This window comes from Coleofasciculus sp. E2-BRE-01 (genome assembly GCF_040221695.1).
Classification (GTDB): domain Bacteria; phylum Cyanobacteriota; class Cyanobacteriia; order Cyanobacteriales; family Coleofasciculaceae; genus Coleofasciculus.
The window spans coordinates 1-57,671 of record NZ_JAVKEA010000223.1; the positions used below are offsets into that span (position 1 = coordinate 1).

Annotated in this window: 43 protein-coding genes and 1 pseudogene (1 of these 44 running past the window's edge); 22 read left to right on the top strand and 22 right to left on the bottom strand. The window is 47.0% G+C overall.

Annotation, left to right across the window (positions count from 1 at the left end; genetic code table 11):
- Positions 1–165 precede the first annotated feature (165 nt).
- Positions 166–2,190 (bottom strand): magnesium chelatase ATPase subunit D, encoded by a 2,025-nt coding sequence (bchD, locus tag RIG66_RS30865; RefSeq protein WP_446383498.1) that lies wholly within the window; start codon positions 2,188–2,190, stop codon positions 166–168.
- A gap of 348 nt (positions 2,191–2,538) precedes the next feature.
- On the opposite strand from bchD, the gene RIG66_RS30870 reads away from it, so the two are divergent.
- Positions 2,539–3,897, top strand: coding sequence for an aromatic ring-hydroxylating dioxygenase subunit alpha (locus RIG66_RS30870; protein WP_446383500.1), 1,359 nt, complete (start codon positions 2,539–2,541; stop codon positions 3,895–3,897).
- Between the two features lie 74 nt (positions 3,898–3,971).
- Here the strand turns inward: RIG66_RS30870 and RIG66_RS30875 are convergent, their stop codons facing one another.
- Positions 3,972–5,234 (bottom strand): sensor histidine kinase, encoded by a 1,263-nt coding sequence (locus RIG66_RS30875; protein WP_446383502.1) that lies wholly within the window; start codon positions 5,232–5,234, stop codon positions 3,972–3,974.
- Between the two features lie 166 nt (positions 5,235–5,400).
- Between RIG66_RS30875 and RIG66_RS30880 the strand changes: the two genes are divergently transcribed.
- From RIG66_RS30880 to RIG66_RS30905, 6 genes are all read left to right on the top strand, one after another.
- Positions 5,401–6,453 carry a YihY/virulence factor BrkB family protein gene (locus tag RIG66_RS30880; protein ID WP_446383504.1) on the top strand — a complete coding sequence of 351 codons (1,053 nt, stop codon included), beginning with the start codon at positions 5,401–5,403 and terminating at the stop codon, positions 6,451–6,453.
- Between the two features lie 84 nt (positions 6,454–6,537).
- Positions 6,538–11,544 carry a PAS domain S-box protein gene (locus RIG66_RS30885; protein WP_446383506.1) on the top strand — a complete coding sequence of 1,669 codons (5,007 nt, stop codon included), beginning with the start codon at positions 6,538–6,540 and terminating at the stop codon, positions 11,542–11,544.
- 281 nt (positions 11,545–11,825) lie between these two features.
- On the top strand, positions 11,826–13,331 hold the full coding sequence (locus RIG66_RS30890) for a CBS domain-containing protein (RefSeq protein ID WP_446383508.1): 1,506 nt from the start codon (positions 11,826–11,828) through the stop codon (positions 13,329–13,331).
- Positions 13,273–15,876, top strand: a complete 2,604-nt coding sequence (locus RIG66_RS30895) for a PAS domain S-box protein (protein ID WP_446383510.1) — start codon at positions 13,273–13,275, stop codon at positions 15,874–15,876. Before RIG66_RS30890 ends, RIG66_RS30895 begins: the two co-directional genes overlap by 59 nt.
- Positions 15,877–16,026: 150 nt before the next feature.
- Positions 16,027–16,683: a phosphoribosyltransferase gene (locus RIG66_RS30900; protein WP_446383512.1), complete on the top strand. Its 657-nt coding sequence runs from the start codon at positions 16,027–16,029 to the stop codon at positions 16,681–16,683.
- A gap of 284 nt (positions 16,684–16,967) precedes the next feature.
- Positions 16,968–18,308: an erythromycin esterase family protein gene (locus tag RIG66_RS30905; protein WP_446383514.1), complete on the top strand. Its 1,341-nt coding sequence runs from the start codon at positions 16,968–16,970 to the stop codon at positions 18,306–18,308.
- Positions 18,309–18,736: 428 nt separating this feature from the next.
- Here the strand turns inward: RIG66_RS30905 and RIG66_RS30910 are convergent, their stop codons facing one another.
- Positions 18,737–19,651, bottom strand: a complete 915-nt coding sequence (locus tag RIG66_RS30910) for a cation diffusion facilitator family transporter (RefSeq protein ID WP_446383516.1) — start codon at positions 19,649–19,651, stop codon at positions 18,737–18,739.
- Positions 19,652–19,825: 174 nt separating this feature from the next.
- On the opposite strand from RIG66_RS30910, the gene RIG66_RS30915 reads away from it, so the two are divergent.
- Positions 19,826–21,511 carry an NAD(P)H-quinone oxidoreductase subunit 4 gene (locus RIG66_RS30915; RefSeq protein WP_446383518.1) on the top strand — a complete coding sequence of 562 codons (1,686 nt, stop codon included), beginning with the start codon at positions 19,826–19,828 and terminating at the stop codon, positions 21,509–21,511.
- A 126-nt stretch (positions 21,512–21,637) separates the two neighbouring features.
- Here the strand turns inward: RIG66_RS30915 and RIG66_RS30920 are convergent, their stop codons facing one another.
- Both RIG66_RS30920 and opcA read right to left on the bottom strand, forming a co-directional pair.
- A complete protein-coding gene (locus RIG66_RS30920) occupies positions 21,638–23,005 on the bottom strand; it encodes a cobyrinate a,c-diamide synthase (protein ID WP_446383520.1) in 1,368 nt (455 codons plus the stop codon).
- Between the two features lie 240 nt (positions 23,006–23,245).
- Positions 23,246–24,613: a glucose-6-phosphate dehydrogenase assembly protein OpcA gene (gene opcA / locus RIG66_RS30925; protein ID WP_446383522.1), complete on the bottom strand. Its 1,368-nt coding sequence runs from the start codon at positions 24,611–24,613 to the stop codon at positions 23,246–23,248.
- Here opcA and RIG66_RS30930 point away from each other — a divergent pair.
- Positions 24,605–24,751 (top strand): hypothetical protein, encoded by a 147-nt coding sequence (locus RIG66_RS30930; RefSeq protein WP_446383524.1) that lies wholly within the window; start codon positions 24,605–24,607, stop codon positions 24,749–24,751. The two genes, opcA and RIG66_RS30930, sit on opposite strands and share 9 nt — an antisense overlap.
- A 33-nt stretch (positions 24,752–24,784) precedes the next feature.
- On the opposite strand, the gene RIG66_RS30935 is transcribed toward RIG66_RS30930, so the two are convergent.
- The 7 genes and pseudogenes from RIG66_RS30935 to RIG66_RS30965 all read right to left on the bottom strand — a co-directional run bounded on the left by RIG66_RS30935 (position 24,785) and on the right by RIG66_RS30965 (position 34,115).
- Positions 24,785–24,961, bottom strand: coding sequence for a hypothetical protein (locus tag RIG66_RS30935; protein ID WP_446383526.1), 177 nt, complete (start codon positions 24,959–24,961; stop codon positions 24,785–24,787).
- On the bottom strand, positions 24,936–26,465 hold the full coding sequence (zwf, locus tag RIG66_RS30940; RefSeq protein ID WP_446383527.1) for a glucose-6-phosphate dehydrogenase: 1,530 nt from the start codon (positions 26,463–26,465) through the stop codon (positions 24,936–24,938). The genes RIG66_RS30935 and zwf overlap by 26 nt, the downstream gene beginning before the upstream one ends.
- 249 nt (positions 26,466–26,714) lie before the next feature.
- Entirely contained in the window at positions 26,715–27,872 is a 1,158-nt protein-coding gene (gene tal / locus RIG66_RS30945; protein ID WP_446383529.1) for a transaldolase, read from the bottom strand.
- A 102-nt stretch (positions 27,873–27,974) separates the two neighbouring features.
- Positions 27,975–29,039, bottom strand: a complete 1,065-nt coding sequence (fbp, locus tag RIG66_RS30950; protein WP_446383531.1) for a class 1 fructose-bisphosphatase — start codon at positions 29,037–29,039, stop codon at positions 27,975–27,977.
- 100 nt (positions 29,040–29,139) lie between these two features.
- Positions 29,140–29,349: a hypothetical protein gene (locus tag RIG66_RS30955; protein ID WP_446383533.1), complete on the bottom strand. Its 210-nt coding sequence runs from the start codon at positions 29,347–29,349 to the stop codon at positions 29,140–29,142.
- A gap of 232 nt (positions 29,350–29,581) precedes the next feature.
- Positions 29,582–32,674, bottom strand: a pseudogene (locus tag RIG66_RS30960) (CHAT domain-containing tetratricopeptide repeat protein).
- A gap of 334 nt (positions 32,675–33,008) precedes the next feature.
- The gene (locus RIG66_RS30965; RefSeq protein ID WP_446383535.1) at positions 33,009–34,115 is read right to left on the bottom strand and encodes a hypothetical protein; all 1,107 of its coding nucleotides are present in this window, start codon (positions 34,113–34,115) and stop codon (positions 33,009–33,011) included.
- Between the two features lie 421 nt (positions 34,116–34,536).
- On the opposite strand from RIG66_RS30965, the gene RIG66_RS30970 reads away from it, so the two are divergent.
- The 3 genes from RIG66_RS30970 (at position 34,537) to RIG66_RS30980 (ending at position 35,637) form a co-directional block, all read left to right on the top strand.
- Positions 34,537–34,815, top strand: a complete 279-nt coding sequence (locus RIG66_RS30970; protein WP_446383537.1) for a 2TM domain-containing protein — start codon at positions 34,537–34,539, stop codon at positions 34,813–34,815.
- A gap of 35 nt (positions 34,816–34,850) precedes the next feature.
- Positions 34,851–35,159, top strand: a complete 309-nt coding sequence (locus tag RIG66_RS30975) for a DUF3181 family protein (RefSeq protein ID WP_446376492.1) — start codon at positions 34,851–34,853, stop codon at positions 35,157–35,159.
- A gap of 220 nt (positions 35,160–35,379) precedes the next feature.
- Positions 35,380–35,637, top strand: coding sequence for a hypothetical protein (locus tag RIG66_RS30980; RefSeq protein ID WP_446383539.1), 258 nt, complete (start codon positions 35,380–35,382; stop codon positions 35,635–35,637).
- 87 nt (positions 35,638–35,724) lie between these two features.
- Here the strand turns inward: RIG66_RS30980 and RIG66_RS30985 are convergent, their stop codons facing one another.
- Complete coding sequence (locus RIG66_RS30985) at positions 35,725–36,168, bottom strand: hypothetical protein (protein ID WP_446383541.1); 444 nt, start codon at positions 36,166–36,168, stop codon at positions 35,725–35,727.
- Between the two features lie 464 nt (positions 36,169–36,632).
- On the opposite strand from RIG66_RS30985, the gene acs reads away from it, so the two are divergent.
- Positions 36,633–38,603, top strand: a complete 1,971-nt coding sequence (gene acs / locus RIG66_RS30990) for an acetate--CoA ligase (RefSeq protein WP_446383607.1) — start codon at positions 36,633–36,635, stop codon at positions 38,601–38,603.
- 266 nt (positions 38,604–38,869) lie between these two features.
- Here acs and RIG66_RS30995 read toward each other — a convergent pair whose 3' ends face one another.
- Positions 38,870–40,723, bottom strand: coding sequence for a protein kinase domain-containing protein (locus RIG66_RS30995; protein ID WP_446383543.1), 1,854 nt, complete (start codon positions 40,721–40,723; stop codon positions 38,870–38,872).
- Between the two features lie 306 nt (positions 40,724–41,029).
- Here RIG66_RS30995 and RIG66_RS31000 point away from each other — a divergent pair, with 306 nt between their 5' ends.
- Complete coding sequence (locus RIG66_RS31000; protein WP_446383545.1) at positions 41,030–41,518, top strand: DNA-binding protein; 489 nt, start codon at positions 41,030–41,032, stop codon at positions 41,516–41,518.
- Between the two features lie 192 nt (positions 41,519–41,710).
- Positions 41,711–42,697 (top strand): GTP 3',8-cyclase MoaA, encoded by a 987-nt coding sequence (moaA, locus tag RIG66_RS31005; protein WP_446383547.1) that lies wholly within the window; start codon positions 41,711–41,713, stop codon positions 42,695–42,697.
- A 111-nt stretch (positions 42,698–42,808) separates the two neighbouring features.
- Here the strand turns inward: moaA and rpsD are convergent, their stop codons facing one another.
- Positions 42,809–43,417 (bottom strand): 30S ribosomal protein S4, encoded by a 609-nt coding sequence (rpsD, locus tag RIG66_RS31010; RefSeq protein ID WP_446383549.1) that lies wholly within the window; start codon positions 43,415–43,417, stop codon positions 42,809–42,811.
- A 151-nt stretch (positions 43,418–43,568) separates the two neighbouring features.
- Here rpsD and RIG66_RS31015 point away from each other — a divergent pair, with 151 nt between their 5' ends.
- From RIG66_RS31015 to RIG66_RS31025, 3 genes are all read left to right on the top strand, one after another.
- Complete coding sequence (locus RIG66_RS31015; protein ID WP_446383551.1) at positions 43,569–45,050, top strand: aminotransferase class I/II-fold pyridoxal phosphate-dependent enzyme; 1,482 nt, start codon at positions 43,569–43,571, stop codon at positions 45,048–45,050.
- An 18-nt stretch (positions 45,051–45,068) separates the two neighbouring features.
- On the top strand, positions 45,069–45,674 hold the full coding sequence (gene cbiT / locus RIG66_RS31020) for a precorrin-6Y C5,15-methyltransferase subunit CbiT (RefSeq protein WP_446383553.1): 606 nt from the start codon (positions 45,069–45,071) through the stop codon (positions 45,672–45,674).
- A 177-nt stretch (positions 45,675–45,851) separates the two neighbouring features.
- Complete coding sequence (locus tag RIG66_RS31025; protein ID WP_446383555.1) at positions 45,852–46,757, top strand: phosphatidate cytidylyltransferase; 906 nt, start codon at positions 45,852–45,854, stop codon at positions 46,755–46,757.
- A 291-nt stretch (positions 46,758–47,048) separates the two neighbouring features.
- On the opposite strand, the gene RIG66_RS31030 is transcribed toward RIG66_RS31025, so the two are convergent.
- The 4 genes from RIG66_RS31030 to RIG66_RS31045 all read right to left on the bottom strand — a co-directional run bounded on the left by RIG66_RS31030 (position 47,049) and on the right by RIG66_RS31045 (position 52,488).
- On the bottom strand, positions 47,049–47,657 hold the full coding sequence (locus tag RIG66_RS31030; RefSeq protein ID WP_446383557.1) for a hypothetical protein: 609 nt from the start codon (positions 47,655–47,657) through the stop codon (positions 47,049–47,051).
- Positions 47,658–47,852: 195 nt separating this feature from the next.
- The gene (locus tag RIG66_RS31035) at positions 47,853–49,484 is read right to left on the bottom strand and encodes a CHAT domain-containing protein (RefSeq protein ID WP_446383559.1); all 1,632 of its coding nucleotides are present in this window, start codon (positions 49,482–49,484) and stop codon (positions 47,853–47,855) included.
- Between the two features lie 194 nt (positions 49,485–49,678).
- Positions 49,679–52,063 carry a protein phosphatase 2C domain-containing protein gene (locus RIG66_RS31040; protein WP_446383561.1) on the bottom strand — a complete coding sequence of 795 codons (2,385 nt, stop codon included), beginning with the start codon at positions 52,061–52,063 and terminating at the stop codon, positions 49,679–49,681.
- A gap of 146 nt (positions 52,064–52,209) precedes the next feature.
- On the bottom strand, positions 52,210–52,488 hold the full coding sequence (locus RIG66_RS31045) for a DUF6737 family protein (protein ID WP_446383563.1): 279 nt from the start codon (positions 52,486–52,488) through the stop codon (positions 52,210–52,212).
- 117 nt (positions 52,489–52,605) lie between these two features.
- Here RIG66_RS31045 and RIG66_RS31050 point away from each other — a divergent pair, with 117 nt between their 5' ends.
- Both RIG66_RS31050 and RIG66_RS31055 read left to right on the top strand, forming a co-directional pair.
- The gene (locus tag RIG66_RS31050; protein WP_044210515.1) at positions 52,606–52,866 is read left to right on the top strand and encodes a hypothetical protein; all 261 of its coding nucleotides are present in this window, start codon (positions 52,606–52,608) and stop codon (positions 52,864–52,866) included.
- Positions 52,867–52,923: 57 nt separating this feature from the next.
- Positions 52,924–53,196, top strand: a complete 273-nt coding sequence (locus RIG66_RS31055; RefSeq protein WP_446383565.1) for a hypothetical protein — start codon at positions 52,924–52,926, stop codon at positions 53,194–53,196.
- Between the two features lie 8 nt (positions 53,197–53,204).
- Here RIG66_RS31055 and ndhM read toward each other — a convergent pair whose 3' ends face one another.
- A complete protein-coding gene (gene ndhM, locus RIG66_RS31060; RefSeq protein ID WP_446383567.1) occupies positions 53,205–53,546 on the bottom strand; it encodes an NAD(P)H-quinone oxidoreductase subunit M in 342 nt (113 codons plus the stop codon).
- Between the two features lie 141 nt (positions 53,547–53,687).
- Entirely contained in the window at positions 53,688–53,822 is a 135-nt protein-coding gene (locus tag RIG66_RS31065; RefSeq protein ID WP_446383569.1) for a hypothetical protein, read from the bottom strand.
- 13 nt (positions 53,823–53,835) lie between these two features.
- On the opposite strand from RIG66_RS31065, the gene RIG66_RS31070 reads away from it, so the two are divergent.
- Together RIG66_RS31070 and RIG66_RS31075 are read left to right on the top strand one after the other, a co-directional pair.
- Positions 53,836–54,705, top strand: a complete 870-nt coding sequence (locus tag RIG66_RS31070; protein WP_446383571.1) for a hypothetical protein — start codon at positions 53,836–53,838, stop codon at positions 54,703–54,705.
- 352 nt (positions 54,706–55,057) lie between these two features.
- The gene (locus RIG66_RS31075; protein ID WP_446383573.1) at positions 55,058–57,103 is read left to right on the top strand and encodes a sensor histidine kinase; all 2,046 of its coding nucleotides are present in this window, start codon (positions 55,058–55,060) and stop codon (positions 57,101–57,103) included.
- Between the two features lie 319 nt (positions 57,104–57,422).
- Here the strand turns inward: RIG66_RS31075 and RIG66_RS31080 are convergent, their stop codons facing one another.
- A protein-coding gene (locus tag RIG66_RS31080; protein ID WP_446383575.1) for a sensor histidine kinase crosses the window boundary here: on the bottom strand, positions 57,423–57,671 show its final stretch. Its footprint extends 303 nt past the window's final position; the window shows 249 of its 552 coding nt (coding positions 304–552); its start codon lies off the right edge, out of view; the stop codon is at positions 57,423–57,425.

Genomic DNA, 57,671 nt, shown 5'->3' on the forward strand with positions numbered 1-57,671 from the left:
TCAAACAGGTTCCGTTTAATACATAGCTCCCCAAAATTGCTCGCTTTCCCCCACACCCCACACCCCATACCCCACACCCAGTATCCTATCGTGGGTAATGTGGCTTAAGTTGACACCCATGGGCAATGCCGTGCCCCTACATGATGATGCTCCCCGATCGCACAATCACCCGGATTTCATATCCGCGATCGCATTCTTTGTCATTGAGGCAATGGCTTTATCTGTGGCTTTGGGTAAATGGTAGTATTTCCCTCCGGCTTGCTTAGCTAACTCCTTGGCAAACCCTGTCGAGACAAACTTGTTTTCGGTATCAATCACCAATAACTGAATCCCCATTGCCCGAATTCTTGCGGCTATCTCCAATAATTCCCCTTTAATATCTGGCTTTTCGCCTTCGGGTATGGGTTCACCCAGAGAACGGGCTAAGGGAATATTCCCGCGTCCATCGGTAATCGCCACAATCACGATTTGACCGATATCTCCCGACATTTTGGCATTCGTACCCACGCGCACCGCCTGGGTTAATCCATGTGCCAGGGGGGAACCGCCACCACAGGGTAGCCGATCTAATCTCCCCCGCGCTAAGGCGATGGAACGGGTAGGCGGTAATAATACCTCAGCCTGTTCGCCGCGAAAGGGAATTAGGGATACTTGGTCACGATTTTGATAGGCTTCCGTTAACAGTTGCATCACTGCACCCTTCGCCGATTGCATTCGGTTGAGTGCCATGGAACCCGACGCATCCACCAAAAATACCACCAACGCCCCAGCTTTGCGGGCGAGGCGTTTGGAACGCATATCTCCCGATTCGACGATCACCTTGCGATTGGGCTGGCGTTCCCGGCGGGCTTTTTGATAGGGTGCAGCCGCCCGTAATGTGGCATCAACGGCGATGCGTTTGACTGCACCTTTGGGTAACATCGGTTTGACATAGCGCCCGCGATCCTCGGAAAAGATAATACTGCGCGTTCCCGATTTTCCTTGTCGCTGCGCCATTTGAGCGAAGTAGAGGACAGTGGGGTCGAGAACTACGCCCTCGGTATCGAAGACGAATTCTTCAGGGATGCTGGGGGGTTCTTGTTCTTGTTCTGGTTCTTGTTCCTCGTCTTCCTCCTCCTGATCTTCGGGTTCATCTTGATCTTGAGACGACTCATCTTGGGGCGGTGGGGGTGGAGGTGGCGGTGGCGGTTCCTCTGGTGGGGTCTGGACGATGGTAGAACGGGGGACAATCACCAATTCCACGGCGCGTTTCAAATCGTCGGCACTGACCGTCTGACGCCCATCTAGGGCGGCTGAGGCTTTGGCGACGCGCACGGCAAAGAGTTCCGCCCGATGCCCTTGAACGCCACCGCGCAGGGCTTCTTCCACGAGATAGGCGATTTGAGCGGATGTAATTTGCACGTCTTTGAGCCATTCCCGTGCCAGGATAATATCAGTTTTCAGGTTATCGATGTCTTCGTTATATTGGCTGAGAAAGGCTTGGGGTGAACTCGTGTACGCGATCGCACCTTCGACGGCTTGCACTCGCTGATCCAATGACAATACCCCATCAGCAGAGAGGGTTATGGCAATTCTATCCAGTAAATGCTCCCGCAGGGGTCCTTCGTCGGGGTTATAGGTGGCGATTAATAAAGGTTTGCAGGGATGCTGAAAACTCATCCCCTCTCGTTCAACTTGGTTGCGCCCATCGGTGAGAACACTTAACAGTTGGTTGGCGATTTGGTCATCCAGGAGGTTGATTTCATCAATATATAACACCCCTCGATGTGCCTGTGCCAAGAGTCCGGGTTGAAACACAGGTTCCCCTTGTTGTACCGATTTCTCCACATCCACGGAACCCAAGAGGCGATCTTCGGTTGTTCCCAGGGGGATTTGTACAAAGGGCGCGGGGATAATTTCCGTCTCCACGGTTTCTGGTTCAACGCCTTGGGCTAAAAGCTGATCATCCCATTCTTGAGGATAACGGGGATGACAATTAGAAATGGAACCCTTGACTACTTCAATGGGGGGGAGTAGGGCGTGAAGGGCGCGTGCCATCACGGATTTAGCCGTTCCCCGTCGTCCCGCGATCGCGACTCCTCCTAATCCCGGATCAACCGCCGCCAACAGCAGCGCTAATTTAATCGCTTCTTGCCCAACAACAGCCGTTAGGGGAAAATTGGTTGCTGGGGCAGAGTTCAGCACAGGCATAAGGCAAGCATGACACTATCAGTCTTTCAGCATACCTTGTCCTGGAGTGGTTTGGACGGTTAGCGGAAAAACCTCGTGCTTGAGGGAGATGGGGAAGATGGGGGAGATGGAGGAGATGGGGGAGATTATGTAGGGGCGGGTTTCACTACTATCGTTTGAAATGGTGCGTTACGCTACGCTAACGCACCCTACACCCGCCCCGACCTAACCGTTCAATTATCACAAATGACGTAGCTTGCTGTTCAATGGCAGCGAGTTCTTCACCGTTCACGTTAGTTTAATTGTTGTGTAATATTCTTGTATAATATTCATCCACACGCCAAGTAACAATTCGTTTTAGTCTTAACTATGACAGTTGCTCCTCATAAACCTGAATCAGCCCAATCAACGAATCCCCTATCTGAACCAGAACTTGAATCGGAATTTAACTGGCGAAATTGTTGGTATCCTATCTGTTTCCGTCAAGATTTTCCCAAAGATCGCCCCTATAGTTTTTCGTTGTATGATGAACCGTTCGTTATATTCCAACACCAAGAGGAATTAATTTGTTTAACCGATCGCTGTCCTCATCGTGCGGCTAAATTATCCGATGGGCAGATCATCGACGGTAAACTTGAATGCTTGTACCACGGATGGCAATTTGGTCATGAGGGTGAATGTTTACATATTCCCCAGTTATCGGCTGATGGGACAATACCTGTGAATGCTAACGTGCGATCGCATAAAGTTGTCGAACGCCAAGGAATGATTTGGATTTGGCCCGGTGCGGCTGAATTGGCGGATGAACAAACTATTCCCACTATTCCTAAACTGAACAAGCCCGGATTTGTCCATTACGACAAACTCACGGAACTGCCTTGTGATATCAGCTATGTGATCGAACACATGTTAGATCCAGCTCATATTCATATTACCCATCATGGGAATCAGGGCGATCGCGCCAAAGCTCAACCCTTGGAAATGGAAATTATCGAGAGTTCGGTTCAAGGGTTTCGCGGCAGGTTTCGCGAGACAACGCAACCGAATCCAACTTGGAGGAATTTAGATTTTTTGGCTCCTAGTTTAGCCCATCTACATTTTCCTATTCCTGAGAAAGGTTGGTTTTTTGGGCAGGCGTTTTATTTTTTCCCTTTAGGGAAAGGAAGATGCCGTATTCTTACTCGCAGTTATCGTAATTTTGCCACTCAACCAGTCAAGCTGATGCCGAGATGGTGGATTCATTTAAGACAGAATAAAATTATCGCAGAGGATTTAGCGCAGCTTGTCGCACAACAAAATGAAGTTGAACGGTTAGGACAACCTGTGAAACAGGTTTATTCCCCTATTCCCACCTGTGACACGTTTGCTATGGAATATCGCAAATGGCTGGATCGGGTTGGGACTTCTTTGCCCTATTATCGCGGGTATTTGACCTCGAAAGGCATGGACAATAAACCTGAAGGTCAGTTGAATACAATGTCAGTGAAGCCGTTATTTTGGCACACAGAACTTTGTGGGTCTTGTAACCGAGCCTATCAGGTAACTCAGCGGGTGGAAAAATGGGGTGTAGGCGTCGCCATTGTTTTAGCAGCGTTGGCAATTTTGAGCGATGATTCTGGGATGGAAATGGGGGCAGTTTTATTGGCAATTGCAGCGGTAATTGTCGCCGTTTCTGCCAATAAACTCAAGCATCGTTTTGAAGCGTATTCAGTAGGTTGGCGGCAATAATTTAACTATATTAGGTTCTGTAAACAGCCCTCAAACCCTTGCAAGTGATCAATGATAAATGATGCTCCCCGCCGTTAACGTTTATTGTTTCTGTGAACGGGAGTTACACCCACTGATTTTACCTCAGGAGTTTGAACGGTTAACGGTAAAGTCACCTTAAACGTTGAGCCAACGTTAACCTGAGAGTCGAGCTGAATTTCCCCTTGCAAAAGTTGCACCAACCGCCCAACAATTGCCAGCCCCAATCCGGTACTATCCGGTAAACGCTTAGCACGGGAACCACCGCGAAAATAAGGGTCAAAAATTTTAGCTTGGTCTTCTGGATCAATACCAATCCCGGTATCGGTAATCGCGATCACAAAATGATCAAAATGCTCAGTTTTATCATTTTGATTAGGTTGATTACTACACTCAACCTGGCAGGTGATGGTAATGCTTCCGGTTTCCGTGTAACGAATGGCATTACTGACCAAATTGGTGATAATCTGTTCGAGTCGCAAGGGATCAGTCGTGACTTGCTTCGGCGCTAGTTCGTAATCTACCGTTATTGTCAGGTCTTTTTCACTAGCTGAGGGCGTTAATGTATCGACAACGTTGTCGATCAACACGCAAACATCAATTACCTCTGGCTGCAATGTTACCTGTCCCGCCTCATGACGAGAGACTTCTAAAGCATCGTTGATGAGGTGTAAAAGTTTTCGCCCATTTCTGAGTACCCGATCAATGTGATCTAGACTGACAACGGTGTCTTGGGTGTTGTGTTGATGTAGAAATAAATCGGACGATATTAGAATTGACTGTAGCGGATTTTTTAAATCATGGGCTAAATGGGCTAAATTATCTCGATGGGTGTCTACTAAGCGGGTCAGTTCGTGATTGGTGAGATTCACTTGACTTTGCAGTTTTTCTAACTCCTGCAATCGTTCTTCAGTATAACTGTTGAAACAACGACCAATCACGTCATCCAGTGCCATATCAATGATCCGGGTGGCTTGCAAAACCTGAGCGCTTGAGCCTTGCAATAGATCCGATTCTAAATGAGCAAAGATAATCTGGCGCAGAATTCGATATTCTCGTGCGACTTCGGTGGGATCGTAGCCTTGTTTAGCTCGGATTACACCATGCTCTAGACTTTTCTCGACAATTGTTTGATGTGCGCCGTCTTCACAGTCAGAAAGGATTTGGGCGATGGCTCGCAGCACCGAGGGTAAACCATCTAGCACCGCCTTATAGGTGAGTTCACGGGTACTCTCCAGTTCCCCATCTTGGCGAACCGCTTCCACCCAGTTGTTGACGATTGAGTCCAGTTTATTGAGTAATTCTTGACTAAAATCCATGGTTGAGCCGGATCATTGGAGATTGCCAAAGGTAAGCAGAATGCAATCTAGTATAGGTCTAAATTTCTAACTTTGGGGGGTTGCGCTTATATCCTTAAGATTTTATAAAGATTAATAATTGATGGTTGAAATGTGATAATAGAAATCCCTCGCGGAGTTATTGGTGATGAAATTTAAGGTTATTGGAGAACTGTTCAAGGAAACGATTCAAGAATGGCAAGAGGATAAAGCGTCACGGTTAGCCGCCGCCTTAGCCTATTACACGGTGTTCTCCCTGGCACCGTTGTTGATTATCGCGATCGCGATCGCGGGTTCCATTTTTGGTCCAGAAGCCGCACGAGGGGAGATTGTCGAGCAAATTCAAGGGCTAGTTGGCACTGAGGGGGCTAAGGTGATTGAAACGGCGATTCAAAATGCGAATCGACCAAATGTTAGCAGTATTGCCTCAATTATCAGTATTGTCGTGCTGCTGTTTGGTGCATCGGGAGTCTTCGCTCAACTGCAAGATGCGTTGAATACCGTTTGGGGAGTACAACCGAAACCTGGACGCCCGGTTAAAGGTTTTTTACAGAAACGGTTATTGTCCTTTTCGGTTGTGCTAGGGATTGGCTTTTTACTCTTAGTATCTCTGATTGTCAGTGCGGCATTATCGGCGTTGAGTAATTATGCTAGTGATTTACTTTTTGGTGTCGATTTTCTCTGGTCACTGTTAAACTGGGTCCTTTCTCTAGGCGTAATTACCCTGCTCTTTGCGATGATGTACAAGTTTCTCCCTGATGTGAAAATTAGCTGGGGAGATGTCTGGATTGGTGCGAGTATTACTGCCCTACTTTTCACGATTGGTAAGTCTTTAATTGGCATGTATTTAGGGCGAGGAAGTTTTGCCTCAACTTATGGCGCGGCGGGGTCATTAGTGATTTTTCTGGCTTGGGTTTACTATTCCGCCCAAATTCTGTTTATCGGCGCAGAATTTACCCAGGTTTATGCTAGTAAGTTTGGCTCAAACATTGTTCCTGATAAACATGCGATTCAACTGACGGAAGCAGATCGGGCAAAGCAAGGAATTGCTCATACCGAAGCCCTCAAAAAAGCTGCTGGAGATTCAGAGGATTCGGAAAAATCACCGAAGGAAAAACAGTCAGGTAATGTAGGGGCTAAAGCGTTGAAAACCTACCATGATGCCGCCAGGAAAATGGGGTTAGACAAAAAACAGAAATAGGATTAAAGTTGAAGATGAGACGAGAACCCCGACTTCTTTAAGAAGTCGGGGTTCTGAAGGAGGCGCTATAATTAAGACCAAGACTTGACTCAAAAAACAGCGCAACTGCATCAAATGAATCAGGGATTCAACCACGCCGATCGAGACCAAGCCGTATTAATTGCCCAACTCCAAGAGAGTGAACATCGGCTCAAACAAATTCTTGATGCTGTACCTGTGGGTATTTTTGTGTCAGAAGCTGATGGGAAACCTGACTATGTAAATCAAATCGGTAAGCAAATTTTGGGTCAAGGGGTGGTTGAGCCAGTGACGGCGGATCACTTCATTGAAACCTATCGGATTTATCAGGCGGGAACCGATGAATTTTATCCCCGGAATCGCCATCCCCTATTGCAAGCGTTACAAGGGAAACGGGTGCGGGTTGATGATATGGAAATCCGTCACCGCGATCGCACAATTTCCGTCGAAGCTTGGGGCGCCCCAATCTATGATTGTCAGGGAACTCTGACTCATGCGATCGCGGCGTTTGTTGATGTCAGTGAACGGCAGCAGCCTGAACGGATTTCAGCCGATTATTATCAGCAATTAGAGCAACAGGTGGCGGAACAAACCGAAGAATTACGCCATAGCCAAGCCCGAAATCAGGCGCTACTGGCGGCTATTCCGGATATGATTTTCTGTTCCCAGGCGGATGGTACGTTTATCGATTTTAAACCCGCACCTACTATCCCGATATTAATCCCAGCCCAGGCTTTTTTAGGCAAAAAACCGGAAGATGTTTTTCCCTCAGACTTAGCCCAGAAAATTAAGGCGGCTTATCAGGAAAGCTTGGTATCCGGTGAGGTGCAACAACTCGATTATCAACTCCAGATCGAGAATCAAGTGCGGGATTATGAAGTCCGTATTGTTCCCTGTAGTAACCAGGAGATCCTTTCCATTGTCCGTGATATTAGCGATCGCAAGCAAGCCGAAGCCCAAATTGCCTTTCAAGCCTCTCTACTGAATCAAGTTCGTAATGCTGTGATTGCTACCGATTTAGCCGGAACCATCATCTACACCAATCAATTTGCTCAGCGTTTATATCAACTCAATCCAGAAACAATACTCGGTCAATCAATCCTTGAGGTTACCGTACTCCCCCAAGATAAAGCCCTGGCACAGGAGATTTTAGCGGGTGTACAAGAAAACGGCTATTGGGAGGGGGAATTTACAGTTCAACGCCAAGATGGTAGCACGTTTCCAGTTTATGCCACGAATACCCTAATTCAAGATCACCAAGGAAATTTCATCGGCTATGTGGGTGTCAGTATTGATATTAGCGCTCAAAAACAAGCGGAGGAACAACTGCGCCAAAGTAAACATTTTATCGAACAAATTGCGGCGGCTTCACCCTATTGCTTATATATTTATGATCTCATTGAAAATCGCAATATCTACAGCAACCAAGAAATTACCACAATTCTGGGTTATACACCCGCAGAAATTCAAGCCATGGGCGAAAATTTTATCTCCGGCTTGTTGCACCCCGATGACTTTACTATCGTCTCACAACAGTTACAAAAGCTGGCGACGGCGGCGGATGGAGAAATTTTAGAGATAGAGTACCGGATGCAGGATGCCCAAGGGAAATGGCATACCTTATTTGGTCGAGAAACGGTATTCGCCAGAACTGCAGATGGCAGCGTTAAGCAGGTGATTGGTACGGTAATTGATATCAGCGATCGCAAGCAAGCAGAAGTTGAATTACGCAACAGCGAACAATTGTATCGTACCATGGCAAAACATTTTCCTAATGGGGCAATTTTCTTGTTTGATCAAGATTTGCGTTATTTGGTGGCGGATGGTCAATACTTAGGTAAGTCAGGTTCAGGATATAGTCGGAATCTATTAGAAGGAAAAACAATTTGGGACGCTTTATCGGAACCAGAATGTGCACTGGTTGAACCGTTGTATCGTGATGCTTTGGCGGGGATAGAACAAACCCTGGAAATACCCTATCGCCATTGCATTCATCTGGTGCAAACTCGGGCAGTGCAAAATGATACGGGCGAAATTATGGCGGGTATGGTTGTCGTTCAGGATATCACCGAACGCAAGCAAGCCGAGGAATCGCTGAGAGAACGAGAAACCTTTTTACGCAGTATCTATGACGGAATTGAAGCGGCTATTTTTATCGTGGATGTTCTCGAAGATGGCGAATTCCGTTATGTTAGTATTAATCCCACCCATGAACGGATGTCAGGTCTTCTCGCCTCAGAAATAAGCGGTAAGACTCCCCAAGAAATGTTCACTTCAGAAACGGCACAGGCGGTGTCTCAACGGTATCATGCCTGTGTTGCAGCCGGGGAACGCATGAGTTATGAAGAATGCCTACAGATTCAGGGACAAGAAACCTGGTGGATTACTAATTTAACCCCTCTGCGGGATAGCAACTCGCGAATTTATCGACTGATTGGCACTAGCTTTAATATTAGCGATCGCAAACAGGTTGAGAAAACCTTACAGTTGCAAGCCGCCGCCATGTCAGCCGCTACCGATGGGATTGCAATTTTGAATCAGCGGGGAGAGTATGTCTCTCTTAACCAGGCGCACGCCCAAATCTTTGGTTATGAGAGTGCTGCCCAACTCCTGGGTCAAAATTGGCAGGTGCTGTACGATAGTAGCGAATATCAACGGCTACTGGAAGAGTATGTACCCTTATTGTTACAGCAAGGATATTGCCGCACCGAAGCCCAAGGTTTACGCCGTGATGGTAGCACATTTCCCCATGAAGTCTCGGTTACGTTATTACCGGGAGGCGAAAGAATTTGTATTGTTCGTGACATTAGCGAACGCAAACAAGCCGAAGCTGCACTACGAGAGAGTCAGCATTTTGTTCAACGTATTGCTGAAGCCTCTCCCAACCTTTTATATATTTTTGACCTAAATGAACAACGCAATATCTATGCCAACCGGGAAATGGCAGCGTTTCTGGGCTATACCCCAGAACAAATTCACACCATGGGTGAAAACCTGCTGCCCAGCCTTATCCACCCAGAAGATTTAACCCGATTACCCGCCTATTTTCAACAAGTCCAAAATGCGGCAGATGGAGAAATCTTTGAAATCGAGTATCGGGTAAGAGATGTTAATGGAGAATGGCACACACTTTTAGGTCGAGAAACCCCCTTTGCTAGAACCGCTGACGGTATGGTAACTCAGCTTTTAGGAACCGCCACAGACATCACTGAACGCCAACAAATGGAAGCCGCCTTACAAGAGAGTGAACAGCGCTATGAGTTAGCGACTCGTGCGGCAAATGTGGGGGTTTGGGAATGGAATCTAGAGACGAATGAATTTTATATTGACCCCACAATTAAGGCAATTCTCGGTTACACGGAGACAGAAATTGCTAATAATTTCAACCATTGGATCACCTCCATTCATCCCGATGATCAGTCCACGTTTATAACCGCAACCCAGGCACATTTAGCAGGAGAAACCTCAGAGTACCGTGTTGAACATCGGATGATGCACAAAGACGGTTCAATTCGTTGGATTGTCGTCCGGGGACAAGCCATCCGCGATGCCCAAGGGAAGGGTATCCGTATGATTGGCACGAATACCGATATTACCGAACGCAAGTTAGCTGAAATCGCCTTACAAGAGGCAAAAGAAGCCGCCGATGCCGCGAATCGGGCAAAAAGCACATTCCTGGCAAATATGAGTCATGAATTGCGAAGTCCTCTCAATGCCATTTTGGGATTTGCTCAACTGATGAGTAATAGTGTCACTCTTCCCCAGCAATACCAAAACAACCTACGGATTATTCACAATAGTGGAAACCATTTATTGACGCTAATTAACCAAGTTTTAGATTTATCTAAAATTGAGGCAGGACGTATTACGTTGAATGAAACTACGTTTAACCTGCATCATCTTTTGCGTGAAATTGAAGATATGTTTCGACTCAAGGTAAATGAGAAAGGGTTACAATTACGGTTTAACGGCGCGGCTGATGTTCCCCCCACGATACAAACCGATGAAATTAAGTTACGCCAAGTCTTAATTAACCTGATGAGTAATGCTGTTAAATTTACTGCCGCTGGGAGTGTGGTTGTGACGGTTACTCAACAACGGACAAATGACAATGGACTCATGACGCTTCATTTTGAAATTAAAGATACCGGATGCGGTATTGCGGCGGATGAATTAGAGAGTATCTTTGAAGCGTTTGTGCAAAGCCAAAGCGGAGTTCAATCCCAGAGTGGAACGGGTTTAGGATTACCGATTACGCGCAAGTTTATCCAACTTATGGGCGGAGAAATCACGGTTAACAGTCAAGTTATGCAGGGGACAACCTTTACGTTTAATATTCAGGCAAAGGAAACCGATATTATTTCTAAGACACCCCAAAAGTCATCCTGTCGCGTCATCGCCCTTGCCCCCAATCAACCCCACTATCGAATTTTGATTGTGGATGATCAAGTGGAAAACCGTCAACTATTAATCCAATTGCTGAATCCCTTGGGGTTTGAACTCCAAGAGGCGAATAATGGTGAAGAGGCGATTGAGATTTGGCATAGTTGGCAACCTGATTTAATTTTAATGGATTTGCGGATGCCGGGAATGGATGGCTACGCTGTTACCCAACATATTCGACAGTGTAGAGACGCGCCATGGCGCGTCTCTACATCACCCATAATCATTGCCCTAAGTGCTAGTGTAATAGAAGAAGAACGGTTAAAAGCCTTAGAGGTGGGTTGCGCGGATTTCATTGCCAAACCGTTTCACGAATCTGATTTGTTTGCAGCCATAAACCAACATCTGGGAATTAGCTTTATCTATGATGAACCAGAGGAAACGTCTATGCCAACGGAGACAGTTGTCTTAACATCGGATGATTTGGCTATGTTGCCTACTGATTGGTTAGCCTCGTTGCACCAAGCTACCCTTGAGGGAGATTTTGAGGAGATGTTAAGCTTGATTAATAAAATCCAGGATCAGGATAAAACCTTAGCCAAGACTCTAACCTACTTGGCTCATGATTTTCAGTTTGAACGATTACTCGATATTACCGAACCTTGGGTAAGTAAGGAGTCTGAATTATGAAATGATAACGAAAGGTGAAACTCTGCTCTCGTCTAAATCAGTCCTGAACAACTCCCAACCTAATACCTTGACTGAGTGACACGTTATATAGTTGGTCTAAGTAGGTCGGTGGAAATAAACCGAACTATCTTAAGTTCTGTGAATGTTCCTCAAATCCTTACATAAACGTAGCTTGCTTCTCAAGGGTAGCGAGTATGACGAATGACGAATGACGAATGACGAATGACGATATAGATTACAATTAAACTAATTGGCTTTAAAAATTATAATAAACCGGAAAAATGTCATCTTGCAGTCCTCTCTTGGCACAATTATCGCAATCAAAATCTATTGATCGCCATCCCCTAATCGTTACTCCCCAGATGCGGGTAACGGAGGTTATAAATTGGCTCAATGAACGTCAGAGTAGTTATGCATTAGTCGTCCAAGAAAAACGGTTAGTGGGTATTTTCACGGAACGGGATTTTGTCCGTATCGCTGCCCAGCAGCTACCCCTGGAAAACTTAAGCATTCAATCGGTGATGACGCCTGATCCGATTACCGTTTCCATCGACCAAGATCAAGGTATTTTTTCTATTATTTACCTGCTACGCCAACATCATATTCGTCATTTACCTGTCATCAATAAAGGGGGTAAAATCATTGGAGTGATTACGCCTAAAACCATTCGAGAGATTGTTCAACCGACTGATTTATTAAAGTTTAAACGAGTGGCAGATGTGATGAATTCTCAGGTGATTCAGAATTCTGTCACGGCGTCTCTCCTTGAAATTACTCAGCAAATGCTCACCCATGAGAAAAGCTGCATCGTGATTACTGAAACCCAAAACAACGCAGATATTGTTCCCCAGGGAATTATTACGGAACGCGATATTATTCAGTTGCAAAAAATGGGGATTAATTTCGCAACAACTTCAGCAAAAACCGTGATGAGTACCCCACTGCTTCCCATTGAAATCAATGATTCAATGATGCTGGCGAATGAAATGATGAAACGCCATAAAATTCGTCGTTTAGTGGTTGTAGACGAAGCCGGAAAACTAGCTGGAATCATCACCCAAAGTACGATCCTAGAAGCGCTGAATCCCCTAGAGATGTATGCCACCGTTGAACTTTTGCGTCAACAAGTGGATGAGCGAACTAAGGAGTTAAGTCAAATCAATGAGCAATTGCAGCAAAACCTCTGCCAATATGCCAAATTAGAAGAACAACTGCAACAAGTCAAAGACGAAGCCGCCGCCGCTAACCAAGTTAAACGTGCTTTCTTAGCTAATTTAAACCATGAATTTAGAACACCACTCCATGCGATTCTCGGGTTTGCTCAACTGATGCACCGTTCTGAATCCCTCTCATCTGAGGATCAGAAAAATGTTGGGATTATCTATAGTGCTGGTAAGCATTTGCTGGAACTGCTGGAAAACCTATTAGACTTAACCAAAAGCCAGTCTACTCACATTCGGGATACTGCAAATTTTGAGCTGTCTGATGTGCTACCCAAGATTCCCGAATCCCCGATAACCATTACGTTGACGCCAACGGATTTGGCTGATTTACCGAGGGAGTGGCGAATATCGCTCCATCAAGCCACAATTGAAGGGGATTTTGATAAGATGTTGAGCCTCATCGAGGGCATTCGCGATCGCGATGAATCCTTAGCCAATTCTCTCTCTACTTTAACTCATGAATTTCAATTCGAGTACCTATTAGCTTTGACCAAACCACCTACTGATGAAGATGATGACTCTGGAGTCAATTCCTCTGTACAAAGGGACAATACTAACGATTGATGATACCCCGGATAATTTGCACCTGTTAACCGAGATGTTAAGCGAACAAGGGTACAAAATCCGGATCATTCCCAATGGTAGACTGGCGCTGAAATCTATTGCGAACAATCCCCCCGATTTAATTTTACTGGATATTGTCATGCCGGATATGGACGGCTATCAAGTTTGCCAACAGTTGAAAGCCTCTCCGAAAACCGAGACTATTCCAGTCATTTTTTTAAGTGGTTTAAATGAAACCTTTGATAAAGTAAAAGCCTTTGAAGTCGGTGGTGTCGATTACATTACTAAACCGTTTCAAGTGCAAGAAGTGTTAGCGCGGGTGGAGAGTCAACTGCGTCTGCAACGGTTACAAAAGCAGCTAACCCAACAAAATATCCAACTGCAACAAGAAATTCAGGAACGCCAGCAGGTAGAAATTGCCCTGAGTGAGAGTGAAAAAAAATATCGCCATCTGGTTGAAGCGTCACAAGACTTAATTTGGTCGATTAATCGGGATGGGAATTACACCTTTGTTAATCCGATTGTCCACCACCTTTATGGCTACTCTCCAGAGGAAATGCTGGGACGTTCGTTTACCGAGTTTCTGTCACCGGAATGTCTGGAAGCGGATGTCAATCTTTTTGAGCGTTTACTTCAGGGAGAGTCGGTGTTCCAATATGAAACCATCCATCTAACCAAAGCTGGGGAACCCATTCAATTATTACTCAACGCGATCGCAGTAGTTGATGACCAGGGTCAGGTTGTCGGTGTAACTGGTACAGCTAGTGATATCACAGAACGTCAACAAGCACAAGAGGCATTGCGTTTAAGTGAAATCCGCTATCGAGAACTGGTAGAATTTCAGGAACAAGTTCTCGTCTGTCGCTGGAAACCGGATACCACCCTCACGTTTGTCAATCAGTCTTACTGTCGTTTTTTTGCTAAGTCTCAAACTGAACTGATTGGCACTAAATATTTAGAGTTACTGCCTGATTCCATTCAGGATCAGATCAGGGATTTTGTGGCATCTCTAGTCAACCATGAATGTCCAGAAACCTCCGAACATATCATGATTTCTGATCAGGGGGAACTCCATTGGTTTAAGTGGACAGATCAACCGATTCGGGATACAGAAGGACAAATTATAGAAGTTCAATCCTTTGGCATTGATATTACCACGCGCAAGCAGGCGGAAGAAAAACTTCGCCTCTCCGAAGAAAATCTGGCTCAAGCTCAACGTATTGCTCATATTGGCAATTGGGAATTTGATGTGATCACAAATCAAATTATTTGGTCAGCAGAACTGTTTCGCATTTTTGGTCTGGAACCCAATCAAACGGAACCCACTTATCAACAACTCCTTGACTTCATTCATCCCAATTACTGCTCAGAATTCGAGGAAACAGTCAAGCAAGCCATTGCCCAAGGACTCTGCTACGAATTAGACTTTCAGATTGTACCGAAAAATCGTACAACCGTTCGGCATCTTGAGGTAAGAATTGAACCCATTTTTGATCAACACCATCGGGTAATTAAACTCTTCGGCACCGCCTTAGATATCACCCAACGCCAAAAAGCCGAAACCGCCCTACGACAATCCGAAGCACGCGAACGAGAACGAGCGCATCAACTCCAACGCACCCTCGAAGAATTAAAACGCACCCAATCCCAGCTTGTGCAAACGGCAAAAATGTCCAGTTTGGGGCAAATGATTGCGGGAATAGCTCACGAAATTAATAATCCCGTTTCTTTTATTGTGGGCAATCTCACCATTGGTCGTCAATATTTTAATGATTTGCTGCGCTTAATTAATATCTATCAAGAAACTTATCCCAATCCCTCTTCATCTATTCAAGATATAGCGGAAGCCATTGATTTACAATTTATCCAAGAAGATTGGCATAAACTGCTCAATTCTATCCAAGAAGGAGCAGAGCGGATTCATCAGATTATTCTTTCCCTGAAAAACTTTTCTCGACTCGATGAAGCTGACCTGAAGTCGGTAGATATTCATCAAGGGATAGACAGTAGCCTGTTTATTTTACAGCATCGACTCAAACTTCCAGGCAATCGACCGGACATTCAGGTGATTAAAGAGTATGGTCAACTCCCCCAAGTAACTTGTTATGCGAATCAATTGAATCAGGTGTTTATGAATATACTTGTTAATGCTCTCGATGCCATAGAAAGTTACTCGTCACCTGGAGTAATTAGGATCAGCACCGAAGTCGCTGATGCTCACCAACAACCCCCCCCGAAAAATGGAAACCAGCAGACCGACGTTGTGATTATCCGCATTACTGACAATGGAATCGGCATCTCTGAGGAGGTGCAACCGCAAATCTTTGATCCGTTTTTTACAACAAAACCCGTGGGCAGTGGTACAGGTTTGGGCTTATCCATTAGCTACCAAATTATCGTTGAGAAACACCAGGGACAACTCAGTTGCCTGTCCACTCCAGGGAAAGGGACAACGTTCATAATCGAGATGCCGATCAAACCGCGATCGCAACAGCCAAGAAAAATCCTCTTAAATGACATGGATCTTGCGAAAGAAATTAGCTAGGGTTTTGAGTTGTTCAGGTATCTATCTGTAGGTTGACGAATTTCTGGCATCTAGCGATCTAATCTAAAAGACGAGGGAACAGGGAACAGTTTCAACTTAATTCACTGACTGAAATTAGTGGTCTAAATTTATTGACAAATTAGAATAATTATGATTTTCAAAACTAGAAAAGAAGCAGGTCAAAGACTCACCAGCGATCTGAAAGAGTATGCCAACCGCCCCGATGTGATTGTTCTGGGATTACCCCGTGGAGGTGTCCCGGTGGCGTATGAAGTAGCCAGAGGACTCAATGCGCCTCTAGATGTGTGTCTGGTTCGCAAATTAGGCGCACCGGGTCATGAAGAATTAGCCATGGGTGCGATCGCCAGTGGCAGTACGCGCATTTTAAACAAGGACGTGGTGCGATCGCTGAGTGTATCCAAGCAAGCGATTGACAAAGTTGCAGCCAAAGAGCAACAAGAATTAGAACGGCGGGAAAAGGCTTATCGAGGGGATCTTCCGCCTCTGGAGTTACGCGATCGCACCGTACTTTTAGTGGATGACGGGTTAGCTACAGGTGCATCGATGCACGCCGCTGCCGTTGCCTTGCGACAGCATGACCCGAAGGAAATTGTTGCCGCTGTCCCCGTTGCCGCCCCCGAAACCTGCCAGGAGTTTCAAGTCGAGGTAGACAAAATCATCTGTAGTGAAACACCGCAACCGTTCTACGCCGTCGGTCTGTGGTACGACAAATTTGACCAAACCACCGACCAAGAAGTGCGTGACTTGATGGAACGCTCAGCCAGTCAACAACCGACTAGAGCTTAAGTAGGTGGGGACAATTAAAGGGATCGTCATTTGTCATTTGTCATTTGTCATTTGTAAGGGTTTAGGGACAATCGTAGGGGCGGGTTTAGGGAATGAAAGACAGCTATCCACCAATAAGGGAATTGCAAAACCCGCCCTCCCCACCAATAAGGGAATTGCAAAACCCGCCCTCCCCACCAATAACGGAACAACAAAACCCGCCCTGCCTCACCAATAACGGAACAACAAAACCCGCCCTGCCTCACTCGTCCAACTATTCAGACGTTATAGATTATAAAATTACCATGCCTACAAAAACTAAACTTACCGATGCTGTACGTCAAACAGCACATCCTATTTCCGGCACATCATCCGACTATGATGCCCTACTCGATCAAATCGGAAATGCTCGTTTTGTCCTCATCGGCGAAGCCTCCCACGGCACCCACGAATTCTATCAACAACGGGCAGAACTCACCAAACGGCTCATTCAAGAAAAAGGATTCACCGCCGTCGCCGTTGAAGCCGATTGGCCCGATGCTTATCGGATTAATCGCTACGTTCGAGGTGTTAGTGATGATCCCGACAGTATCGACGCATTAGCAGATTTCCAACGCTTCCCCACTTGGATGTGGCGCAATGCCGATGTATTAAATTTTGTCGGTTGGCTGCGAGAGTACAATGATGCTTTACCCAAAGATGCCACGAAAGCCGGGTTTTATGGGCTAGATCTCTACAGCCTCTATACCTCAATCGAAGCCGTTCTCAAGTATCTGGATACCATTGATCCAGAAGCAGCCGCCCATGCGCGTTACCGTTACTCCTGTTTCGATCACTTTGGTGAAGATACCCAAAGCTACGGATATGCTACCAGCATTGGCATGAATCAACCCTGTGAAGATGAGGTGGTCGATCAACTGGTGGATTTACGGCGTCGGGCGGCGGATTATGCTCAACGCGATGGACGGATTCCGGAAGATGAGTTTTTCTATGCCGAACAGAATGCCCGACTGATTAAGAATGCCGAACAATACTATCGTTCCATGTTTCGCGGTCGAATTTCCTCCTGGAATTTACGCGATCGCCACATGGCGGAAACCCTGAACCAATTGGTGACTCACTTTGAGCAACAGGGTCAACCCACGAAAGTAGTGGTTTGGGAACATAACTCCCACCTCGGCGACGCTAGAGCCACCGATATGGGCGCGGCGGGGGAACTGAATGTTGGTCAACTGGTGCGTCAGCAATACCAGGATGATGCCTTCCTGATTGGCTTTAGTACCTACACCGGAACCGTTACCGCCGCCTCCAATTGGGGTGCATCAGCGGAACGCAAGCAAGTGCGTCGGGCATTACCGGAAAGTTATGAAGCCTTGTTTCATCAGACGGAACAGCCGAACTTTTGGCTAAACTTACGGGAGCAAAACCCCGCCGTGCAAGGGTTACACAAGCCGCGTTTAGAACGTGCGATCGGGGTAATTTATCTGCCCCAAACCGAGCGCGTCAGCCATTATTTCCAGGCGCGATTACCGGAACAGTTTGATGCGATTATCCATTTTGACGAAACACGGGCAGTCGAACCCTTAGAACGCACCCCTCAATGGGATCGAGGTGAAGCCCCCGAAACCTTCCCCATGGGAGTTTGATATTGGGTAAGCCTTTCCCCTTGAAAAGGGCACGATGATATCGTGCCCCTACAAGAATAATATGCTTGGTGAATGTAAAAGGTACGATGATATCTTATCCCTAAGCTGTCATGCATTTAAATTGGGTATTAGTAGCGAGCAAGATGCTCGCACTACAATGCTTTCGCCATTATTGACATTAAGGTTTAAATGCCGAACAGCTTAAGAGGGAGCAGGGAAAGCTGGGGAAGCTGAGGGAGCTGGGGAAGCTGAGGGAGCTGGGGAAGCTGAGGGAGCTGGGGAAGCTGAGGGAGATGGGAGACAAAATTTCTATTCCATAAGACACACCGAGCGTGTTACCGAGCGAAGTCGAGGTAAGCAGAGGTGTTCCCTGTTCCCTGTTCCCTGTTCCCTGTTCCCTGACAAATGACAAATGACAAATGACCAATTCAAACCCGATTTTCTGAAGCCAGAGTGCAGGGTTGACTCGGATCACCCGTTTCGATTTGGATCGTCGGATGTTCAATGCCAAACTGATCATGCAGATGCTGGGATACCCTCATCAAAAACGCATCACCCGGATACCCTTTGGGTATCACCAGATGAGCCGTTAACGCTATTTCTGTCGTACTCATTGCCCAGATATGCAGGTCATGGACTTGATCAACCTCAGGAAGTTCAGTTAGATACGTGCGAATGGCAAGGGGTTCAATCCCTTCCGGAACCGCATCTAGGGCTAAATTCAGCGACTCCCGAAACAGTTGCCAAGTATTCACCACCACAACCACCACAATAACTAAACTGACAGCCGGGTCGAACCACAGCCACCCCGTCACCGCGATCGCAATACCCGCCAGCACGACTCCCACAGACACCAGCGCATCTGCCGCCATGTGCACAAATGCACCGCGAATGTTCATATCCTCTTTACGACCTGACATGAACAGGAGTGCGGTAATGGTATTGATCACCACGCCAACCAAGGCAACACCAATCACAACACCACCGGGTACAGATTGAGGATTAAAGAACTTTCTCACCGCTTCCCACGCCACTGCACCCATCGCCACGAGGACAAGGGTAGCATTCAAAAGAGCCGCCAAAATCGAGGAACGACGGAAGCCGTAGGTATAGCGCTTGGTTGGAGAACGTTGGGACAACATATTCGCACCCCAAGCCAGAACCAAGCCTAAGACATCACTGAGATTGTGACCTGCATCCGCCAGTAACGCCAGGGAATTGTAGAAGATACCCGAAAAGGCTTCAACAACGACAAACCCGCCATTGAGAATCAGACCAATGGCAAAAGCACGATTGTAGTTGAAGGATTCGTGGTCGTGATGGTGATGGTGGTTGTGGGACATGCTGTGATTACCCAATGTAGATTCTTTCTCTCCCCGCCCCAAAACTATGAAAACGGTGGTCTACATCCTCTACGGGGATACCCTATAGTGATCCAAGATAAATATTTATGAGAAAAATGTTACAAAGCTTAGTAAAATAACATCATCTGTTAACTAAGCATTTTTACCATCGTTATGATAGCCGATTCATTTCCCTGGCTGAGTGCGATCGTCCTATTACCACTCGTTGCTTCTCTTGCCATTCCTATACTGCCAGATAAGGGGGGTAAGACAGTGCGATGGTATGCCCTCGGTGTCGCGATCGCAGATTTTCTGTTGATGGTGTACACCTTTTGGCAGCATTACGATTCCAGCAGCGCCACATTCCAACTCACCGAAAAGTATACCTGGATACCTCAATTAGGTCTCAGTTGGGCAATATCTGTGGATGGACTGTCACTTCCCCTGGTACTTCTGGCGGGACTGGTGACAACGCTCTCCATTTTCGCCGCTTGGCAAGTCGATCACAAGCCTCGCCTCTTCTATTTTTTGATGCTGGTGCTGTATTCGGCACAAATTGGCGTCTTTATCGCCCAAGACATTCTGCTCCTATTTATTATGTGGGAACTGGAACTGGTTCCCGTTTATCTCCTCGTCTCGATTTGGGGGGGACAGAAGCGTCAATACGCCGCGACCAAATTCTTACTCTATACTGCCGCCGCCTCTATATTTATTTTGGTAGCTGGGTTAGCCATGGCACTCTATGGCGAGGGGACAATCAGCTTTGATATGGTTGAACTCGGCATCAAGGATTACCCCTTGGCATTAGAACTGCTACTCTATGCGGGATTATTAATTGCCTTTGGAGTTAAATTAGCGGTTTTCCCCTTGCACACCTGGCTTCCCGATGCTCATGGTGAAGCCTCTGCTCCTGTATCAATGATTTTAGCTGGGGTACTCCTTAAAATGGGCGGATATGGATTAATTCGCCTGAATTTAGAGATCCTTTCTGATGCTCACGTTTACTTTGCCCCAATTCTGGCGATGCTAGGGGTGATCAATATTGTCTATGGTGGACTCAACTCCTTTGGCCAGCCGAATATGAAGCGGCGTCTTGCCTTTTCCTCCGTGTCTCACATGGGGTTTGTCCTCCTCGGAATCGCCTCATTCACGGACTTAGGGATCAGTGGCGCAATGTTGCAAATGATTTCCCACGGTTTAATTGCCGCCGTGCTATTTTTCCTAGCTGGAGTTACCTATGATCGCACTCACACCTTAGCCTTAGATAGTATGGGTGGTATCGGTCAGGTTATGCCCAAAGTCTTTGCCCTGTTTACCGCAGCTGCGATGGCATCAGTCGCCCTTCCGGGAATGAGTGGGTTTGCCAGTGAACTCTCTGTCTTTGTCGGGGTGACAACCAGTGATATTTATAGCTCAACCTTCCGCACAGTAACAGTCTTCCTCTCGGCGTTGGGACTAATTCTCACACCCATTTATCTCCTTTCTCTACTTAGACAAGTCTTTTACGGAGCAGGCATCGCCCCAACCTGTGAACTTGATAATTCCAACTTCGAGAATAAGGATGAAGAAGGAGCCGTTTGCTTTGGGACAGACTGTGTTTTGCCTGCTAATGCCGTTTACACCGATGCTAAACCACGGGAAGTTTTTATTGCGGCTTGCTTTTTAGTGCTGATTCTGGGTATTGGGTTCTATCCCAAACTCGCCACCCAGCTTTATGATGCCAAGACAGTAGCGGTTAACGCGCAGCTACGGGAAGCGTATTTCCAAGTCGCCCAAGATAAGCCCCAGATTTATGCTCAGAACGTCGTAGTTCCTCAAATTAAGGAACCATCGGTAGCAACAGTTTCCTATAATCGTTAACTTCAACTTCTCGAATTTTCGTAGGGTGCGTTAGGCGCTTACTTGGATTAACATCACGAATAATTTGCGCTTTTGCGCCGTAACGCACCGTTCTCAGGTATATGGTGCGTTACTTTTATAGGATGCCTAAATTGGATTAAATTGCTGACAACATTTCAAAAAACGCTGAGGAATATCTGTTCTTCCACCCCAATGCAGATGAATATAGGACGCATGTAATTGATGTATTCGCCACCCCTCAATCCCAACTTTTCCCTTCGGATCATATCCTCTTGTTTCAAACAAAGGCTGTTGAGGACTTGCTGTTAACTGGGAACGATGAAATTCATGTCCCCAAACCCTTTCACCCACTAATACCAATGGCGTATGGTGTAATGCCGTTGCTTGACGATATCCCAGGGTTAAACGTTTGCCCATTACCGCCTTTGTGGGTAATATCCCTACCATCGACCAACATTTTTCCTCAAAATCTGTCACCTGTTGACATAAATACATCAACCCACCACATTCAGCATAGGTAGGCATTCCCTGAACAATGGCATTCCACACCGCCTGACGCGCCTCGATATTATCCGCCAATTCCTGGGCAAACACTTCGGGGAATCCCCCACCAAAATAAAGTCCCTGTACACCTTCTGGTAATGTGGTATCCGCGATGGGACTCCAGGGAACTAATTCCGCTCCCAACTGTTGCAATAAATCCAGATTATCTTGATAGTAGAAACTAAAGGCGCGATCGCGAGCGATGGCAATTCGGGTAATGGGTTGAGTTATAGAGGTATTTAACGGTTGATTGGTAACGGTTAAATCGTGAATCTCTGCCCTCAACAGAGGCAACAAATGCTCCCAGTTAAAGCAGGTTTCGCCAATATCAGCCAGTTGATCAATGAACTGATCCAGAAACGTCAGTTCATCGGTGGGAACTAATCCCAGATGGCGATCGGGAATCGTCAGACTATCCTGACGCCGGAGTACACCGAGTATAGGTAATTGTAGGGGTTCTAGGGCATCTTGAAGCAATTCTAAATGGCGATCGCTCCCCACTCGATTCAACACCACCCCAGCCACTTGGATGCGGGGATCAAAGCAACGATACCCCTGTGCGATCGCGGCGACGGAACGGGATAAGCGACTACAATCTAAAACCAACAGCACCGGGACATTTAACAGTCGGGCAATATGCGCTGTACTGGCAACATCATCGCCTCCTGATGCACCATCAAACAACCCCATCACCCCTTCAATCAGAGCATAGTCTACCCCGTGCAGATGAAGGTTAAAACAGGCTTGAACATAAGTTTCCGACGTTAACACCGGATCTAAATTCCGACAGGGACGTCCCGTTACCCGTTGATGAAACATCGGGTCAATGTAATCTGGACCCACTTTAAAGGATTGCACTCGACGATACCGTCGCGATAAACACGAAAGCAGGGCAAGCGTCACCGTTGTTTTGCCTACCCCACTCCGTTCACCAGCAATAATTAAAGCCATAGGGGGAATTGGGGAAGTTTTGATCCTTCACTTCGCTAGTCGGACATGGCGCGTAAATGTGTAGGGGTGGGTTTAGGGACTTTATGCTTGGTTGTTGAGGATAACGTTTGTACGAAACCCGCCCTCCTCTCCCCCTGATCCTAGACGTTCACCGGAACATCTCTACAACCCCCACACCCGACACCCGACACCCGACACCCGACACCCGACACCCGACACCCGACACTCATCACCGAATCCCTAACTCCCAGCGTTCATGATCTGCCCAGTCACCGCCAGACTTTCTTCATAGAGCAAATCGCGACTCCAACGTTGCAACTGCTGACTTAACAACTGCTCCGTTTTTTGGTCAAACATCGGCGTAACTTGCTGAATGCGGCACGATTGCGCCCCGCCATGTGCCTCCATCCGCATACAACCTGTGGTTTCTGAACACAACACAGTACAGCAGTCTGCATCCATATTTGTTGAACCCAAACGCAGGCTAATCAAATCTCCCGCCACTTCTCCCACATCAGCCGTAGGAATTCCGGCTAATTCAGCTTCTACCGGGCGATGTTCGGGAGTCGTAAATTTAACCCGTCGGATATCATATTCTCCGCCCTCTTTGGAATAGGAAACCGGACGCCATTGCAGTCGAGAGGCTAACCATCCCAGAAACATTAACGCTTGAGCTGGATTACCTTGCTCATAATCGATAGTAACTTGGTCAACCTCTTTGAGCGCAGAGCGGCGTTCTGGCGGATCAAATGCCTCAGCCGCCAATTCTTGCCATGAGGCTAACCGTTGCCAATTGAGGTCAGCCATGGGGATGTCCTGGGTGATGAACTCCTGTAGTCGTGCCAACGCCTCTTCGGGTTTTTGGAAGGCACTGGAATCCACAATCACGTTATTGCTAATTCCAGCCAGTCGTTTGAACAACCCATAATCTGGATCAGGGGTTCCTTTCCACCAGATAAATTGGGGTAAATCACTAATCATCAGTTCACAGATCATACCCCCGATGCGCTCTAAAGCTGCTGGTGTACCACTCAAGGTAATGTATTCACAGCAAACTAGGGTACTTTGACTGTGCTTTTGCATCGGACAAGAAGCAGAAACTTGTGCCGTCACCCCTTCATCTTCACCGACAATCGGACACAGGGCGATAATTCGACAAGGATTCGCCGCCGCGATCGCATCAGCAATTCCCGATCCTTCTATATCCGCCGAATAGGGTTGCCGTCTAGTTTCCCCATTTCCATTCACCTCTTGCTGATGCCGTTCATTATACTCTTCGCGCAGTTTTTCCTTAGTTTTGTCATCCGCCTTACCTGTTCTCGGCAATCCATAAGTTTTCTGAGCGGCTTTGATTGCGGCAAACATGCGGGGTCCAATAATTCCGTCAATGGGACCCGAATAATATCCCAATGCGCTTAAAAGCAGTTGAGTTTCTTCCGGTTCGTAAACCACCAACGTAAACGTGGTTGCTCGTACAGCACTAGGAACATCCGTATTATTATCTGTTGTACTGTAGCTTTGCCAGATATGACGCAGTTCTTCCTCAATTTCACTTAAGGAAACGTCTTTAGGTGATTGTAGAGATAGGATTGGAGGAGATTGTACCATCGTTATTATCCTTCGTTATTTGTTTTTGGTCATTGGTCGTTGGTCATTGGTCATTGGTCATTGGTCATTGGTCATTGGTCATTGGTCATTGGTCATTGGTCATTGGTCATTGGTCATTGGTCATTGGTCAGGGAATAGGCAATAGGCAACACCTCGGCTTCGCTCGGTGTGTCATAGGGAATAGGGTAATGAGTTATAGAAATTTTGTCTCCCATCTTCTCCATCTTCCCCTGCTCCCTCTGCTTCCTCTGCTCCCTCTGCTCCCCCTGCTCCCCCTGCTCCCCCTGCTCCCTCTGCTCCCCCTGCTCCCTCTGCTCCCCAACTAGGGTCTACGCCAACGACGTCCATCCCGATTAATCAGGTGTTCTGCCTCCCTGGGTTCCCACGTTCCGGCTTCGTATTGGGGAATCGTGTCGGGATCAGTGGGTGCTTCCCAAGCGGATAAGGCTGGGGTGATCACCCGCCAGGCTTCTTCCACTTCATCGGCGCGGGTAAATAGCGTTTGATCTCCCAACATACAATCGAGTAATAATCGATTGTAGGCATCGGATGTCGCCATGCCAAAGGATGAGCCATAGCTAAAATCCATATCAACTGTGCGGGTACGAAGCTGTGGACCCGGCATTTTTGCCTCAAATCGCAGGGAAATGCCTTCATTGGGTTGAATCCGCATCGTCAGCACATTGGGACTGGTTTGTTGGGCGGCGGATTGGAAAATCAGTAAGGGGACATCGCGAAACTGAATCGAAATCTCACTGACTTTCTTCGGTAACCGTTTCCCAGTCCGCAGGTAGAAGGGAACACCTTGCCAACGCCAGTTATCGATCATGAGTTTCATCGCCACATAAGTGGGTGTGATCGACTGGGGATCAACGCCTTCTTCTTCTCGATATCCTGATACTGCCTCTCCTTTCATCCAGCCTGCCTTGTACTGACCACGAACCGCTGAACATTCTAAATTATTAATATCGGCTAAATGTGTTGCCTGAACTACTTTTACTTTTTCAGTCCGGATACTATCCGCATCTAGGGAATTGGGTGGCTCCATTGCAGTTAAGCAAAAGAGTTGCATCAAATGGTTCTGCACCATATCTCGCAGCGCACCCGATGTTTCATAGTAACCTGCTCTATCTTCGACGCCCACGGTTTCGGCTACAGTAATCTGAACGTGATCGACAAACTGGCGATTCCACAAGGGTTCAAAGATCGCGTTAGCAAAGCGGAAGACTAACAGGTTCTGAACGGTTTCCTTACCTAAGTAGTGATCAATGCGATAAACCTGTTCCTCACGACACACTTGCTGCACGACGCGGTTGAGAATTTGCGCTGAACTCAAATCTCGACCAAAGGGTTTTTCAATCACCAGGCGATGCTTCATGGGATCATCCAGCATTCCGGCTGTCCCCAGTTGGCGGATGGCTTCAGGGAAAAATTTGGGCGCAACGGCGAGGTAAAATACTCGATTTCCTCGGGTTCCCCGTTTACCATCCAGTTCTGCCAAAAATGCTTTCAATTTCTGATAGCTTTCTGGTTTATCGATATTGCCGGGACAATAGAATAGCCCTTCAGCAAAATCATTCCACAGTTCTTCAGAGTGAATTCCGTCAGAAAACTCCTCAATCCCTTCCCGCATCTGTTCGCGAAAATAGTCATGACTCCATTCGCGACGGGCTACCCCAACAATTGTTATTTCTGAAGGAAGTCGTCGTTGGCGTTTAAGCTGATACAGGGAGGGAACTAGCTTGCGTTGGGTCAGGTCTCCAGATGCGCCAAAAATCACTAAAATCAGCGGTTCTGGACTCCGTTCCTGTTGTAAACCAACGCGCAGGGGATTTTCTGTAAATGTCACCATTTCGAGTTTTGAGTTGAGTGTAGAGACGCGCCATGGCGCGTCTTGGGTTTTGAGTGTGTAGGGGCGGGTTTTACTATATCTCGTTTCTAGACCTCACCCGGATGTGACTCAACCCGCCCCGACCAAGTTTATACCATGGGTTATTGGTTTACACGGCTCATCGGCAATTTCCCGTTTCATGCGCTACCCCGGTAAGGGCGCAAGGATGGTGCCCCTACAGTAGGGTATACCTCACGCCTTAGGGTATCGCTATACCGTTGCCAAGTCTTTGACCTTGCTATCCAGGGAGGACATTAAGGACTCAAAGGGCTTGACAAATTTGTCAATGCCTTCATCAAGCAGTTCATCCATGACTTGATCCAGATCGATCGCGATATCGGGATCTTTTAGGTTTTCCATTAACTGGTACGCCTTTTCCACATCGGTTTCAATCCGATTTTCCGGAGAACAGTGATCGGCACAGGCTTCGATAGTATTCGGTGGCAGGGTGTTGACGGTATTGGGACCAATCAACTCATCGACGTACATGACATCACTGTAGTCGGGATTTTTGGTGCTGGTACTTGCCCAGAGTAGGCGTTGTACGTTAGCGCCTTTGGCGGATAGGGCTTTCCAGCGATCGCTTTGAATAATCTCTTTGAACTTCTGATAAGCGATTTTGGCATTGGCGATCGCGACTTTGCCTTTAACATCTTCCAGCTTTGCGTCTTTCTCGATCCGGTCAACCCCAGCATGGAGTTTTTCGTCAATGCGATCGTCAATCTTACTGTCTATCCGGCTGAGGAAGAAACTGGCAACGGAGGCTATCTTGCTAATATCTTCTCCTTTTTCTGCCCGTTTTTCTAAGCCTCGGACATACGCCCAAGCAGTATCAATGTAACTTTGGATGGAGAAGAGTAGGGTAACATTGACGTTAATCCCTTCACTAATCACTTGCTCAAACGCAGGTAAACCTTCGGAAGTGCCGGGAATTTTAATCATTACATTTTCCCGACCAATCTCTTGGTAATACCGACGGGCTTCATTAATCGTGCTTTCGGTATCTTTAGCGATGGTAGGAGGAACTTCGATACTGACGTAACCATCAAGTCCATCAGTTTGGTCATAAATCGGCTTGAGAATATCACAAGCGTTACGAATATCCTCAAAGACGAGGGATTCATAAATCTCCTCTACCGATTTGTTTGCCTTAATCCCCGCTTCGATATCGGCGTCGTAAATGGCATTCCCCGCGATCGCTTTTTCAAAAATCGCCGGGTTGGAGGTAATCCCGTGAACCCCGCGACTTTCAATTAACTGCTTCAGTTCACCGGATTCGATAATAGTACGGCTAAGATTATCCATCCAGATACTCTGACCGTAATCGTTTTCGATTTGGAAGATAGGATTATTGGCTGTTGCTGTCATGCTTAAACTCCTAAGTTAGGGTATAGATTACTATTCGTCTGGATTCAAGGACATATCCCTGGGTTAAGGAACCTTGAATTCTTGGTTACGATTGATACTAAGCTAAGAACGAGACGCGATCGCTTCTTTGGATTCTCGCGCTCGTTCTTGAATAAAGGACTCCACTAACGCCACATCCTCTTTACTCCCGATAACCAACGGTGTGCGCGTATGGAGTTTTTCGGGTACCACGTCCATCAGGTTTTCGGTACCGGTACTGGCTCGACCCCCAGCTTGTTCGATTAAAAAGGCTAAGGGTGCAGTTTCATAGAGTAGACGCAACTTCCCTTCCGGCTTCTTCACGGTACCGGGATAAATGAATACGCCCCCTTGACATAAGATGCGATGGAAGTCTCCCACTAAAGCTCCACTATAGCGAGCCGTATACCCTTCATGGCGATGGACGTAGCGAATATAGTCGCGAATCGATTCATCCCATTGCCAGAAGTTCCCTTCATTGACACTATAAACCGGTCCATGCTCTGGCACTTGCATGTTTTCCTGGGACAGAATAAACTCACCCAAGCTGGGATCAAGGGTAAACGCATGAACCCCAGTGCCAATGGAGTAAACCAGCATTGTACTCGGTCCATAGATCACGTATCCAGCCGCGATTTGCTGGTGTCCATCCTGCAACAGATCCGTGGCTTCGCCGTCAATATCTTCGCCTTGTTGCCGACGAATTGCAAAAATTGAGCCGATATTCAAGTTAATATCAACATTCGAGGAGCCGTCAATCGGATCATAGATCAGGGAATACCGACCAATCGGGCAGTTTTCGGGAATGTAGTAGGGTTTTTCCATTTCCTCGGATGCCAAGCGGCAAACGAGTCCACTTTGTTTAAACACCGAGATAAATACATCATTAGCATAAGCATCCATCTTTTTGACGGATTCGCCCTGCACATTCACATTCCCGGTAAATCCCAACGCACCTTCGACCAAATCAGCGCGACTCAACCGTCGGGAAATAATTTTGGCGGCTAAGGCAATACGATTCATTAAGGCACTGAGATCTTGGGCGTCAGCACTAAAACTCTTAAGCTGTTGCAGAACGTGACGGGATAGCGTGGTACAATCCCGATCCAGAGAATGCTCTTCCACTAGAGACCGCTCGACATCTGCCATATTCTTTCCTCCTTATCGGTCACGCTGTTGGTAAGCGAGGGTACATCGTTAAGAAGCCCTGATACCAATCCTGGCATGGTAGTCTTTTCCACTTTACTCCCTATCTTAGAGAGGCATTGACCAACAAGCGTCTCACTTTAGAGGAATTTTGACATCTTTTCCGGCTGGATGGGGGGTTCAGTTGTTCAGATTGCATCGAAATGATGCTAAATTCAGGTTGCTCAAGCCGTGCGATCGCCGTAACGCCCGTTCCTTCGTAGTCAGTATTCGTAGGGTGCGTTAGGCGCATGGGAGGATTAACGTTTATCATCTCAACACCTAAGTGCGCCGTAACGTTTCCTGCAACGCTTGGGCAGGTTTCAACCCATCATTCAACATTAAACCGTAAAATCAAGTATTCGTAGGGTGCGTTAGGCGCATGGGAGAATTAACTTTGATTATCTCAACACCTAAGTGCGCCGTAACGCACCATGTTACGGTTCAGATAGTTCGGTGCGTTACGCTGCGCTAACACACCCTACGGTTTGAGACAATTTTGGGATTTAATTCCACTCGCCTTGCAACGTAAATGCTGCCCAATAATAGGGAGATTTCCATTGAGTTTCCCGTTGCATTTGTAACTGAGTTTCCCGCAACGCTTGGGCAGGCTTCAATCCATCATTCAACATTAACTGATAAAATCGAGTCATAAACTCCGCCGTTGCTGCATCATCCACATTCCACAAACTCACCACCAAACGCGGCGCACCTGCATACATAAACCCTCGCGTCAACCCCACTAATCCTTCGCCTCGAATTTCTTCTCCTAATCCCGTTTGACAAGCACTTAATACCACTAATTCCGCTGGCAGATTCAGGTTAAATATATCATGGAGGCGCAAGAAGCCATTTTGGGAATTTCCTTGTTGATCCACTAACGATAACACCACACCCGATAACTCGGGCGCTTCACTATTGAGAATGCCGTGAGTGGCTAAATGAATGATTTGATAATTTTGCAGTTGGGAATTATCGATAAAGTCACGATTGGCATCAAAGTCAAAGGCGTTAACTTGGGTGGCTGATGACACTAAATTGAGAATTGCTTCCGCTTCAGTGCGAGTTCCAGGAAGACGACTTAAGTTAATCTCAGACACGCGAAGAGAACGGTTGAGTGAAGCTTGGTTTAAGTTGACTTTCATCTCTCGGTTGGAGGCAGTTTTGAGGCGGTTATCATTATCCGTAAAAACCGGGTCAGCCAGAATCGCTAATTGTTGGGGCGCTTCCTGGCGTCCGTTAATTTGGTCACGAATAATCCCTAAGGTGGAACTGGAGGGTAAGTTGACCAGTTCGTATTGATTGATTAGGGGGATTGGAGTATCGGTATCGGCAGTTTCGGGTGTGGCTAAAGCAGCAAAGGGAATGTATTGTAATGCCCCATCCGCGACAACTACAATGCGTTTTTTGGTTAATTGTTCAGCCACTTGTCCGAACAGAAGTTAACTCAGTTGTGCCACAGAATTTAAATTATCACGGGGGACAACTTTAGCAATGCCTCTGGGATTGCCAATTTCATAACCGGGAATTTGTAAGAGGTTATAGAAGCGGCGGGCGAGGGTTTCTATTTCCTCTCCGGCAGGGAGTTGATAACTGGTTAAGCTATCTTTGGTTACTGCCCAGAGATAACTATTGTCTTCTCCTAAGGAATATTGTAATAGAATAGTGTCTTCATCGAGAATCTGTTGTTGAACTTGTTCTAAGGTTAGGGGTTGTGGATATTTCAGGGCGGCGTATTTAGGACTTGTCGCCCGGATTTGGTCTTGCAGTTGTTGATAGTCCTCTAAAAGTTGTTGCCGTTGTTGTTCAATGGCGGTTTTCTGGGCTGGGGTGGATTCAGGATTACTATATATTTCAATCCGTTGTTTTTCGGTTGCATCAAGTTTAGCGTTTAAGGTTTGTTCTTGTTGGAGTAAGTCAGGATCGACACCTTCTCGAATATTGGCATTGGCTTCGGTGAGTAATTCTAATAGCGTTCTGGCACGAGAACGTTCACTGGCGTGGAAGGCTTGTTTGTCGTAGCCTTGAGATGGGTTTTGTTGATGCAGTTGCATCAGCAGGTCGATGTAGAATTGGTATTCATTTTGTACAGTGGCAAAATAAGTTTGACGTAATTCAGGACTGGCAACCTTAGTCCGTAAATCTTCGATAATCTCAATCGAGGCTTGCATTGGAGTCAACGCTTGTTGGAGATTGCCTCGGCTTCTTTCTGCGTAGGCGATATTGGAGAGGGTGCCTGCTTCCCCGGCGCGATCGCCCACAGCCTGGGATAAGGGTAAAGCCTGTTGGTAGTACTCTAATGCCCGTTGTTTTTCTTCAAAATTCAAATAGACACCACCAATATTATTCAGGGTGTTTGCTTCCCCGGCGCGATCGCCCACAGCCTGGGATAAAGGTAAAGCTTGTTGGAAGTACTCTAATGCCTGTTGTTTTTCTCCTAAATCAGAATAGACTAGACCAATATTATTCAGGGTTGCTGCTTCTCCGGCGCGATTACCCACAGCCTGGATTAAGGGTAAAGCCTGTTGGAAGTACTCTAGTGCCTGTTGTTTTTCTCCTAAATCAGAATAGACATCACCAATATTATTTAGAGTTGCTGCTTCCCCTTCGCGATCACCCACAGCTTGGATTAAGGGTAAAGCCTGTTGGAAGTACTCTAATGCCTGTTGTTTTTCTCCTAAATCAGAATAGACACCACCAATATTATTCAGGATAGAAGCTTTCCCGGCACGATCGCCCACAGCCCGGAATAAAGGTAAAGCTTGTTTGAAGTACTCTAAAGCTTGTTGTTTCTCTCCTAAGCTAGAATAAACACCACCCATATTATTCAGGGTTCTTGCTTCTTGGGGGCGATCGCCCACAGCCTGGAATAAAGGTAAAGATTGTTGGTAATACTCTAATGCCAGTTGTTTATCTCCTAACTCATTATAGACACAACCAATATTATTCAGGGTTCTAGCTTCTTGGGCTCGATCGCCTACAGCCTGGATTAAGGGTAAAGCCTGTTGGTAGTAATCTAATGCCCGTTGTTTGTCTCCTAAGTCATCATAGATAGCAGCAATATTATTCAGGGTTGTTGCTTCACCGGCGCGATCACCCACATCCTGATATAAGAGTAAAGCTTGTTGGAAGTAGTCTAATGCCTGTTGTTTTTCTCCTAACTCATGATAGATACCACCAATATTATTCAGGGTTGTTGCTTCACCGGCGCGATCGCCTACAGCCTGGGATAAGGGTAAAGACTGTTGGTAGTACTCTAATGCCCGTTGTTTCTCTCCTAAGTCTGAATAGACACTACCAATATTATTCAGGGTTGTTGCTTCACAACCGCAACCTTCGAGTTCTCGATAAAGAGGTAAGGCTTGATTATAATAATCCAGCGCTTTTTGCTTGAATCCTAATGAATTATGAGTTCTACCCAGTGCCAGATTAATCAAAGCCTCTTTTGATTGATCCCCCACCTCACGCCACAGAGAAAGCGCTGTTTCCCATTTTTCGATCGCTTGTTGCAGTGATTCGGCTGTCCCTTGTTGAAACAGTTGCCATCCTTCGTTAGTCAGTCTTTCGGCTTCAGCGCGTTTGTCAGTTTGGGCGATCATTATCGGTGCTATTTCTCCAGCACGTTTTGGTAGGGATAACCCCTGATCTTGTCCCACAGCAACTATGAAAACGCTGCTGAAGATAGTGATTACAGCATGGCAAGAATAAACCAACCATTGCCGAGAAGTTAAGGTTGGCTTGAGAAAATAGGTTTGACGTTTTTCGGTTGGCTGTTGTTGTTGGTAATGCATCCGTTTACCTTCAGTTTGAGATCGAGTGGTGAGACATTTGCCCCTTACCCCCCTCTATGTCTTACGAGGTTGAGGTTATGCAATGTAGAGACGTAGCATGCTACGTCTCTACACGCCATTTCCCTTTGCCCAGGATTTATCCCTACCTGCCAAACCGTTCCAATAATTCCTCACGAGAACGAGTCAACAGCAAAGGAGTCAACTCTTGATGGGGTAACTGTAACATGGCTGCGATTTTGTCGGCTAATTCCGCATCAACTTCACCAAACCTTACTCTCAGCAGGTTCTCCACCTTTTCTCGCCTCCCTTCGCCTAATCTCAAATCTCGCCCAGAACCCTCGCCAAACCACAGTAATAACTCCTGCTTAGAAAGGCTAAACAGCAGACGAGTTAACACCTCTGGCGGTAACTGTAACATCGGTGCGATCGCGCCTGCTAATTCCGCATCAATTTCCCCAAACCGCACTCTGAGAAAGTTTTCCACCATTTGCTGCCGTTCTTCCAGCCTGCCTTCTTGTTTGCCTTCTTGTCTGCCTTCTAAGACAGCCTCTTCCCGCCATTTAACATAAGCTGGTGATAAGTTCATAATTAACTCCCGATCTGCATTACTTAACCTTTCACTCCTGCCCACATTAATGCGCCAGTTGGCTAGTATTTCTAGGATATTGCGCCGTTGTGGGTTCTCTTGGGGTAACCCGATTAACTCATCAATTGCCTGTTGCTGTGTTCTCCTTTTTCCTAAGACTCTTAACCAAAGTGTATCTTGATTTACGGGTAATTGGTTAATTGCGACTAATGCTGTTCTTTGAAACTCCGGTAAGAAGTAAACGCCTTCTCCCCAATTCTCCGACTGATTCAGCTTGGCACAAAACCCGTCAAGTAACCGTTGAGAACAAGAGGGGGACAGTATCCATAAACGGGGTGACTCATCTTCTGATAGAGAACGTCTCTCCCGTCGCGCCTTGCGTAAGAGTTCAGCTTCCACAGAATACAATTTCAACATGCAACTTCGCACTTCTACTGGCGTAGGTGCATTGCGAAACGGTTCAAATAAACAAGTGGTTGCTGCCATTTTACCCAGTAATCCTAAAGTCTCGAATTCTGGGGAAGGTGAAGGCGCAGGTATAAACCAAACATCAATCTGGCGAACTTCGCTGGGTACATCACGGCTGGTTTCTATTGTACCCAGAGGTGCTAATAATTCTTCCAGATACTGCTTGGCAAATTGGTCGTGGGGTTGTCGTGTCATTGGTTAGGGAACAAGCAATGGAACCCTAGGGAAATTCTTACTCCTATTTCGGCAGAAGACTCTGTAATTTAAATCTAGTACCGCTAGGCGTTTCCCTATTCACACCAGCTTATCGGCACAAGGGAACCCAAAGAAATTCAAATTAATAAACCCCAACCCACAACTCATGAGTTGTTTTTATTGCCCCTAAAACTACTCTGATCACTCCTCATCAGAACAAATGACAGCAAAGTCATCAACGCTTGAGACGGTAAGCGTAAAATCGGTGCGATCGCGCTAGTTAACAACGTTTCCAGTCAGGCTTGCATCCCGCATTCCACCCTTGTTGCCATCCCTTGAGACCGGAATACTCGAAAATTGCCTTATCAAAAAAATACTAAATAGTATAACCTATTCTCATACGTCTATCTTACGAACTGCTATGCCTCCTCGTTGGTCCCGCAAACCTGATCGTCGCGATGCTGCGTATCGACGCCTAGATGACCGAATGAACTTTGCTGTCCATGTCGCTGTGTTTGCGGCGTGTAATTCGGGTCTATGGTTTGTCCGTACTATCCAGTATGCTAATTGGACTTGGACGTATTGGGTAACGGGTATCTGGGGATTAATTTTAGTCGGACACGCCGTCTATATCTTTGCGATCGCGGATTATACTCCTTTACCGGGTCAAGATAATTCGCCTAACTCTGCTCAAGGATAAACTGAGAATGTCCAGTTCGTCCTACTCAATTTATTATGGCTAACCCGAATACCAGCGAAGCGATCGAAACCCTGGCGGCTGAAATTGGTGAGAATATATACATCGATGTTGCCAAATGGCATCTTTACTTACAGGATGCCCATTTACATACCCCGTTAGCTGAACGTCTCTATCCTCTACTGACAGAGGATAACCTCTCCGAAGACCAAGTGGTACAAATCTTGCAAAGTATTCCGGTTAAACTGGGGGGTGGCAAACGGGAAGTTCCCCTCGTGGATTTACTACCGATGCAGTGTCAGGTTAATCTGCTGGATTTACTCGAAGAGTTTCAACGCAAAATGTAACTAGCAAAACAATTGATTGCTCAATACGAGGTGTCATTAGTTCCGCAATGAGAACTAATGACCATTTTTTTACCAAAATTCTACCTGAAAAAGATACTCAATGACCATCTGGTGTATCCTTTTAACCGTTAGCGATCGCCTATCTCACTGTCACACTCTGTCTTGTTCCCTATTGGTGTGTTGACTCAGAACACCCCACTGCGACTGACTCAGCTAAGAGTTGCCACTGTCCACTATGGATCAGCATTGGATTAAATTAAGTTATGAGCGCGATACGTATCTGATTGATCTCAATCGTATCAGCACCTTTGTTTGGGCGAAGAACGGTCGGTTGATATTTTGGTTACCGGATGGTAAGGTGCGACTTATTATCCATCCTAAAACCAATCCAGACGCTTATCAAGAAATTTTAGACTATATGAAAAAGACAGTTGGTCAACCTATTGGTTGTCAGTTATCCGCTAAAAGTGAAACTTGAGTATTATTGAGGGTTGCTGAATAAGTAGTTTGGTGAGGATAGAGAACAGGGAACCGGGAAATGCTAACCCGACTTAGGATTGATTGGTCAGGTAAGAAACCGTTTAATCGTTCTGGCTAAATGTTGCTGTAGTCTACAATCTGTAGAAGGAATTGGCGTCAAATAGAATAGTTCCTCAGAGAAAAGCACCAACTTGAGCCGATATAATTTAAGCCCAAATAGGTTAAGCTGTTCAACTTGTACCTCAGTTACCTGGTCAATTGGACGGCGGATCACCTGGGTTCCTAACCAACCTTTTTGCTGAAATATGACCCAATTGCCCTGTTTGTCAAATTGGCATGTCTTCACTGGACTGCCGAACATCATCCCATTCGCTAAGATAATACAAACTAATCCGAACCAATCAATCGATGAATTAGAAGACAGAAAAATCAGCAATCCGATCGCGGCGGTTAACCCACTCAATATCCAAACCCCAATCGGGCGTTCTTTCAGCGTCAGTAATGTCACCGTTTGTTGAACGACTTTCATGTCACATTTTTAGTTGAGATGGGGAACTCATTAGGGTAGAGATAGGGAACAGGGAACAGGGAACAGGGAAGAAAAAGCCTACCCTAAACCTAGCCAAAGCATCAATTGTCGGGGCGGGTTTAGGAACTAACGTTAGCTGAATCACCGATAACGGCTAAACAAAACCCGCCCTCATGGGTCAAAACAGTGGGTATTTTGTCGGGGCGGGTTTAGGAACTAACACTAGCTGAATCACCGATAACGGTTAAACCAAACCCGCCCTTATTCATGCTCAACTATATTAAGTTATGTAAATAGACCTCAAACCCTTACAAATGACGAATGACGAATGACGAATGACGAATGACGAATGATGCTGCCCCTATCGAGGAGTCGGTAAGCTTTACAAAATGTCAAAATTGCTCATTCAGGCGAATCTGCCTTCAAAATGGGTTGAGTACAGCAACAGATTACAACTACAAACGATGCCTGAATCAACGATTGAATCAGTTCTGCAAGAAAAACGCCTATTCCAACCTCCGGCTGAATTTTCCCAGACTGCCCACATTCAGAGTCTGGAGGAGTATCAGCGCCTCTATGACAAGGCAAAAGCTGACCCGTTAAAATTTTGGGCTGAGTTAGCCGAACAAGAGTTGCACTGGTTCCAGAAATGGGATACAGTCCTCGATTGGCAACCTCCCTTTGCCAAATGGTTTGTCGGCGGCAAGACGAATATTGCCTACAATTGCCTAGACCGACACCTAACCACCTGGCGACGGAATAAAGCTGCCTTGATTTGGGAAGGGGAACCAGGGGATTCCCGCACCCTCACCTATGCCCAACTGCACCGGGAAGTCTGCCAGTTTGCCAATGTCCTCAAGCAATTAGGCGTGAAAAAAGGCGATCGCGTGGGGATTTATATGCCCATGATTCCAGAAGCCGCGATCGCGATGCTAGCTTGCGCCAGGATTGGTGCGCCGCATACCGTGGTATTTGGCGGGTTTAGTTCCGAAGCCTTAAAAGACCGATTAGTAGACGCCCAAGCGAAAGTAGTCGTCACCGCCGATGGCGGCTGGCGTAAAGATAAGATTGTTCCCCTGAAACCCGAAGTCGATCAAGCCCTTGCCAATAACGGCGCACCCACGGTAGAAAACGTCCTCGTGGTTCAGCGTACCCAGCAGAAAATCCAGATGGAACCGGGGCGCGATCATTGGTGGCATGATTTACAAGCCGGGGTGTCGGGGAATTGTCCCGCTGAACCCATGGATAGTGAGGATATGCTGTTCATTCTCTACACCTCTGGCACAACCGGGAAACCCAAAGGTGTTGTTCATACTACCGCTGGCTATAACCTTTACACCCATATCACTCTGAAATGGACGTTTGATCTTAAAGATACTGATGTTTACTGGTGTACCGCTGATGTGGGTTGGATTACGGGTCACAGCTATATTGTTTATGGTCCGCTGTCTAATGGTGCCACTACCATCATGTATGAAGGCGCACCTCGTCCCTCGAATCCAGGCTGTTTATGGGATATGGTGGAAAAATATGGCGTCACTATTTTCTATACCGCACCCACGGCAATTCGGGCATTAATTAAGATGGGCGAACACCATCCCAAAGCCCGCGATTTATCCTCGTTACGAATATTGGGAACCGTCGGTGAACCAATTAATCCCGAAGCCTGGATGTGGTATCACCGAATTATTGGCGGACAACGGTGTCCGATTGTGGATACCTGGTGGCAAACCGAAACCGGGGGATTTATGATTACGCCCTTACCCGGTGCCGTTCCCACCAAACCCGGTTCAGCTACATTACCGTTTCCGGGGATTCTGGCAGATATTGTCGATTTAGAAGGCAATCCCGTTCCGGCAAATCAGGGAGGATATCTGGTGATTAAGCACCCGTGGCCCGGAATGATGCGAACGGTTTATGGTGATCCGGATCGCTTCCGCCGCACCTATTGGGAACATATTGCACCCAAAGATGGGCAGTATCTCTACTTTGCTGGGGATGGTGCGCGTCGAGATGAAGATGGCTATTTCTGGGTGATGGGGCGCGTGGATGATGTGATTAATACCTCTGGACATCGCCTCGGCACTATGGAAATTGAATCGGCGTTAGTCTCCCATCCCGCCGTAGCAGAAGCGGCTGTGGTTGGACAACCGGATGAGGTGAAAGGGGAAAATGTTTTTGCCTTTGTCATGTTGGAGAATGACTACAGTCCAACGGAGGAATTGGCAAACGAACTCAAGGTACATGTGGTTAACGAAATTGGTGCCATCGCCCGTCCCGGTGAGATTCGCTTTACAGAGGGAATGCCCAAAACGCGATCGGGTAAAATTATGCGGCGTTTGTTGCGGAATTTAGCAGCCGGTCAAGATGTGGCTGGAGATACGTCTACATTGGAAGATCGCAGCGTATTGGATAAATTAAGAGGCGGCGCTTAAAACGTTGCTGGATTGAGAATCAGAGGTTGACCCTGAGCGAAGCCGAAGGGAGCGACTTGTACCGAGCGAAGTCGAGGTAAGCCGAAGGGTCAACACCAAATTTCGACAGGCTCATACCGAGTTGCGCTCAAACATAGCAGGGAAAGATTTTATCATTGAATCGGGCGCACGCCATGCGCCCCTAAGGTTTCAGGTCGCGCCTAATTCATCAAATAAGGTGTGCCACGCCACTACAACTTCATTCTTGCACCTGAAAATCGCGGAAATCAACAGGCTTCTTCGGTTTCCGGTTCACAAACTGGTACTGAATTGTCTCCAGTGGGTTCTTTTGTTTCAGGTTTAGGGTTTTGGGGATTTGACTGCTCAGATGACGGCGGGGTTTCCTGATTCGTATCCCCTTGATTTTTACGTTGGGTGGCTTTGCGAACTAAGTCATTCAACTTTTCTCGCCAATAGCGCTGTTCCGGAAAATCGCTGTCTGCGGCATAAATGATCACATCAACATAGCGACCTTCATTGTAGGCTTGCTGAATCTTATCGAATTTGGTTTTTGCTTCTGACCATTCCTTTTGCCAGGTCTCGATTTTCTTTTGAGCATCCTCAAAGGCTGGACTACTGGGGAGAACCGATTGAGCCGCCGCGATCGCTTTATCTAAGTTACCCTGTTGATACTCTTCTGTCGCTTCTGTCAAGACCTCTGCCCCATTATCTTGGGGCTGATCAGGGGATTTTTTCGGGGTTGGGGTTGGTTCTGGGCTGGGACTGGGTTTTGACTCAACTGGGGTGGGACTGGGTTGGGTTTCTACTGGGGTAGGACTGGCAGGTTGTTCAGCAATGGTATCAACAGCACAATCAAGATACTGGTCAAAAACCCACCCTTGCTGGGGTGAACGAATTTCTACCCAATTCCCTTGCTTGCTTCCCGTTAAGGTTAACTTGGTGCCTCTCTCAACGATGCCCACTTTATCGGCGTTTGGGTTTGATCGCACGTTTAAGCCTTGAGCCGTTACCGTACAAGTCCCTCGTGCCATGCCACCGGACATTCCCTGACGAATGCCATACGCCATCCCTGCGGCTGCCATAGCCACGGCTAAACCCACACCAATGATTAATGGTGCGCGATTCGGTTCAGATGCAGGTTCGGGTTCCGGGGGCGGAGGAGGAGTCGGAGGAGTCGGAGGAGTAGGTCTTCGAGGGGGTGCGGCTGGGGAAACTGCCAGGGTGCCCTGTTGGGAGAGGGGAGTCGATTGTGGTGTGGGTTGAGACGGCGGAACCGATTGACCGTGAGTAGAAGCGGCGGCTGTGAGCGATCGCACGGCTTGTAACGCTTCTGTGGTTGACTGGTAGCGGTCTTTGAAATGATAGCGTACCATCCGGGTCAAAATATGTTTTAGCCCTGGACTCACAGGGGCAAGATGTTGCCAGATCAGTTCACCTGTGTTTAAATCTTCCTGTAATTCAGCAGGCATACGACCTGTGATTGCTTGGATAGCAATAATGCCTAAAGCGTAAATATCGCTGGTGGGACGCGGTTGACCCAAAGCCTGTTCACTGGACATATAACCCGGAGTTCCTACAGCAACGGTATTGCTCATTTGCCCCTGAGGACTCGCCAGTTGAGTCCGGATTTGCTTCACCGCCCCAAAGTCTAGTAAGACTAACTTTTTATCTAAATTACGTCGAATCAAGTTATCCGGCTTAATATCCCGGTGAATGACACCGTGGTGGTGAACAAAGTCTAAAACCTCTAAAAGTTCTTGTAGCAGGGCAACAACTCGCGTCTGATCCCAGGGTTGTCCCGGTATCAACTCTTGGCTAAGGGGATGCCCTTCAATATACTCCTGAACCAGATAAAATTCTTGGTCTTCTTCAAAGTAGGCAAGCAGACGTGGGATCTGGTCGTGATTGCCCAGTACCTCTAAGGTTTCCGCTTCGCTGTTGAATAGGCGTCGGGCGGTTTCTAAGAAATTGGGATCACGATTTGCTGGCTGAAGGTGTTTGACCACACAAATCGGGTTACCGGGACGCCGGGTATCTTGTGCCAGGTAGGTGCGACCAAATCCTCCTGCACCGAGGACTTGGTTGACTTGGTAACGACCATCTAGTAACTTGCCTAACATAGGAGTGATGCGCCTCAACGTTCACTTGATAATACTTACATACACTGACGGGATATGTATGCCAGGATTGTGCCAATTTTCATACGAAGGCAGGACGCAGGAGGCAGAAGGCAGCAACAGTAGTACATCGGCAAGGTTAAAACGGTGGTCAAGTATTCTATCAAACCTTTATGAAAGTAGCTATCCAGAAAAATTTTACCCACAACTTTAAGCTTGCCAGCCGAGTAGTGGACTGACTCAGCTAAAATTTGTGGAATAGAAATGCTTTTAGGATTAAATAACTATTACGGTATCATTATAGTTAACATGATCGTTGGTACAACTCAAGCGGCTCAACTTTTAAATATCTCTACGGCTCGACTGAGAGTCCTGTTGCTTGCAGGTCGAGTCGAAGGTGCTTACAAGACTGGGAAGATGTGGTTAATGCCTCTATTTAACGGCAAACCGATCATTAAGCCCGGTCAAAGAGGTCCGCAACCTCGTTGGCGAAATCCCCGAAAGCCAGCGAAAACGATTATTCACGTTAACTCACAAAGAATTCGCTCCAATCAAAAAAACGACTCACGCCAGCCGGTGATTACGGTGAAGAAGTGGTGCGACAGAACACCGGGAATGGGGGCAAAGGAGCAGGGAAACCCAAGCGGCAAGACAAATGTCTATGGTCATGAGGTAGAAATACCGGGAGGATGCCGTGTGGTTTATCGTCCCGATAGTCCCAGATGTGGTGCTAAGGTTTGGATCGAAACCCTTTTCGACGTCAGGGTGATTTCTTGGCAAAAAGACGGTTCGGGCTGATTTATAGTTCGTAAAAGTATAGTCAAATATACCAAGTCCCGTTCAAGATAGCAGATCGAGTCAATGGGATGATATCAAGTCTGGCTTTCTCACCTTAAGTTGACACGGGTGGATAATATCGTGCCCCTACCCTAAAAGATTCTTATCATGAAACAGTAGCCGCCTAGAGATGGGGGATAGCCGCAAATTAATATGAACACAGTCGATTATCTCCGGATTAGCCTAATTGACCGTTGCAACTTCCGCTGTCACTACTGTATGCCGGAAGGGTCAGAACTTGACTATATCCTGCAACAGGAACTCCTCACCCATGAGGAACTGCTGACGCTATTAAAAGAAGTTTTTATCCCAGTCGGGTTTAAAAAGTTTCGCCTGACAGGTGGGGAACCGCTACTGCGTCCAGGGGTAGTGGACTTGGTGAGAGAAATTGCCGCCCTGGATCAAACCGAAGATTTAGCCATGACGACGAATGCCTTTTTACTCGCAGGCATGGCACAAGACTTGTATGATGCGGGATTACGGCGGATTAATATTAGCTTAGATTCCCTCAATCCTGACACTTTTGACACCATTATCGGGAATCGGGGGCGATCGCGCTGGCAACAAACCTGGAACGGAATTCAAGCCGCACATCGGGTGGGGTTTGATCCCCTGAAATTGAATATCGTCGTGATTCCAGGAGTGAATGATGCAGAAGTTCTGGATTTAGCCGCCCTTACCCTTGACCGCCAGTGGCACATTCGCTTTATTGAGTTTATGCCCATTGGCAATCCTGAATTATTTAGCGATCGCGCTTGGATTCCCTCAGAGGAACTCCGCCAACAAATCCGTGATCGCTGGGGTTTAGTTGAATCAAATGTACGCGGAAATGGACCGGCTGATGTCTTCCAAATTCCTAATGCCTTGGGGACTCTCGGCTTTATCAGTCAAATGTCCGAATGTTTTTGCGATCGCTGTAACCGGATGCGCCTCTCTGCCGATGGCTGGTTACGTCCCTGTTTACTCAATGAAACAGGTCAGATTGACTTAAAAAGCGCTCTCCGTAGCGGTGTTGATCTCGCCCAATTGAGAGCGCGAGTGCAGCAGTTACTCGCGATTAAACCAGACATCAACTTTAAACAGCGAGAATCTGGTACTGATGGTTACTACACTCGCACCATGTCCCAAATTGGTGGATAGTCATTGGTCTTTTGTCATTCGTCCTTTGTCATTCGTTTTTCAGGACTCAATATGACAAAACTTGTTTTACCGATGGACTAATGAACCATTAACCAATGACCAATGACCAATCTACGCTTTCCGTGAATAGAACTCAACTACCAGCAGTTCGTTAATTTGCAGGGCAACCCACTCACGCTCAATCATGCCATTGACCTTACCCGTGAATGTTTTCTTGTCAAACTCTAAATGGCTCGGTAGATTTGCCAGTCCGGGGTATTCCAGATTTTGTTCCACCAAACGCCGAGAGCGCTCATTATCTTTAACCATGATCACATCACCGGGACGGCATTGATAGCTAGCGATATTCACTTCCCTACCATTGACCATCACATGACCATGATTCACAAGTTGACGCGCACCCGGGATAGTACCTGCCATGCCTAACCGAAATACGGTGTTATCCAGTCGCATTTCTAGCAGTTCTAGCAAAGCTTGACCCGTGGAACCCGTTGCTCGACGAGCTTTGCGAACATAGCGAAGCAATTGCTTTTCGGTAACTCCATAGTTGTAGCGGAGTTTCTGTTTTTCTTCCAGTCGAATCGCATATTCTGACCGCTTCCGGCGAGCTTGACCATGTTGACCGGGTGGATATGAACGACGGGGGGATTTGCGAGTCAAACCGGGCAGATCGCCTAGACGACGGACAACCCGCAGGCGCGGACCTCGATATCGCGACATAGAACTTCCTTGTGTACCTAACTAATTTTTTACCCAAATACTTTATAGTACAACTGACGAATGACAAATGACAAATGACAAATGACGAATGACGAATGACGAATGACGAATGACGAATGACGAATGACGAATAACCAATGACCAATGACCAATGACCAATGACGAAGGACAAAGGACTATCCCCATACTCGATGCTTTACAAGCCTGTGCTGGAGTCCCCCACGCACCGTTCTACGCCCCAGGTCACAAGCGGGGAAAGGGTATATCTGACAGACTGGCAAATCTATGGGGAAAATCAGTCTTTGAGCATGATCTTCCCGAATTACCAGATTTTGATAACTTATTTGCCCCTTCAGGAGGGATTAAAGAGGCGCAAGCGTTAGCAGCGGAGGCGTTTGGTGCCGATAAAACGTGGTTTCTGGTGAATGGCTCAACCTGTGGCGTAATCGCGGCAATTTTAGCCACTTGCGGTACAGGAGATAAGCTGATTTTGCCTCGGAATAGTCATCAATCCGCGATCGCAGGTTTGGTTCTTTCCGGTGCGAGTCCGATTTTTATTACCCCAGACTATGACCCATCGGGTGATTTGGCACACAGTATTACCCCAGATGCCGTTAGCCAAGCGCTCAAGGAACATCCGGATGCTAAGGCGGTGATGCTACTGTATCCGACCTATCATGGCGTGTGCGGCGATATCCACGCGATCGCCCAACGGGTACATGATTACAATATTCCTTTGCTGGTTGATGAGGCACACGGGGCGCACCTTACATTTCACCCAGATTTGCCGCCAAGTGCAATGTCAGCCGGGGCTGATTTAACCATACAGTCCACCCATAAGGTTTTGACGGCGATGACCCAAGCCTCAATGCTGCACATTAAAGGTCATCGCCTTGATCCAGAACGATTGAGTCAAGCGTTACAGCTTGTCCAGTCTACCAGTCCCAGCGCCCTCCTCTTAGCCTCTCTAGACGCCGCACGACAACAAATGATGTTGGATGGGGAAAGGTTGATTAGCCGCACTCTAAGACTGGCTGAGGCGGCGAGGGAACAAATTCAGCAAATTCCAGGATTATCGGTGTTAGATGCCACAAATACTCCAGGCTGTTTTACCCTAGATCCGACCCGGTTGACGGTGAGAGTTATGGAGTTAGGGTTGAGTGGGTTTGAAGCTGATGAAATTTTTTGTGATCAGTTGGGTGTAATTGCCGAGTTACCGACATTTCAACATCTGACGTTTATTCTGAGTTTAGGGAACACGGCGGCAGATATTCAGCTATTAGTCCAAGCCTTTACCGACTTACAACAGCGCTATTCTCGTCCTGATACTTCCTTTAGGCAAAATTTATCCCAACTGGGAATGACATCAGGATTCATCCTGGAACCGTCAATGCCTCCTCGCGATGCCTTTTTTGCCCCGAAAGAACGGTTAACTCTAGACCAAAGCGTTGGTCACATTAGTGCTGAATGGATTTGTCCCTATCCTCCGGGGATTCCGGTTTTAATTCCAGGATGTGCGATCGCGTCAACTACGGTGGACTATCTGCGACAGGTTCAGCACTTGGGCGGCTATATTACTGGGTGTAGCGATCCTCGCCTAGAACGTGTAAACGTTGTCAAAAGTAAGGACTAATGACCAAGGACGAACAAAATGTCTTCTTCCCTGTGGCACTATACCACTCCTGGTATTCCCGATGATTTATTCGAGCGCTTGCCTGGTATTCCGCTGAGTAAGCGAGAAGTACGGTTACTGATTATTTCCGCATTGCGCCTAGAATCCCATTCCTTGCTCTGGGATATCGGTGCAGGGACAGGTACGATTGCCGTAGAAACCGGATTACTTTCTCCTCACGGTAAAATTGTGGCGGTAGAACGGGATGAAGAGGTGGCAAACCTGATTCGACGCAACTGCGATCGCTTCGGCATTGAGAATGTTGACGTTATCGAAGGATCTGCACCTGAATGTCTCCAAGATCTACCAGGAAAACCCCATAGAGCTTGTATTGAGGGAGGACGCCCGATTAAAGACATTCTTAAGGCAGTCTGGCATTACTTAGAACCCCAAGGTCGGATTGTTGCCACAGCTAGTAATTTAGAGAGTCTTTATACCCTATCCGAAGGATTGGCTGAGTTACAAGCCCGTAATATCGAGGTTGTGCAATCCTCAATCAATCGCTTGGAAACCCGAGGGACTCATCAAATCTTTGCGGCTGTTAATCCTATGTTTATCCTCAGTGGGGAGAAGCTGGATTCTTGACATCCTCACCGCCCTACAAGGACGGTGATTCCCTACCAGTTAGTGGGGGTTTGGGAACCAAACCCCTACTACCCGCCCTCAAATTGACTAACGGCGAATGCTGCCCGATTGTTAATCTTAATGTAATAGTTTTATTCAGACAGTTAATTTCGACTGTCTTGTGTCAAATAAAGTTCTATGCCCTGGTCTCGGATTTTTAGTGGAATTGTAGCGATTACCCTAGCGATGGGGATGATTGTGGCTGGAGGATGGTATTTTACCCTCGGTCTCTGTGTCATCGTCTATTTGGGTCAACTAGAATATTTTCAACTGGTTCAGGCAAAAGGAATTGCGCCTGCGGCTAAAACCACGTTAGTTGTGAGTCAACTGTTATTGGTGACAGCCGCCCTTAACTCTAATCTGACGGATGCCGCCTTTCCCATTGCTGGAACCCTGATTTGTTTTTACCTGCTCTTTCAACCCAAGATGGCGACGATTGCGGATATTGCCGCTTCGATTTTGGGATTACTCTATGGCGGTTATCTGCCTAGCTACTGGATACGATTGCGCGTTGGTTTAGATGGAGGGGTTTCATTACCCTTGAATGCTACAGCGAGCATCCAGAGTTTCTCGTTCAATGACTCTTGGCTTCACCCTTGGACTAATCTCACGGTTCTATCCCAAGGCTTAACCGTAACTCTACTCGCGTTTGCCTGTATTTGGGCAGCCGATATTGGTGCGTATAGTTTTGGCAAGTTTTTTGGTCGCACTCCCTTATCGAATATTAGTCCTAAAAAGACAGTAGAAGGGGCAATTTTTGGAATTTGTGGCAGTGGGGCAGTTGCTATGCTTGGGGCTTGGTATCTGCAATGGTCAAACTGGCAACTCAGTGGATTCGCGTTTGGTACCTTAATTGGAGTGGCTAGCCTTTTGGGAGACTTAACCGAATCAATGATGAAACGAGATGCTGGGGTCAAGGATTCAGGACAATTAATTCCCGGTCATGGCGGTATTTTAGACCGCACAGACAGCTACGTTTTTACTGCTCCATTAGTTTACTATTTCATTACACTTTTGCTGCCTCTTTTACCACCTTTTAGTTAGGGGTTGCTGAATAAGTGTTGTGGTGAGGGTAGGCAACAGGGAACAGGGAATAGGCAACAGGGAACACCTCGGCTTACCTCGACTTCTCTCGGTAACACGCTCGGTGTGTAACAGGGAATAGCTTCCTCCCAGTAATTGGACTCTTGGGCGGGTTTTGTTGATAAGTTATCATCTGACCTAAGTATAGTAATCGCCATAGCGCTTAGGACGCATCTTATGGTAGAGACGTTGCATGCAACGTCTCTACAACTCTTACCCGCCCTGATACCATAAAATGAATTAATTCGGCAATTAATTGTCCTCAGAAGCTTCCTCAAGTTGGGTGAGAGTATAATGGGCAATAGCCAAACTTAAGCGCACCTGCTCAATGGGTGATAATTCAGGCCATTCCACTGAGCCAATAGCGCCAAAGTCTTGATTACCTCGCATGGCGTAAGCCCACGGACGTGCAAAAACGAATAAATCATCTTCCGTCCAGTTGGGTAATAAGGGTCTAACGCATAAAACTAGCTGATCGGCAAGTGATATATCCATGGATAATGCTTGTTGAGCTTGATTGGCGATCGCGTCCAACCAAGACGACGGCACCCCAGAAAATCGTTCAGCCAATGACCGCTTTAGCGAGGCGGAACCGGAAGAATCTGAGGGCGTTAGCGATGTCCAGCACTGGTGCAAGCGATTGAATAGGGTTTGTGATCCCGATGTAATTTCTGCCTCGGTTTGACAAGCATCTAGAGAAAATCCCGCTTCCAGATCTGCCAAATAGTCTTGGGCTTCAGGTTCAGCGGGATTCCAGGGATAACAATCGTCCTCAGTTTGCCAGAGTGCCTCTAGGAGTTCTCCTTGGGCTTGACTCAAAGCATCCTGATAATTTTGGTATGGTTTATGTTGACTGGTCATAATACCCCTTATGTGATCGTTGGTGGTGATGAAAATTGATAGGAATAGCTACATCAGCACTCTCGAAGGTTCCGTAATCGTTCCGAAAATAAAGGTTAGTGCCAAATAATTGGCAGAACTTCTAGAACCGTTGAATTGAGCCGTGTGCCTCTCGACTCGAATCTCTCTGAGTCTAAGATTTGTTAAGTTTTTGGCTTAAAGGTTTTCAATAATAAACTCCAGGGTTTGACTCTGAGTACTGCCAAATTTTAACTGACTACCCGACTCCAATGGCACTTCCTGATGGTGGATTTTCTGCCACCCATCTGCTCGTAAAATATGAGTGCCGTTGCGAGAAAAATCACGCAGGAAGTAAGTCGGGATTTGTCCGGGATGAGTGAAGGTATCGCGACAGATAATTTCTGCATGTTTATAGCTCACCCACATTTCCTCATCCAAAACCAAATCATTCTCCTGCCCGCGTCCCACCCGCATCAGTGCACCGCGAATTCGCCAAACTTTACCCATCGAGTTTAAGGAGCGTAAGCAAGCGGTGGGCGTTTGTTCGCCATTCCAGTTGCTGGGCATAGGGGGAAGCTCAGTAATCCCTTCTTCTAAGAAAGCAATTAACTGTCCTTGAAACTCCGGATGCATATACAGCACAGGTAACGTCCAAGCGGGTTGGTTGAACTTATAAAGCGTGAGTAATTGTTGTCTGGCAACAGCAACAGCTTGGTCAATCGGCATCCGCGTCGCTAGGGCTTGGGCAAGACTTTGGATAAAACTCAAGGCTTCGTGATCCGCGATCGAGTCACGCATACCCAAAACAGCGGGGACACCATGTTGAATTAACACTTCCGCTAAACTACTCCGGGGGATGGTTTGACCTTCCACCTGATCCGGTTGAGCGCCCCAACAGGTATTGAATACCGCCAAGGTTACCTGATTCCGAACTAAGACTTGAGCGAGTTCCGTACCGTTAATTGGTGCATCTGGACTTAGAAATAATAAACCCCCATCTGGAGCAGGTTCACCATGACCCGCATAGAAAAGGATATTGTAACCTCCTGTGTCTAAAGCGGCAATTAAGTCAGCGGGTGTTGGCTGTAGCAGCTTTTCCACAAAACAGGGAACGGATGTGGGGTTGAACTTTTGACAAGATTGAAAAACATTTTCTAGAACCGCTGCCTCTTGTTCAAGCTGTAAGCGAGCCGCTGAGTGATCACCCCCGGAACGGTGGACATCTTGTCCAAAGACGAGCAGGATATTCAGGGCTTGATCATGGCGGATCAGCGGTTTGAGAGAGTCAACATTACTCGTTGTGCGGCTAAACAGTAGTTGAGTAGATAGAGAAATAGCAGGTTTGCCTGCCATTTCTTGCATAATTTCCCAGGGAAGGGGAATTAAGTCAGGATGTCGAATTTCCAAGCGCACGCGCAGGGATTTATTTTGTCCCCGGGCAATGCCCCGACTTTCCGCCAACGTTGTTTGAATGGAACCCGCAAACAGCCAATTCCACAAGTCTATGCCCAACTGCTGCATCAGCCGTCCCCCGTAGCTAGTCGTCTGCGGTGTAGCATTTTCGCTTTGGGGTGATAGGGTTGGTGTTGGTGTAGGCGTAGGCGTCAAGGGATGAGGCAGGGGTAATAAGGGGGGCAAATTACCCGTAGAAAACATTTGTTGCCAAGCCAACCAAGTCTGAGTCAGAGTAGGAGACCAAATCGAGTCATGATGAACATAACCCCCAGGATAAGGAGATTCAATGACCCACACGGCAAAGTTATCTGCCCCAGCCGTAGACAGACGTGCGATCGCTAAACTGAGGCAAGGGGTTTCGATATCAGACATTCAACGCCCAGATGTAGAGCAACATTATCAGTTTGTGATAAGTGACAGACCAAATCACAATCAAACTAAGACAGCGCCGGAAACTCGGAACCGTTTGGGGATTAGCCAAGTTGAGAACCTTATACAATATGGTACTATTCCGGTCTCATCGTGGCTACGTCCGTGAATGTAGAGAGGTTTCTACTCGTACTCAGTTAAGGAGAACTTGGGGAAGGCGTTGACGCTTCAGATTGAGGCGTCGTTGCACATACGCCCTTTTGTGCCAATGTTGCCTTAACATTTAAGTCAACATTTGAGCGAATATTGACAACTTCTATCCAACCCCTCTCTCCTGGCTGCACCTGAGGATAAATATTGCTGCGCCGTTTGGCGTCCGCTAGGGTAGGGGAGGCTGGGGTAGAGTCGGCAGACTGTTTAATAGCGGTCTGTATCGATTGCGTCTCGGCGTTTTCCGTCCCCGTCGAACACACTCTCAATTTGAGCCAATCCTCTTCCCCAGAATCGGACGATTGCCGAATCACTTGCAAGACACTCCCTCTGGGAATTAATCGAATGGGTGAGAGATTTTCCTCCGGAGGATTTAACCGGAGTAGCAACGGAACATCTTGTCCTTGGGAATTCGTAATCGTTGAGCGAGTCACCCGCATCAGCGCCAAGTTCTCCAAGGACGAAACCGTTTCCGGCGTTGGCGTTGGACTAGCGGTTGGAGATGGCGTCCCCGACACGGATACTGGGGCATCAGAATTAGAACTCTGGCTCACAAATCCTTTAAGCCAACCTCGAGGCAATAATAGGTAAGCCAATCCTGCACCCACAACCAAAAGTACCACAATTGCCACCATAAGTCTCCAAGGACGCCGTTTGGGTCGGGTCAAGGGTTGGGTTTTCATTTGGGAAGGGACAATGGTGGTCGTCGCTGGGGTTTCGGATGGTGTTTCCGTTGTCGGCAAAGGCAACGATTCCGGCTGAGGCGGCGCAAGTTCTGTTGGCGCTGTTTCCGCTGATGCCGTTACCTGACAGTAGACCAGCGCCAACGTAACATTATCATGACCATTTTGCCGATTCGCTATTTCGATGAGATGGTCAGCGGCGGTTGGCACATCACGCTGTCCATCCAGAATCGGCAGAATTTCAGTTTGCCAGTATTGTTCCACTCGGTCATGGTCACTAAGACCATCGGAACAGAGGAGAAACACACTATCTTCGTCCAGGATAAATCGCTGGGTGGTTGGATGTAATGTGGTAGACGATGCCATGCCCAAAGCCTGGATTAATGAGCCAGAGGTCGGCTGTTGCACAGCATACCGATAAAAGGTGTAACCCAATCGCACTTCACGGGAGGCTAGATCATCATCTTGGGTAATTTGATGACACCCTTGGCGCGTTACCCAGTAGACGCGACTGTCCCCGACATGGGTGATGTATATTTCATGGGCGCTGGTTTGAGCCATGACCAGGGTTGTACCCATCCGCTGTCGCTCAGAGCGATGTTCGCTATCATTTTGCTGGCTGATGGCGTCATTAGCGGCACAGGCGGCTTGTTCAAGTTGTAGAGTCAGATGGGTTGGGTGCCAATGGTCGCGATCAAAATGGAGGCGTTCCACTTGCTCTCGCAAAACATTGATGGCTAATTCCGAAGCCACTTCACCCCCTTCATGTCCGCCAATCCCATCACAGACGATCGCTAAGGCATTTTCATCGGTTGAGCGACTCCATAGTTGTCCAATGGGTGGGTAACAAGCATCTTCATTGTGGCGGCGAACTGGACCCGAATCCGTACCTGTAAAAATCTGATAATGACGCGATTGCCCTTGTCCGCAGTCTTTGATTCCCTGATCAAGCAGTCCCACCAGTTGTTCGGCGGTGCGAATTTTTCCTTGGGTCAATTGATCACACAGTTGCCCGAAAAACTTTTTTATGACCGAGGAGGCGTCAGGTTGGAGTTGAGACCAGCACTGACCCAGTTGTTTGAGTGTTGGTGCGGCGGGTTCATCTCTCTGAAGTTCCAGTAGATGCAGGATAGAGGATTCTGGACGCAGCCAATCGAGATTGAGTAAACTTGTCGCTACTCTTTCACTGCTTAAGGGTTGCCACAGGTTAGCGATTTGCCACAACCAGTTGAGTTGGCGTATCGCTGTCGCCTCTTGCCAAACTGTTCTCAGGGGAGGAAAGAGTTCTCCTTGAGACCCAGCCGTATCGGTTTCCAGAATCGGCGCATCTTCCAATAGCCAGATTTCTGAATCTTGGCGTCTTTCACCGCCTGTCAGTCGCCCATAGACTTGGGGAATATGTAAGCGATAGGGGGAGAGTCTTAAATAGGGCAACAACTCCTCCGGAATCTCTTGAGGGGTATCCGGTGGTGTTGCTGGTTTTGTATCCAGTACAATCCGTTCCTTGACCAACACATAGCGGTTGGCAATTAGCGATTCGGGCTGATAGGCTTCTATCCCTGAGCCTAGCGCCCACAAATAACGCCGCTTCAAGGGCGTGCGACAGTTCTGACAAAACTTATTGACAGGGGGATTGGCAGCCTGACAGCGGTAGTTAGGGCAGTGAAGGGTTGCTGCAGGATTGTCCATGGAAACACTCTGGGCTACATCTAGCTAGTGGTAATTGGGCGGTTGAAGTCGCACTGCCGCGATCGCAATGCATATCCATTTCCATTATGGGATCATTTAAATAAGCCTACTGATTACAAATTCTAGCGTCTGATTTGAGAAGCCGTTCACTCATCGGAGGGATAAATGGTGGTAACCGACTCGGATTCTTGATCGGGTTGGCGATTCGTCAACTCAAGGTAACTATGCCGCAAGAGACGGGGCCAGAGCCATAAAAAGTAAAACCACCAAACCAAAATGGGAGTAGCCACTATCAGGGTTATCCAGGGCGTTTTGGCTAGCATCCAACTCCCCGCGATGATTACGGTTCCGGTCAGGAGAATCGACCAAGGCTGACACCACCACGGTTTATAATTCCAAGGATTCAAGGGATCTTTGACAGACAATAGTTGCCTCTAGGGGAAAAAATAACTTTATTTATAATACTTTTTTTGGACTTAGATATAGCGTGGGACTTATTGCCTCCCCAAACGCCCATCGTTTGTTAAACCGTACCAACAGATATGCCTAAGCCCGATTATGACACCTCCGATGATCACTCCTTTGAAGAGCTGAACTCCCCTGCGAGTGTTGAAATGAAACAGCTTATGGAGCAAATTGAGAACTCCCATGACCTATTGTACAAAATGATTAACTTGGAAATGTGGGCATTAGCCGAAACGATGGATGAGTTTATCCCAGGTTTTTGGAGTCGTTTTTTGGAAAATCGTCGTTTAACCCTCAAACAATTCCTGCAGAACAATTCTCACTCTAGAAAGAGGTAAATCACCCCATAGATTTTCTAGGATCAAACTAGACAGGCAAACTACAAGGAGCTTTTTATGAATAAGCCAGAACGCCCAGATACCCATGATACGCTCAATCCGGGTGATAAAGTCTCGCCAGAAGAGCAAACCCTGGAACAAAAATCTGAGAAAGTCGCGGTTGATGCTCCTGATATTACCGGTGATCACATCGAAGTCCCAACCTACTTCAACGTCAAAGACGAAAATGGGCAAGAAAAAGCCTTACACCATGTTGAGGACGCTGAAGAAATTTCTGATGTGATTCGCCAAGCACGCACCGATGAACAAGGCAATCGCACTTGGCGTTAGAGTTGGACTTAGGAGTCCTGAGACACAACCTGGGGCAATCCCATGCTATAGTTCATTACCCGACACTCCAGGTTGTAGCTAATTTCACCATTTTGCAGGAGCGATCGCATGTAATGCTCTAAATCCGAGCCGATGCGGCGAAGATTATACTCTGTCAAATCTTCACCGCTATAGGCTTCTACGAAATCATCAAACTTACGATAGATTTTTTGCAGGGCATCTTCACTCCAATTAAATTCATTATCGGGGTCAACGTCTAGTGTTAAAACGTTGTCACTCTCAACTAATTCACTGTTTAGCACCTCGGCAGCGTAGATGCGAATGTGACGAGTTGTCGATTTAAGCAGCATGGAAACCCTCCTAGTCTGGGCTATATTTTCCTTTAATTGTAAAACTTTGTAAATACACTGCCGCCTCTCAAAGGCTAAACCAACTTATCCACAATTGGGTAAAGTGAGACAAAACAAGGGCGGTGTATATTTCTTATGGAGTCAAACTCGCCCCGACAAATCTTTGTCCCCTGCGTCCGGAGAACCCACGGCTTTAAGCTGATGGGATTCTTGTTTCTTGTGTCCTAGAGCGGCGGAAGGTAAATTATAACAGTCAGTCTTAGCGACATAATCCATAGCTTAACCCAATATGCACGATTCGATGGATGATATCGCCAAACAAGCTCACCAGGGCAGTGTGGCGGCGATAATTCAAATTCTGAATCAACAGTTAGCCGATGATCGCGTCAGAACCCGAGCAGTTTTTGCTGATGGCGTGTTGCACCTGTTGTGTGAAGCACCTGTCGCCGAACCTCTGGAGCGCTCTGTTCTCGTCAACCACATCCAAAAAATCCTGGAAGATATTGCGCCGCGTAACATTCGTCGGGTAAACCTTAACAGCCGTATCGTGCAGGAGCAACAATTGCTATGGTTAGAAGAAATCAGCCGTAATCCAGACCATCTTTTATGGTCTCAAGAAATCATACTGAGTAAGCCTAACCTGCTTCAGCAATGGATCAAGGCATTCAAATCTCCTAAAGTTGAACCAAAGAAGAAAACTCAGCTTCCCCAGGTATCCTCCCGCAAAGTTAAGCAAAACCCTCGTTTCCAGCGCCATTTTGTCAGTGGTATTAGCGTTCTTGTTCTCTTACTCTTAGCCGGTTGGTTCGTTTACGATCGCTTAATTCCCACGCTAAACGCCAGCACCACTCCTCAAGAACCAACTCCTCCCCCTACACCTGTCTCACCTTCAACAACAGCCCCCTCAACAACCGCGACACCTTCAGATCCCTTTACCGAAGCGGTTCGGATCGCCATTGAAGCTGATGCCGAAGGAAAAACGGCGAATACAGCCGCTCAGTGGTTAGATATAGCGGCGAGGTGGGAGAAAGCCTCAACTCTGATGAGTAGCGTTAACCCGGATCATCCCCGTTATGAAACCGCTAGAGATCGGGTTATTCTTTATCGCCAAAACAGTCAACTGGCTCAACAGCAGGCAAAACAGAGACAGTCTCAGTAGTGGTCATTTGTCATTTGTCATTTGTCCTTCGTTTATTGGTGTGAATGAAGAGACATAAGCTTATGATCTCATCCACCTTGCTCCGGGGACGCGACATTTCTCTCAAAAAATATGAACTCTGTTGGTATATCCCTCGTCAGAACGGGAATACTAAGTCTGACCATCTATCGTTGAACCAGTTGTATCAGCAGCAACCGTTTCAAAAATCCATCCTTTGATTGATGTCTGAAGACTAATCCGAAAATTAATCCCTAAGCCTTGTAGCACTTGGGGAAAGTAGGTGAAACGTCGGACATGTCTTCGCTAAAACCGTTGCCGCCGTTCTTACCTAGGAGCATAGAGGTATTCACTCATGCATTACCCGCCTTCATCCAATCCACTGGGACAACAGATTATTTCAATTATCGTTGCTAGTCCCAATCCACAGACGTTATTGGCGAGTATTGCCCAGGTATTAGGTGAGGCATTTCAGGTTGATTGTTGCTTAATTGCAGCGTTTTCCCCAGAAATGGCAAGGGAGCATGTCAGGTTGGCACAAAATGTTCAAGCTAACCAAGCGAGTTGGGTTTCGTCTTTCAACCCAACCGACAACCTTGACTCATGCCCAACAGCAATTCCCAAGATGGGATTATGGTATGCCGAGGGCTACTCAGTGCAACAACCTCAACCCCAAACACTAGGGCAATACCCATCATTTCTAACTGGGGTGGAAGAACCTTTAGCAATTCGGGATATTCAGGAGTCTGATCCGGAGTTGGCAGATCAACGGTGTTGGGATTGGCTCCCGGTTAGGGCAGTGTTAAGGCTTCATACCTGGAGTCAATCCAGGATCAATGGGATGATCGTGTTAGGGCGATCGCAGTCTTATGATTGGACGATACAGGAAAAACAACGGTTAAGTGAGGTGGCTGAATCTGTAGCCGTTGCCATCGCTCACGTTCAGCTTACCCAGCAAGTCGATCAGTCTAAACGATACCAGACGCTGCTTTCCCCATTCAGTCAGTTTATCGAGAGCGATCGCAATCTTGATGAAACAATGGCACAAGTGGTTGCCAGTACCACTCAAACACTTCAGGCAGATCGGGGTTGGCTACTGCTATTTAATGATAATCATGCCTCACATCAACCGGATCACGATGGCAAGCCTCCGCCATCAATTGAGATTAAGGTTGTCGCTGAATGGTTTACCCCTACGCTTGATCAATCAGTTCAGCTAAACTCCCAACGATTACTCCATCAATCCTTCCGGTTATCTGACTCTGGCTTATGCCAAATGGCTTGGAAACAAACACCTGAACCGATTGCGATCGCGGATTGGGCAAATACTCCAATCGGAACTCCAGAAATCTCCCGATTTGAACAGGCGATTAGCCATGGGGTGTTAATGGTTCCCCTGTGTCACACCTTTAGCAATGGTTCTCAACACCTGAAACGGGTGGGATTTTTGGTTGTCCACCAGGATCAGCCGCGTTTATGGCAAGGGGATGACATTGAATGGATCAGATGGGTGGCGACGCAACTGAGTGAGTTGATTCACCAGCATCAAAGCCGACAGCCAGAACCCTCCCGCCTTCACCATCACTCGGTTCAGCCATCCCCCTGTTTAACCGTTCCCGCCCAATTACATCAAAGCATCCGCCAGCAGGTGGATCAGCTTCAGGAATTAAATCAGCTTAAAGAAGAATTCATTAGTACCATGAATCATGAGCTGAGAACACCGTTAACGGCGATGAGTCTGGCAATTCGCATGTTGCGACAACCCAAACTCCCCGCCAAGCGTCGGCAAAAATACTTAGACATTCTTGAGCAACAGTGTAATCAAGAAATCGATCTGATTAACGATTTACTTAGTTTACAGCAACTCGAATCCAATCCCGCTTATATCCAGAAGCGATCTATGGATGTAATCCTGCTGATCCAGACATTAGCCCAGGATTTTCAGGAGAAATGGGCATCGAAGTCAGTGAAATTGAACCTAGATTGCCCTTTAAACTCGCTGATGATTCATACTGATCCAGAAAGTTTAAATCGTATCCTGCTGGAATTGTTAACTAATGCAGGCAAATATGCCCACCCTGATACAACCGTTTCTCTCAAAGTTGAGTATCACGTTCAGGCTACGGTCAATCGGTTGGTGTTAACCTTGACCAATATCGGTGACGGTATATTACCCACCGATATTAACTATATTTTCGAGAAATTTCGGCGCGGTCAAGGGATTACCAAACAAGCTGTTCCTGGAACAGGATTAGGACTAGCATTAGTGAAGTGTTTAGTCAATCATCTCAATGGCATCATTGAGGTGGCGAGTCAGCCGTTAGACAATTCTCATCGGGCGATGGTTTCATTTACCTTAACTCTACCCGATGAAGTTCAGCTAGTAAGTAGGGGCTGCTGAATAAGTCTTATGGTGGGAATAGGGAACACCTCGGCTTACCTCGACTTCGCTCGGTAACACGCTCGGTGTGTCATGGGCAATGGGAAAGAGTTTCAATGCTTTTTTCTATTTTTTCACAACCTATTTAGAGCTTGCTGCACAACTCCAAAACCCTTAGATATCAAAGCTTTGAGTAGCATGGACATTGGCTCATTTTCAAGGACATAAGGTAAAACCCTTTCATACCCTTGCACCGCTATCAGGGAAAATGTATCATTGCTCCCCCAGCTTCCCCAGCTTCCCCAGCTTCCCCAGCTCCCTATCTCCCCACAAGACTTATTCAGGCAAATTGGGCTTGTTTTTCTAAGGGAGCCGTCTCGTTGTTTAGTACGGGTAAGGTGACGGTAAAGGTAGTGCCAGCACCGACTTTGGAGTCTACATCAATGCTTCCTTGATGCAAATCAACACACTGTTTCACAATTGACATTCCTAACCCTGTTCCCTTGATCTGACCGACATTTTTGGCGCGGTGAAATGCGGTAAAAAGGTTTTGTAAGTCTTCGGCGGGAATGCCAATCCCAGAGTCTTG

Coding starts and splice junctions, on each gene's coding strand:
- RIG66_RS30915 (WP_446383518.1), top strand. CDS start 19,826: ATGATAGCCGATTCATTTCCCTGGCTGAGTGCGATCGTCCTATTACCA.
- fbp (WP_446383531.1), bottom strand. CDS start 29,039: ATGGCAGATGTCGAGCGGTCTCTAGTGGAAGAGCATTCTCTGGATCGG.
- RIG66_RS30955 (WP_446383533.1), bottom strand. CDS start 29,349: ATGATAAACGTTAATCCTCCCATGCGCCTAACGCACCCTACGAATACT.
- RIG66_RS31040 (WP_446383561.1), bottom strand. CDS start 52,063: ATGGACAATCCTGCAGCAACCCTTCACTGCCCTAACTACCGCTGTCAG.
- bchD (WP_446383498.1), bottom strand. CDS start 2,190: ATGCCTGTGCTGAACTCTGCCCCAGCAACCAATTTTCCCCTAACGGCT.
- RIG66_RS31030 (WP_446383557.1), bottom strand. CDS start 47,657: ATGACCAGTCAACATAAACCATACCAAAATTATCAGGATGCTTTGAGT.
- RIG66_RS30995 (WP_446383543.1), bottom strand. CDS start 40,723: ATGTTAGGCAAGTTACTAGATGGTCGTTACCAAGTCAACCAAGTCCTC.
- RIG66_RS31065 (WP_446383569.1), bottom strand. CDS start 53,822: ATGGATTATGTCGCTAAGACTGACTGTTATAATTTACCTTCCGCCGCT.
- RIG66_RS31055 (WP_446383565.1), top strand. CDS start 52,924: ATGAATAAGCCAGAACGCCCAGATACCCATGATACGCTCAATCCGGGT.
- moaA (WP_446383547.1), top strand. CDS start 41,711: ATGAACACAGTCGATTATCTCCGGATTAGCCTAATTGACCGTTGCAAC.
- RIG66_RS30875 (WP_446383502.1), bottom strand. CDS start 5,234: ATGGATTTTAGTCAAGAATTACTCAATAAACTGGACTCAATCGTCAAC.
- cbiT (WP_446383553.1), top strand. CDS start 45,069: ATGTCTTCTTCCCTGTGGCACTATACCACTCCTGGTATTCCCGATGAT.
- RIG66_RS30910 (WP_446383516.1), bottom strand. CDS start 19,651: ATGTCCCACAACCACCATCACCATCACGACCACGAATCCTTCAACTAC.
- RIG66_RS30975 (WP_446376492.1), top strand. CDS start 34,851: ATGGCTAACCCGAATACCAGCGAAGCGATCGAAACCCTGGCGGCTGAA.
- RIG66_RS30985 (WP_446383541.1), bottom strand. CDS start 36,168: ATGAAAGTCGTTCAACAAACGGTGACATTACTGACGCTGAAAGAACGC.
- RIG66_RS31000 (WP_446383545.1), top strand. CDS start 41,030: ATGATCGTTGGTACAACTCAAGCGGCTCAACTTTTAAATATCTCTACG.
- RIG66_RS31025 (WP_446383555.1), top strand. CDS start 45,852: ATGCCCTGGTCTCGGATTTTTAGTGGAATTGTAGCGATTACCCTAGCG.
- zwf (WP_446383527.1), bottom strand. CDS start 26,465: ATGGTGACATTTACAGAAAATCCCCTGCGCGTTGGTTTACAACAGGAA.
- RIG66_RS30920 (WP_446383520.1), bottom strand. CDS start 23,005: ATGGCTTTAATTATTGCTGGTGAACGGAGTGGGGTAGGCAAAACAACG.
- RIG66_RS30870 (WP_446383500.1), top strand. CDS start 2,539: ATGACAGTTGCTCCTCATAAACCTGAATCAGCCCAATCAACGAATCCC.
- RIG66_RS30970 (WP_446383537.1), top strand. CDS start 34,537: ATGCCTCCTCGTTGGTCCCGCAAACCTGATCGTCGCGATGCTGCGTAT.
- RIG66_RS31035 (WP_446383559.1), bottom strand. CDS start 49,484: ATGTCTGATATCGAAACCCCTTGCCTCAGTTTAGCGATCGCACGTCTG.
- RIG66_RS30965 (WP_446383535.1), bottom strand. CDS start 34,115: ATGACACGACAACCCCACGACCAATTTGCCAAGCAGTATCTGGAAGAA.
- rpsD (WP_446383549.1), bottom strand. CDS start 43,417: ATGTCGCGATATCGAGGTCCGCGCCTGCGGGTTGTCCGTCGTCTAGGC.
- RIG66_RS30890 (WP_446383508.1), top strand. CDS start 11,826: ATGTCATCTTGCAGTCCTCTCTTGGCACAATTATCGCAATCAAAATCT.
- RIG66_RS31015 (WP_446383551.1), top strand. CDS start 43,569: ATGACCAATGACGAAGGACAAAGGACTATCCCCATACTCGATGCTTTA.
- RIG66_RS30900 (WP_446383512.1), top strand. CDS start 16,027: ATGATTTTCAAAACTAGAAAAGAAGCAGGTCAAAGACTCACCAGCGAT.
- acs (WP_446383607.1), top strand. CDS start 36,633: ATGCCTGAATCAACGATTGAATCAGTTCTGCAAGAAAAACGCCTATTC.
- RIG66_RS30895 (WP_446383510.1), top strand. CDS start 13,273: ATGAAGATGATGACTCTGGAGTCAATTCCTCTGTACAAAGGGACAATA.
- RIG66_RS30905 (WP_446383514.1), top strand. CDS start 16,968: ATGCCTACAAAAACTAAACTTACCGATGCTGTACGTCAAACAGCACAT.
- ndhM (WP_446383567.1), bottom strand. CDS start 53,546: ATGCTGCTTAAATCGACAACTCGTCACATTCGCATCTACGCTGCCGAG.
- RIG66_RS30880 (WP_446383504.1), top strand. CDS start 5,401: ATGAAATTTAAGGTTATTGGAGAACTGTTCAAGGAAACGATTCAAGAA.
- RIG66_RS31050 (WP_044210515.1), top strand. CDS start 52,606: ATGCCTAAGCCCGATTATGACACCTCCGATGATCACTCCTTTGAAGAG.
- tal (WP_446383529.1), bottom strand. CDS start 27,872: ATGACAGCAACAGCCAATAATCCTATCTTCCAAATCGAAAACGATTAC.
- RIG66_RS30935 (WP_446383526.1), bottom strand. CDS start 24,961: ATGGACGTCGTTGGCGTAGACCCTAGTTGGGGAGCAGAGGGAGCAGGG.
- RIG66_RS31075 (WP_446383573.1), top strand. CDS start 55,058: ATGCATTACCCGCCTTCATCCAATCCACTGGGACAACAGATTATTTCA.
- RIG66_RS31070 (WP_446383571.1), top strand. CDS start 53,836: ATGCACGATTCGATGGATGATATCGCCAAACAAGCTCACCAGGGCAGT.
- opcA (WP_446383522.1), bottom strand. CDS start 24,613: ATGGTACAATCTCCTCCAATCCTATCTCTACAATCACCTAAAGACGTT.